We start from the raw sequence: 57671 nt of genomic DNA, 5'->3' as shown, positions 1-57671 counted from the left end.
GGATCACGTACTTGGAGAAGAGGTCCGTCGGCGGAACCTTCTGCACCTTCATGGTGATGCCCACCGCCGCGAGCTGCTCCTGGACCACGGGCACGACGGCCTCGTTGGTCTTCGAGCCGTCGTTGTAGACGTAGGTGATCTCGATCGGCTCGCCGTCCTTGGTGGCCAGATCGTCCTCGAAGGTGTAGCCGGCGTCCTCGAGGAGCTTCTTGGCGGCGTCCGGATCGTAGCTGCCGAAGTCACCCGAGTTGTCCTGGTACCCCTCCTGGTTGGTCATCAGGAGGTGGTTGTTCAGCGGCTCGGTGTCGTCCGGGTAGGGCATCGTGGAATTGACCGAGAGGAACACCTCTTCGCGGTCGATCGCGCGGAACACCGCCTGACGCAGGGCGGGATCCGCGAGCGGCCTGCCCTCGGTCCCGTTCAGCGTGATGTGGCTCCAGTTCGGGCCCGCTGCCTCGCGCAGGACCACACCGTCACCGATCATCGGTTCGACCACGGAGTAGGTGGCGGGAACCGTGGTCTCGATGACGTCGAGCTGACCGTTCTGGAAGCTTGTCGCGGTCGCGGAGGGGTCCTCGATCGTCGTGAAGAGCACCTGATCCAACAGGGCCTTGTCGCCCCACCAGTTCTCGTCCGGCTCGAGGAGCACGGTCTTGTTCCCGGCGTCGATCTTGCCGACCTTGTACGGGCCGGCAGTGACCAGTGGCTCCTCCAGCCACCCGGTGTTGAAGGCGTCCGCGGACTCGACGAGCGCGTCGGGCATCACCGAAGCGAGGCCGAGCCAGTCGGCATACTTCTCCTTGAAGGTGATCACAGCAGTAAGGTCGTCGTCACCCTGCTCGATCTTCTCGACCTGGTTGTACCCCTCGGACGAGGCGATCCCGTACTCCTCCTGGGAGCCGTCCATGACCTTGAAGACGTTCTCGATGGACTTGTAGTCGATCGGAGTGCCATCGGACCAGGTCATACCCTCGTTGAGTTCGATCTCCATGACCTGCGGGTCCTCGGAGGTGAGCTCGACACGCTTCGTGTATGACGGGTTCGGCCCGACGACGCCCGCAGCATCGGACAAGGTGAGGACGGGGAAGATCGCCTCGAGCATCTCCGTCGTGTTGCCCTCGTTGCCATCGGTATGGTTCGGGTTCCAGTTCGCCGGGAACGCGTTGTTCGCGAGACGCAGCACGCCGCCCTCGCCGAGCTCGTCACGCTCCTTGGCGTTGATGTCGTTCGCGTCGGAAGCGATCTGCTCGCCGCCACCACCGTCGGAGCCGCCGCTCCCGCCGTTGCCCGGATCCTTGCTGCACGCGGCCAGAGCCGTCATCGAGACGGTCATCGCCGTCGCCCCCAGCATCGAACGCCTCGTCAAACGCATGTGCTTCTCCTTCATTAGCGGACGGCGAGATCTTCGTGCCCGCTCTCGATGGTCCAGACCTTCAGGTGATCCCTGGCCGCGACCTCCGTGGTCGCGCCGTCTCCTGCAGTGCACTCAGTCTAGGCGCGGACGTGTTCTACGACACGGGAGAAGCACTCCCCTGTTACCGGTTCGCAACACAACGTTTCACGCTGACCGGTCCGGGCACGGGGACGACGGACGACGCCAGTCGGCATCGCCCGTCGTGGGACCCGTCATCGCAGGTCAGGCGGTCGGATCCGGGCTCGACGCGGTCTTATCGGCGCCGTCGAAGGCACTGCGGTCGATGGCTTCGCGCCGGCGGGTGCGCGCGACCTCGGGATCAGGGATCGGCACCGCCGAGAGCAGCTCGCGGCTGTAGGGGTGCTGGGGGTCGGTGAAGACGTCCTCGGTCTCCCCGAGCTCGACGATCCTGCCCCGCTGCATCACGGCGATGCGATCGGAGATGTGACGGACCACCGAGAGATCGTGAGAGACGAAGAGGAAGCTCACGCCGAGCCGGGCCCGCAGGTCCGCGAGCATCGCGAGCACCCCGGCCTGGACCGTCACGTCGAGGGCCGAGGTGGGCTCATCGAGGATGATGAGCTTCGGATCGCAGGCGAGGGCGCGTGCCACGCCGACGCGCTGGCGCTGACCGCCGGAGAACTCCGTGGGGAAGCGGGCGGCGTGCTCGGGGAGCAGGCCGACCATGCTCAGCAGCCAGTCCACCCGTTCGTTCATCCGCTCGGCGCTGTATCCCTGGACGCGCATCGGCTCCTTGATGATGTCGGCGATCGGCATGCGGGGATCCAGGGAGGCCATCGGATCCTGGAACACCATGGTGACGTCCGAACGCAGAGCTGCTCGCTCCTTGCGGCTCAAGGAGCCGGTCTCCGTGCCGTCGATGCGGATCACGCCCTGCTGCGGGGTGCGCAGCTGCATGATCTCCATCAGGGTGGTCGTCTTCCCGCAGCCGGACTCCCCCACCAGGGCGAGGCATTCGCCCTGACGGATGTCGAACGAGATCCCATCGACAGCTCGCTGCTCGCCAACCTTGCGACGCACGATCGCGCCCTTGGTGATCGGGTAGACCTTGTGGAGCTCCTCGACCTCGAGGACGATCGGACGCTCCTCACGGGGCGCGATCTCCTGGCCGTCGTCCCCGGGCTCGGCGAGCTTCTGCAGTGCCGCGCCGGCGACGCTGCGGGACCTCCCGGATTCGCCCGCGTCGACCCGTGGGACGGCCGCCAGCAGATTGCGGGTGTAGTCCTCCTGCGGGGTGTAGAAGATGTCATCGACCGCGCCGAGCTCGACCATCCGGGAGTCCTTCATGACCAGGACCCTGTCCGCGAAGCCGGCGACGACGCCCATGTCGTGGGTGATCAGCACCGTCGCGGCGCCGATCATCTCCTGCGCGGACTTCAGCAGGTCCATGACCTGGGCCTGGATGGTCACGTCCAGAGCGGTGGTGGGCTCGTCCGCGATGATCAGCTCGGGCTCGTTGGCGATCGCCATGGCGATCATCGCGCGCTGACGCATGCCGCCGGAGTACTCGTGGGGGTACTGGTTCGCACGACGCATCGGCTCGGGGATGCCGACGGCCTCGAGCAGCTCGACCGCACGCTTCTCGGCCTGTTTGGCCGAGGTCTCCGGGTGGTGGATGCGCACGACCTCGGCGATCTGCTGGCCCACCCGGAACACCGGGGTGAGGGCCGACAGCGGGTCCTGGAAGACCATGGAGATGGTGTTGCCGCGCAGCTTCGAGAGCTGCCGGTCGTCCATCGCGAAGAGATCCTGGCCCATCATCTCGATCCCGCCGGTGATGGTGGCCGTGCGCGGGAGCAGCCCCATCACCGCGAGCGAGCTCACGGACTTGCCGGAGCCGGACTCGCCGACGATCGCGAGCGCCTCTCCCTTGTGGACCTCGTAGCTGAGGTTCTGGACGGCGTGGACGGTTCCGTACTCGGAGGGGAAGGTGACGCTCAGGTCCCTCACGGACAGGATGGGTTCAGACATTCTTTCCCCCTCAGAGCCGGCTGGAGCCGCTGGTCGGATCGAGGGCGTCGCGCAGCGCTTCGCCCATCAGGTTGATGGAGATGACCAGAGCGGCGAGGACCGCGGCCGGCGGGATCCAGGTGTACGGCGCGGAGATGTTGTAGTCCTGCAGCACGGTGCCGAGCGAGACCTGCGGGTACTGGATCCCGAAGCCGATGAAGGACAGCCCGGTCTCGCCGAGGATCGCAGCGCTCACTCCGAGCGTGGTGTCGATGATGATCCAGCTGGCCACGTTCGGGATGATGTGCCGCGTCATCGTGATGATCGGGTGCACACCCATGAACCGGGCCGCCTCGACGTACTCGGTGCGCACCAGCTGCTGGGTCATCGCACGGAGCACACGAGCGGTGAGCATCCAGGCGAACAGCGCCAGCAGAGGGATCATCCACAGCCAGCTGGCGCGCTGCAGCGCCGGGCTGAACAGCATCAGCAGCAGGATCGAGGGGACCACGAGGAACAGGTTGATCAGATTCACGAGGGCGCCGTCGGCGAGGGCACCCCACTTCCCCTTGTGGCTGACGTAGCCGGCCACGATCCCCACCACGAGGGCGAGGAAGGCGGTCAGCAGTGCGGTACCGATGCCGATGACGAGCGAGATGCGCAGGCCCTGCATGGTGCGGGCGAAGATATCCAGGCCGTTCTCGTTCACGCCGAACCAGTGGTAGGCGCTGGGCCCGGTCAGGGCATTGCGCAGATCACGTTCGAACGGCTCGTACTGGTAGACGATCGGGCCCACGATCGCCATCACGATCAGCACGACGAACACGATCATGCCGACCCAGGCATTGCGGTTGCGGAGGAACCGTCGGCGCAGCAGTTCGCCACGGCCGAGCGATTCGATGGCCGGGGCGGCGTCGTCCGGCAGCGCGGTGTCGACGGCGGTCGTGAGATCTGCCGTGCTCCCGATCATCGGGTTCTCTTCGGGGTCCGTGCTCGCTCGCAGCTTGGCGGCGTCGTCGGTCCCGCGGATGTCGTGGGGATTCGTCATCGTCTCACCGGATCCTCGGGTCGAGCGCGCCCTGCAGGATGTCTGCGAAGGTCGCGGAGAGCAGGGTCAGCACAGCGGTGTAGAAGACCACGCCGGCCGTGCCGTTGACGTCGGCCATGCCGATCGCGGAGATCACGAAGCGCCCGATGCCCTGCCAGTTGAACATCAGCTCCACGAACAGGGAGCCGGAGAAGGCGCCGCCGACGGCGAAGGCGAAGTACTGCCCCATCGGGATGAGCGCCATCCGCAGCCCATGACGGTTCATCGCCTTCCCGCGGGTGAGGCCCTTGGCGCGCGCGGTGCGCAGGTAGTCGCTGCCCAGCACGTCCAGCGTGGTCACCTTCATGTACCGCGAGTACGAGGCGGCGGCGGTCACGGCGAGCACGATCGTGGGCATGATCAGCGCCTTGATCTGGTAGCTGATCGAGGCCCACGAGCCCGCTTCCAGGAGTGGATTGATCGGGTTGATGGCCGGCAGGCCCCAGCCCGTCGCATCCATGATCGTCTGGTTCGTCTGCTGCACGATGAGGATGATGACCGGGGTGGGCAGCGACAGGATGAAGAAGGCCAGGAGCGTCGAGAGACGATCCCCGAGGGAGTCGCGGCGCACCGCCGCGATCATGCCGAACAGGATGCCCAGGAAGGTGCCGATCGCGGTGCCGATCACCACGAGGCGGAGGCTGATCGGGATCCGTGTGGCGAGCTCGTCGATCACCGGGACCATCGACTTGTTGGTGCCCGTGGTCACGCCGAAGTCGCCGCGGATCAGACCGCCCAGCCAGTTCGCGTAGCGCTCGAAGATCGGGGTGTCCGGGTTGACGTTGCGCACGTCCAGGTACATCTGGGCGGTGGCGGGAGGGACGGGCTCCGTCGCGATGGGCGGGTAGAGCACTTCCTCCGGATGCATCATCCATGCGGACAGCAGGTACGCGAAGCTCGTGGCGACGAAGGCCAGGATCACGTAGGTGAGCACTCGTAGGGAGACGAACCTAAACACTCTGTCTCCTCAGCATGCGGTCGATCATCCGAGAGCTTTCCTTCCGTACGTCTTCGAGGCGTTCGCACGAGGTGTGCCTCGCCGCCGGACGCGGGCCGAATGGGCTGGGCGGCGTCCGCCATCGGTCACACCCGCGTGATCCGGTGCGTCCCGACGCTCCAGCTCCGGGTGTGCCCCAGGTCTCCCTGGCAGCTTGAGCACACTGTAACGCCCGAGCAGGTGCCACCCTGCCCCAGACTGACCGACTGGTACCTGGCGATCACGGAGTTATGCTCGAATCGTGACCTTCCTGCACCTGCTCGTGCTCGCGCTCGGCCTCCTCGCGGCGATCGCCGGCTCCGATCTGCTGAGCCACCGAGGGGTCGGGCCCTGGCCGATCGGCCTGGTCGCCCTGCTCCTGGTCCCGATCGCAGGATGGTTCTACAGCCCGTGGATCGCGGCCCTCGCGCTCGGTCTCGCCCTTGGCACCGGGATCCTTCTCGTCGCCTCGTGGACGAGGACGTTCATGACCCGTCGCCATGCGCGACGGGAGCAGGCGCGGCGCCTCACGGACGCGAAGGCCCGGCAGCTGGACGGCGAGGTCGAGCACCGGCGCTGAACGCCCTGCGACGCCAGGCCGTCACAGCGGCAGGATCAGCACCGTCTCCTCCGGGACGGTGCCCGCCGCCTCCGGCGATCCCGCCCCGTCGGCCCCTCCCAGCAGCACGATCGCGTCGGCCCGTCCGTACGGCGCGAGCCGCCGACCGGGCAGCAGGTCCACGCACTCCCGACCGTGGGAATCGTGCCGCAGACGACCCGGCAGCGCATGCAGGACGCCGGCCCGGCGCGGCCTGGGCAGCGGGTCCGCCGCGCCGCGGAGCACGCGACGCGGCGCGGCGCGCTCGCCCACCAGCAGGGGACGCACGAACAGGTGGTGCCCGACGAGGGCACCCACCGGGGTGCCCGGAAGATGGATCACCGCGGTGCCGTCCGCGAGGTGCCCGAAGCCCTGAGGCCCACCGGGACGCAGGCGGAGGTGCTCGAAGCGTGAGCCTCCGCTGCCGCGCTCCCCGAGCAGGGTCTTCACGACGTCATAAGCCCCATGACCGATGCCGCCGGTGGTCAGCACGAGATCGCTGTGCGCGGCGGCCTCCTCGAGCGCCGCGGTCAGGTCCGCATGGGTGTCCGTGCTGTGGACTGCGCGGGCCTCGATGCCGTCGGCCCTCAGCGCCGCCCCGAGCATCTCCCCGTTCGATTCCCGCACCGCGCCGACCTCGGCGCGGCCCGCAGTGCCGACGAGCTCGTCCCCCGTGACGACGATCCCCACCGCCAGCGCGCGCTCGACCGGGAGCGTCTCCACTCCGAGCGCACGGAGCAGTCCCACCAGGCCCGCTCCCACCCGATCGCCGGGGCGCGCGAGCACCTCGCCGGAGGAGACCTCCTCCCCCACCCCGCGGATGTGCCGGCGGGCTGCGGGCACCTCCTGGAGGGACAGGGTCACGGTGCGCGGGGAGGGGCCGAAGGGGTCAGCGTCGGTGGCCTCGACCTCGACGACCACGTCCGCCCCGCCGGGGACCGGGGCGCCGGTCATGATGCGCGCCGCGGTGCCGCGGGCCAGCTCTCCGATCGCGCCCGGCCGCGCCGGTATCTCCGAGCTCACCGGCAGGGTGACGGAGCCTGCAGCGAGGTCCGCGCGGCGCACGGCGAAGCCGTCCATCGCGGCGATCGGTGTCGACGGGAGATCTTCCGGGCTCGCGACCTCAGCGCCCACGACTCGGCCGACGGCGTCGTCCACGGGCAGCTCGAGAACTGTTCGGGGCAGGTCGATCTCCCGGCGCACGAGGTCGCGCCACTGCCAGGGATCCCTGGATGCTGCGTTCATGGTGCTCCTGCGTGCGAGAGGGGTCACCACCATGATCGCTCACCGCCGAAGTGCCCGCCTCCCGAAGTGACGGCTCCGGGGTGCATGATGGAGGCATGCGAGAGATCCGATTCGACCGCTTCGGCGGCCCCGAGGTCCTGTCCCTGATCCCCGATGCTCCGATGCCGGAGCCGGGGCCCGACGAGGTGCTCGTGGAAGTGGCCTTCGTGGGGCTGAACCCGCTGGACTACAAGATCCGCGACGGCTCCTCGGGAATGTCCCGCGACCTGCAGCTCCCCGCGGGCACCGGACGCGAGATGGCAGGCACCGTGATCGGCGCCGGCGCGGGCCTGGACGAGGCGGAGCTGGGCTCCCGCGGGCTGAGCGTCGGCACCCGCGTGTTCGGCATGCGGGCCCCGGGCGACCCGCGCGGCGTGGCGGCGGAGGTCATCGCGATCGGCGCGGACGATCTCGCCCCGATCCCCGGTGAGATCTCGGACGAGGACCTCCCCCGCTGGGCGGGCCTGGCGCTCGCCGGCCTCACGGCGATCGCGGTCATCGACGACTCCGCGGCCATCGCCCCTGGCCAGACCGTGCTCGTGCACGGTGGCAGCGGCGGCGTGGGCCAGCTGCTGATCCCCATGGCGATCGAGGCCGGAGCCTCCCAGGTGTGGGCGACCGGCCGCGCGGACAATGCGGAGCGCATCCGCGAGCTGGGCGCCGTGCCGATCCCGTACGACACCGGGAACTGGCAGGAGGAGATCCACCGTCTCACCGACGGTCGCGGGGTCGACGTCGTGCTCGACACCCACTACCACTCGACGTTCGTGCCCAGCCTCGACCACGTCACCGAAGGCGGACTCGTGGTCACCCTGCCCACCCTCGCGGATCTCACCCCGGCCCACGAGCGCGGTGTCGAGGCGACAGTGCCTCGCATCAAGCCCGGTCGCGACCGGCTCGACCGCCTGGTGCAGGGAATCCGTGCCGGCCGCTATCTCCTGGAGGTCTCCCAGGTGCTGCCGCTGGACGAGATCGCCCGAGCACATTCGCTGCTCGAGGACGGACACACCCGCGGCAAGCTGGTGCTCGCCGCACAGTCCTGAGACTCAGGACACATGTCCAACGGGTAGCCTGTCCCGCATGGCTTCCCCCTCCCCCGACGTCTCCGACGCGGCTGTGCGCGAGCTCGAGCCCGTCCTCCAGCCCGCAGGGTGGGCGCTGCTGAACTCGCTCCCGCCCTACCGCGAGCAGGAGGCACTGACCCTCGGGGCCCGGCTGCGCGCGGAGGGCCATCCTCCCGAGACGGTCTCCGCCGTGATGACCCAGGCCCGACTGCGGGCCAGGGCGGCCGACAAGTTCGGGGAGTTCGCCTGCTCGATGCTCTTCACCCCGCACGGCCTCGAGCAGGCCACCCGGCTGCCGATCGCCGCGATGCACGCCGAGCGCTTCCAGCGGGCGGGCGTCGCCTCGGTCGCCGACCTCGGCTGCGGCATCGGCGGGGACGCGATGGCCCTGGCCGGTCTGGGCATGGAGGTCCAAGCCGTGGACCGCGATCCGCTGGCGGTCGCCGTCGCCACCGTGAACCTGCGCCCCTTCCCCAGCACCACGGTGCATCTCGGCCGGGCCGAGGACCACGATCCCGCAGCGGCCGAGGGCATCTGGCTGGACCCGGCGCGCCGCGCCCCCTCCCGCGGCAGGACCCGCCGTCTGCACGACCCCGAGGAGTACGAGCCGCCGCTGTCCGCCGTGCTCGAGCTCTCACGTCGGCTCGGCCAGGACGGCGACCCCGGCCCCCTCGGTGCGAAGCTCGGTCCCGGCATCGACCGTGCCGCGCTCCCGGCAGGCATCGAGACCCAGTGGACGTCCTTCCACGGGCAGGTGCTCGAGGCCACTGCGTGGTTCGGTCCGCTGGCCAGGGAGGGCGTGCACTCCTCGGCAGTGCTCATCGATCGTTCCGGCGCCCACCGTCTGGATCGCGGGTTCGACGCCGTCGCCGATCCGTCGGCCGGCCCCGTCGGCGACCATCTGTACGAGCCCGACGGGGCGATCATCCGCGCAGGTCTGATCGGCCGCCTCGCCGAGGACCTGGAGGCGCACACGCTCGATGAGACCATCGCCTACCTCACCGGCGATCGACGCGTGGACACGCCTTTCGCCCGCGGCTACTCGGTGCGGGACGTGATGCCCTTCGGGCTCAAGCGTCTCTCCTCCTATCTCCGCGAGCACCGCCTCGGCGTGCTCGAGATCAAGAAGCGCGGCACGGCGGTGGAGCCCGAGGAGCTGCGGCGCAAGTTGCGCCCGCGCCGCTTCGGCGACGAGTCCGCCACGCTCGTGCTCACCCGCATCGCCGGCGAGCAGTCGATCATCATCGCCTCGCCCCACGGCGCGCCCGCGCCGTCGACCCGAGGGGGCTCCTGACCATCTCGGAGACCCCCGCGGCGACCTCGGCAGCACCACCCGGCGACGACGCTGTGCATGCGCAGCGTCGATGGGTGGCTGTCGTGCTGCTCCTGGTCGCCCTCGGCGCGATCGGGCTCGCCACTCTCGGAGCGGCCGCTGACCGGGGTCCCGGTGCCACCTTCGTGGGCAGCACCCTGGAGATGGGCGAGGAGGAGGCGGAGCCGCCCCCGTCCCAGCCGGACTTCGAGCTGCCCACCGATCTGCAGCAGCCTCCGGAGCCTCGCTCCGGAGGGTCCGGTCACCTGCCGCTGATCCTGCTGATCGTCACCGGGACGGCGCTGGCGGGCCTCGCGCTCTGGCTGGTGATCCGCATGCGCCGACTCGCGCGACCCGCCCCGCCGCTCGCTGCGGAGCCCGCCGAGGAGGAGCTCACGGCGCAGCAGGCACGCGCAGCCCTGGACGACGCCCGCTCGCATCTGTCCACGGTGGTCAACGCGCACGACGCGGTGATCGCCGCCTGGCTCGCCCTGGAGCGCGCCATCGCCGAGGCCGGGGTGACGCGCCACCCCTCGCGCACCACGCTCGAGTTCGTCGTCGAGGTGCTCGGCACCCTCGACCTGGATCGTGGCTCCCTGGACCGGCTCGCCCACCTGTACCGCAGGGCGCTCTTCGACCCCGAGCCGCTCGGCGAGCCGGACCGTGACGAGGCGCTGGACCTCCTGGATCACCTCACGACGGGCCTGGACCGCGAATCGGCCGGAGGACCCCGATGAGCGACGACCTGAGGAACGAGCTGCTCCCGCTGCTGTGGCGCCTCGGCGCAGGCGTCGCCATGGCGCTCACCGGAGTGGGCGTGTGCGCAGTGTTCGACCTGCTCATCCCCCTGCCGGGACCGATCGCTGCAGGCCTGGTGATCGGCGCCGCATGGTGGGCGCTGCATGACGCGCCGCCGCGAGCCGACGACGTCGACGCCCCCCGGGTCGATCTCGATGCCGATTACGCCCTCCCCCACGCGCGGGACATGCGCGTGCGCCGGCTCGAGGACCTGATCCACGGCGCGCAGCCCTCCCGCCGGATGACCTCCCGGGGGCTCGCCCGCACCCTGGGGGACATCGCCGACGAACGTGCGACGGACCCCGCGGCAGCGCCGCTCAGCGACGGACTGCGCCACCTCATCGCAGAGGCCCGCCACCCCGATGCGGAGAACCATCCCGTCGGCCCGATCGACCGCCGCACTCTGCACCGCTATCTACGAGAGCTCGCCACCGGCGAGGAGAGGGACCGATGAACCATCCCAGCCCCATTCCCCTGAGCGAGGCGACCGCCCTCACCGCGGCGGTCCTCGACGCCGTCGAGACTGCCGTGGTCGGAAAGCGCAGCTCCCTCGAGATGGTCCTCACCGGCATCCTCGCCGGCGGTCATGTGCTGCTCGAGGACCTGCCCGGGCTCGGGAAGACCCTCGCGGCGCGCTCCTTCGCACAGGCCCTCGGGCTCCCCTTCACCCGCGCGCAGTTCACCCCCGACCTGCTCCCCGCGGACCTCACCGGCGCCGAGGTCTTCGACCAGCGCACCGGCGAGTTCGTCTTCCGTCCCGGGCCCGTCTTCACCGGTCTGCTGCTCGCCGACGAGATCAACCGCACGCCGCCCAAGACGCAGTCCGCCCTGCTCGAGGCGATGCAGGAGCGGCAGGTCTCCGTCGAGGGCACCACGCGCAAGCTCCCCCAGCCCTTCCACGTGCTCGCCACCGCCAACCCCGTCGAGCACGAGGGCACCTACCCGTTGCCCGAGGCGCAGCTGGACCGCTTCCTGCTGCGGCTGTCCTTCGGCTACCCCACCGCCGAGCAGGAGTGGGATGTGGTCGCGCGACGCATCGACCGTCGTCGTGAGGAGCAGGTCGTGCCCGAGGTCCTCGACGCCGAAGGTCTGCTGGCCGTGCAGTCCGCGGTCGAGGACGTGCACGTCGAGGACTCCGTGGGCCATTACGCCGTGGAGCTGGTCGCCGCCACTCGAGAGCACCAGCATTCCCTCGTCGGCGCCTCGCCGCGCGGCACCCTCGCGCTGATCACCTGTGCCCGCGCGCTCGCGGTGATCCGGGGCCGCAGCTATGTGGTGCCCGAGGACGTCAAGGCGCTCGCCCATCCGGCGCTCGACCACCGGGTCACGGTGAAGCCCGAGCTGTGGCTGCAGAATGCGACCGGCGCCGGCGTCGTGGAGTCGGTGCTGGGGCAGGTGGCGGTGCCCGCCGCGGCGGAGCCCGCCGGGCAGGCGACGGCGGGTCATCCGGCGTGACAGCCACTCCCGCGACGGCGGAGCCTGCTGCCGAGCGACCGCTGGTCCGGACGCGACCGACCGCGGCGCTCCTCCGCGCTGCCGTGGTGGGCTGCGCAGCGATCACCCTCGCCGTGCTCGCCGGGAAGCCCGTGCTGATCCTGGCGGGACTCCCCCTGCTGGCCTGGGCACTGGTGGCTGTTGCTCGCCGTGTGAGGCGCGGCGAGGAGCTCGGCATCCCCCTGCCCTGGATCCACGCAGGCAGACGCACCATCGAGGAGGGCGCATCCACCTCGGTGACGGTCACCTCCGCGCCCGACACGCTCCTTGCGGCCACCGTCCCGCTCGCGCCGCATGCCGATTTCGCACCGCGCTACGGCGCGGCCGCCGGGGACGCCTCGGTGCGGCTGCGGCTGAGCGCGCAGCGGTGGGGGCGGGTGCACGTGGGACCGGTGCACGTGCTCGTCACGGACCCCCTCGGCGCCTTCCGCGCCCAGGAGCAGCTGCCCCCGTTGGACGTGCGAGTGGTGCCGTCCTCCACGGTGCTCGATGCCCCGATCGAGGTTCCCACGCCGATCGGCGTGAGCGGAGTGCATCTCTCGCGGCGCCGCGGCGACGGCACCGCGCTGTCCGAGGTGCGTGCGTTCCGTCCCGGCGATCGACTCCACCGGATCAACTGGCGAGTCTCCCAGCGCACCGGTGAGCTCCACACGAATGCGACGTTCACGGAGCAGGACACCGAGGTCCTGATCGTCACCGACACCATCTCGGACGTCGCCCCCGCGCCCTGGGCCGATGACGATGCCCCCACCAGCTTGGACATGACGATCCGCGCGACCTCTGCGGTGGCTCGCCACTACCTCACGGCCGGGGACCGGGTCTCGGTGTTCGACATCGGGCATCTCATCGGGCCCGTCCGCGCCGGCACCGGGCCGCGCCAGCTGCGTGTGCTCACCGACGCCCTGGCCCGCGCCAGCAGGGATGACCAGCAGACCCGCCCCATGCGGCGCCTGCGTGGGGTGCGCCCGGGCACCCTCACCGTGGTGTGCAGCCCGCTGCTGCACCCTGAGGTGATCACCCAGATCGGCGAGATGGTGGCGCACGGGGCCGACGTGATCGTGGTGGACACGCTGCCTCCCAGCATCGGCGACGTCTCCGTGCTGCAGGGGAAGCCCCTGCGCCGCGACGGACGAATCTCGGACCGCTTCTGGCCCGAGGCCTGGGCGACCCGCCGCCTCCTGCGCAGAACCACGGTGCGGGAGCTGCGCGAGGCCGGGGTGCCGGTGACCGCATGGGAGGGCCCCTCCTCGCTCGCGCCCGTGCTGCAGTCGCTGTCCGTTGCTCGTTCCGCCCCGCGGATGAGGAGGTCCTGATGCGTCTGTCAGCTCTCGTGGATCCGATCGCGAACCTTCTCCTGGACCTGCAGAAGGTGAGCCGCACTCAGTGGATCCTCCGACTGATCGGTGTCGCCGCGATGGTCCTCGCCCTGTTCGGCGCACTGCCGACGGGAATGTTCGCGAACTTCCTCGCCGGATTGGTCTCGACTCTCGCTCTGTGCGCACTGCTCATCCAGGTGTTCCGCCCGGATACCGATATCGGCGTGGCGAGCCCGCTGCTCATCATTCTCGCCCTGCTGAGTCAGTCCGAGGTCTCAGCACTGCAGGCTCTCGGGGTCGGGGCAGCCATGCTGGTCTCGCACGCGGCCTTCGCGCTCGCCGCCACCATTCCGGCGCACGGGGTGTTCGAGGGCTCCGCCTGGCGTCTCGCCCTGCGCGCGATGCTCCCGGTGCTCGCCCTCAGCCTGATCGCGGCTCTCGTGGTGATGGCGCTGTCCGGGATACGACTCGGGCCGTGGATGCTCGTCGTGGGCATCGCCGCCGTGATCTCACTGTTCCTGCTGGTGCTGCCCCGTACTCGATGACGCCCGCCCTGGCCGGTCGGGGGCGGAGCTGCATTCGAGCACCGGCGGCTGCGGTCAGTCCCCCTCCATGGCCCACTGTTTCCCCTGCGCAGCGGCCTCAGATCTCGCGATGCGTGGCGTCGGGGTCCTGCGGGCCCTCGGTCTCCGCGGTGCGCTCGGGCACCCACGGGTCGCCCTCCTCGTCCACCGGCACCGCGCCGTCCACGAGCCGGGATTCGAGCGATTTCGAGTAGATCGGGACCGGATCCGACGCCACCTCGATCGTGCCGTCGATGTCCTGCCACTCACCTCCCGCCACGGAGAACTGCCCGCTGAACGTCGTGGTCAGGGTGACGTCGTACCACCCTTCGAACGCGTACTCCGCCGTGATCTCCTCCGACGGATACGGGGCGCCCGCCGTTGACGTCGTGATCGTGCTGCCGTCCCCGAGGTCCCAGTGGAACGAGACAGGAACCGCTCGCACTTCCACCGGCACCCCGAGCACCTCGGTCGCCAGTGACTGCATCTCGTCGTCGGTATGGAGCACATTGACCATGTGCACCGGCAGCCAGCCGTCCTCCGGCCCAGCACTGGCCACCAGCGGTTCCACCGGCATCGCCTGAAAGTCGCTCAACGACACCGTGATCACCACTGGTTCAGCAGCTTCCCCTCCACCCGCTTCCGGGGCGCCTCCGCGCGCCCTGCAGTCGAACCCGAGCAGCTCCTCACTGGACTGATCGGCACTGACCCTGACGGTCTCCGTACTGACGTATCCCTCACCCTCGCCCGACAGGATATTGAGGAGGTTGGCAGCCGCACACGCGTTAGTCGTTCCCGAACAGCCGGTGGCATCCCCGCCAGCGTCAGCACCCGGGTACAGATCGAGACAGTCGTACTCGCTGTTCACGCCCAGCTCGCGTGAAATCACTTGGGGAGCAGCATTACTACTGCCGCCAGAATCGTCATTCTTTACCTTAGAAGTAGATTGCGACGACCCACCATTACCGCCCTCAATTTGCTCTTCAATTGAGCTAATATCCAGCCTCACGCCGTCATCCTTAACCGACGGCGCAACCCCGACACCTCCGTCGAAATATGTGACACCGTCAACACCATCGGAATTCGCTGACACTTGAAACGAGAGCGCCAACAAAAACACTAAGACGAGCACGGCCGCCACTCGTGAGGACAGTGGGCCGGCAACCCTTACGTCACCCATCGCTGTGTGAACGCCCAAAAGTCATACCCCCGATAATCCAATTATCGCCCTCCCAGTCGAGCCCAACGGCGGCGGTATAACCCGCCTCTTCGACGCTAACAAAAGTACCGCCATCGACGCTCGGCTCAGCATGCTTGCCAACTTTATACATGTAACCTACTTCGATATCAAAGTTGGCTGACCCTTCATGGATTACGCCGACTTCCTTCACTTCGACTTCCCCCCACGCACCGTCACCAGGAATAGCGCTCAGACGATCTTCAAACTCAACGCATGCCTCACATTTTTCCGAATACCTATTTGAGATCCCGGATGGGTCGCCCACCTGGTACCCCCAATAAACATTCGCAAAGAAGAATCGCACTGCCTGCTCAGCACCCTCAGGTGTGTTTTCGTCCATGCCCGGGAAGTCAGCAGGATCGGGAGCTGGGAGGTCGGCCGCGGCGCTCGTCGAGCCGTCAGCGGCGTCGGCTCCCTCGGTGTCCCCGCCGCCATCACTGACCGGCGACTCGCCGCCGCCGTCGCTCGGGGCGTCGGCGACGACATCGGCCGGCGGATCGGTCCGGGCGCTCTCCTGCCCTTCGGTGCAGGCGGAGATCCCGCACGTGAGAGCGGCGGCGGCCACGGCGGCGAGCAGTCGTCGGGACATGCGGGAACCTTCCAGCTGTGCAATGGATCACCGTGACACTAGCGGCATCCCGCCTCCCCCGCTGCGGGTCGCCTCCGGTTGTGGATAACCCGGCCGTGTCCACACCGCTCCGTCGGGCCCATGCGGCGACTCGCGCCTATTCCCCACCCGAGCGGCGCGTGAGAAGCCTCCCTGGCCACTGCCCCGGCAGCGCACGCAGGACTAGCGTGATCCCCATGTGGCAGATGATGGATCTCCTGTACGGGCACAAGAAGGACATGGTCACGCCGGAGGCCGCCCTCCCAGGCCGGGACCAGTACCCCTACCCCCTCGCGCGCGAGCACCTCGTGCTGGGCACCGACATGCTCGGCCCTGACTCCCCGGTCGAGCCGCGCCCGTGGCCGGTCGAAGCCGAGGAGATCATCCTGGCCGGCGGCTGCTTCTGGGGGATCGAGCGCATCGCCTGGCAGACCCCGGGGGTGCACACCACCTCCTCCGGGTACGCTGGCGGATATACGCCGCACCCCACCTACGAAGAGGTCTTCTCCGCGAAGACCGGGCACGCCGAGGCCGTGCGGGTCATCTACACCGGTGGCCACGAGACGCTGCGCGCCCTGCTCACCTCGTTCTGGGAGCAGCACGATCCCACCACCGCGAACCGCCAGGGCAATGACGTGGGCACCGAGTACCGCAGCGCCGTGTACTGGACGTCCGAGGCCCAGGGCGAGGTGGTGCGCGACTCCGCCCACCGCTACCAGCGCGCGCTCGACGAGGCCGGCCGCGGCAGCATCACCACCGAGCTGACGCCGCTGGCCAAGGCCGGGAACGGCATCTACTACACGGCCGAGGCCGAGCACCAGCAGTACCTCGCGAAGGTTCCGAACGGCTACTGCAACCACGGATTCAACGGCGTGGCCTGCTCGCTCACCTGAGCGGCGGCGACACCCGAGTGCTCAGCCCGGGCCGTCGAGATCCGACAGGTCCAGCACGAACCGGTAGCGGACATCGCCACGGGCGAGCCGCTCCAGTGCCACCTCGACCTGCGCGGACGGCAGCACCTCGACGTCGGCGACCACGTCGTGGTGCGCGCAGAATTCGAGGAGCTGCGCGGTCTGCTCCATTCCCCCGCTGCCGCCCGACGTGAACTTCTTGCGACCCATCAGCAGGTCCGTGGTCTCGATGGTGACGGGGCCGAGGTGCCCGAGCTGCGCCAGGGCGCCGTCGAGTGCGAGCAGGTCGAGGAACGGTGCGAGGTCGTGGGCGACGGCCACGGTGTCGAGGATGACGTCGAACCGTCCCTGCGACGAGGCCATGGCCCGCGGGTCACCGGAGACCAGGAGATCTGCGGCTCCGAGCCGCCGCGCGTCCTCGGACTTGCCCGCGGAGCGGCTGATGACGGTGGTCTCGGCGCCGAGCGCCACGGCCAGCTTCACGGCGAGGTGCCCCAGCCCGCCCAGACCCACCACGGCGACGCGCGTTCCGGGCCCGACAGCGAGCGCCCGCAGCGGTTCCCACACGGTGATCCCCGCGCACAGCAGCGGGGCGGCGGCCGCCGGGTCCAGCCCCTCCGGCAGACGATGGGCGAAGTCCTCGCGCACGACGTACTCGCGCGCGAAGGCACCGAGGGTCGGCGTCCCGTCGCGGCGATCCACTCCCCCGTAGGTGAGCGTGGGGAACTCCCGGCAGAAGTTCTCCTGGCCCGCGGTGCACATGTCGCAGACCAGGCACGCGTCGACGATGTTGCCGACCGCGACGGCATCCCCGACCCGGAACCTGCGCACCTCGGGACCGATCTCCGTCACGACGCCGGTGAACTCGTGCCCCGGCACCAGCGGCCCCTCGGAGCCGTCACCGCCGCCCGCCCCGTGCTCGTGGAGCGCATGGAGGTCGCTATGACAGACACCGCAGTAGTCGACGCGCACTGCGATGTCGTCGGCCCGCAGGTCACGACGTTCGACCAGGGTCCTGTGCAGCGTGGTGGAGGGCGCCACCGTCGATCCGTACGCCGCCCATGCATGAGTGCTTCGCATCATCGCTCCTTACAACAGACTGTTCGGTCTGGTTCAGTATGCGCCTCTTCACCCACCACGGCAAACAAACCGTTCTGTTGAATACAGTGGGGCCATGACGAAGAAGGAGCTGACCGCGCGGGGCGCGGCGACCCGGCAGCGCATCATCGACGCCGCGACGGAGGAGTTCGCCCAGCACGGCATCGCCGGGGCGCGGGTGGAGCGCATCGTGGCGGCCGCCCGCACCAACAAGGCACAGCTCTACGACTACTTCGGGAACAAGGAGGGCCTGTTCGATGCGATCTTCGGGGCCTCCCTGGAGCGGATCGTGGACGTCGTGCCGATCGACTCCTCGGACCTCCCGGACTGGGCGGTGCGCCTGTACGACGAGTACCTGGAACACCCGTCGCTCATCCGCCTGGCCACATGGGCTCGCCTCGAACGCCGCCCCGCAGGGCACCTCGTGGACGAGCCGGACAGGCTGGATGATCGGAAACTGCGCTTCATCGCCGACGCCCAGGGGGCGGGGCTGGTGCGCGCCGGCGAGCCGTTCGACATCATGGCACTGGTCATCGGCATGTCCATGGCCTGGTCGCCGGTCAGCAATGTCTATGCCGCGACCTCGGAGGAACCGGTCGAAGTCCATGACTCCCGCCGAGCGCTGCTCCGCGAGAGCGTGCGTCGAGCAGTGATGACCGACGCGCAGTGACGAGCAGCTGAGGACGCGCGACGCCCCGCCGGATCAGGCCCCGCAGGAGCAGTCGGACGTCGTCTCCGAGCCGGTCGCCCTCGGAAGACCGTCTCCGACGTCCCTACCCATGAGGTTCCGTCGCGACCCGATGTCCGGGCCCCCTTCAGGGCGCGCCGGAGCGGGGGCGGCGCCCATGAGCTGGGCCGCGAAGCCGCCCGCCTCTCGCGGCATCGGGGCTCCGCCCGGCCCGCAGGCCGCGGCGGCCGCCGAGCGGGGCGCACGAGCCTCGTTGCCCGCCTCGGCGAAGCGCTGCATCTGCTCCGTGGTCGGATAGACGGCCGTGACCACGATGTCCAGGCCCAGCAGGGTCACCGGGAGGGCGCCCTCCCCGGCGGAGTCGAGCAGAGCTCGCACCGGCTCGCACTGCTCGAAGGCCCAGGCATCCTCGTCCTGCAGGTAGACGGTGATGGGGTGGCCGGCCACGGCGAGCGCAGCGGCCTCGTCGAGGAAGGACTCCTGCTGCTGGACATCGGGTGGCGGCGAGGGCAGGAAGATGTCCAGTGCAGCAAGTCGGCCGGTCTCATCCGCATCGTTCATGCCACCACGGTATCCCTCCGAGCGCGCGGTCATCGGTGGCCGCATCGTCCTGGACCTCGCCCGCGCGGAGCGGGCCAGGAGGCTCCGGTCCGGGGATCAGGCCCTGACGGCACCGGTCTCGGCGCGACCGGCGGCGTCCAGCGTGCGTCCCAGCGGTCGATAGTGCTCGACCACCGCCTCGCGATATGCGTCCGCGTCGCCGGCCTCGAGGGCGGTGAGCATGGCCTGGTGCGCATCGACGGTGACCAGGATGTCGTCCGCCTGGGCGATGTTCAGCATCGGCACCGCCGTCGTATGGATCTCCCAGAAGGCCTGGGCGAGCTGGCGCAGCAGGCTGTTGGGCAGGCGCGAGAACAGGGCGTTGTGGAACGCCGCGTCGGCCTCCGGGAACGGCTGGCGGCGCCCGGCGAGCTCTCGCATCTCGGCCACGTGGCTCTCGAGCTCGGGGTTCACGGAGCCGCGGTAGATCTCCACGAGCTGATCGGCCACCGAGAGATCCAGCGCGATGCGCAGCTCGACCACTTCGCGCAGTGCCCGCAGGTCGTTGCCGTCATCGAGCCGGGCACGGAACAGCAGCCCGTCGACCAGCGGCGCGAGGGACAGCTGGCCCACGAAGGTCCCGTGCCCGTGGCGCACCTCCACGATGTCCAGCGACGCGAGGGTGCGCATGGCCTCGCGCACCGAGGAGCGCGAGATCTCGAGCCGTTCGCACAGCGCGGTCTCCGTGGGCATCGGGTCTCCCGGCACCAGCCCCTCGGCCAGGATCAGATCCTGGATGCGCTCGACGGTGCCGTTGCCGGCCCCCTTGGTGCGAACCATGTCGTCTCCTCCCCCGGCGCAGCGTCACCTCTGTGACGTCTGCTCCATCATGCCGTGCCGGACCCTGCGGCCGCAGGTCGGCCCGGATGGTCACTGCTGCGTATCGAATCCCGGAATCGTGGTGGCGATCAGTGATCTCTTCCTGTACTGTCCCGGTCATCAGACATCATACGTCTGATCTTCGCAGGGTGGCGATTGTCGTCGGACTGCGAGGACGGCGTTCCCCCGAACCCGACGCCGCACGCGCCGGGACCACTCCTTGAAGGGATGCATCAACGGTGATCATCAATCACGTCGATCGACTCGGCCGGCGCAGCTTCCTCCGCGGCTCCGCCGCCCTCGCCGGCGCCGCGGGTGTCGTGGCCGGCATCGGCGCCTGCGCCCCGAAAAACGCCGGCGGCAACGCCGGATCCGACGGCGGCGGCGCTCCTGCCGGCGACGCGGATCCGGACGGCCATCTCAGCGCTGCCATCAGCTATGAGCTCGGCACCAACGGGTACGACCCGATGACCACCTCGGCCGCGCTGACGGTCGCCGTCAACTGGCACACCCTCGAGGGCCTCACCGAGCTGCATCCCGTGACCCGCGAGGCCTATCCGGCACTGGCCACCGAGATCCCCGCCGCCGAGTCCACCTCGGTGGACGTGACGCTGCGGGACGGCGCCACCTTCCACGACGGCTCCCCCGTGACCGCGGACGACGTCGTCTTCTCCTTCGAGCGGGTCATGGACCCGGAGAACGCGTCGCTGTATGCGCAGTTCATCCCCTTCATCGAGGCGGTCGACGCGAAGGACGACACCACCATCACCTTCACCCTTTCCACTCCCACCGCCGTGTTCGGCGATCGGCTCTCGACGGTGAAGATCGTGCCGAAGGAGGCCGTCGAGGCGGACCCCAAGGCCTTCGACTCCGACCCGATCGGCTCGGGCCCCTGGAAGATGACCGACAACGGCGCCGCCTCCAAGGTCATCGAGTTCGAACGGTTCGACGACTACACCGGCCAGATGCCCGCCCAGGCCAAGACCATGAGCTGGGAGATCATCCCGGACGCCTCGACCCGCACGAACGCCATCCAGTCCGGCACCGTGCAGGCCATCGACTCCGTCCCCTACCTCTCGATCGACCAGCTGGACTCCAGCGGGAAGGTCGAGTCCGTCGGCGGTTTCGGCCTGCTGTTCGCGATGTTCAACAACTCCGAGGACAACCCCTTCCATGACCTGAGGAACCGTCAGGCGTTCCTCTACGCCATCGACATGGACAAGGTCATCGAGACCGGTGTCAGCGGCCAGGCGGAACCCGCCAGCTGCTTCGTGCAGAAGGACCACCCGAACTACAAGGAAGCCTCCACGGTCTACTCCCTGGACGCCGACAAGGCCAAGGCCCTGTTCGAGGAGACGGGCCTGACCTCCCTGCGCATGCTGGTCACCGATCACGACTGGGTCCAGCAGTGCACCCCGATCATCCAGGAGTCGCTCACCGCGGTCGGCATCGACGTGTCCTTCGAGCAGAAGCAGTCGGCCGACGCCTACAACACGGTGGACGGGGATCCCGACGCATACGACGTGATGGTCGCCCCCGGCGACCCCTCGGTGTTCGGCAACGACCCCGACCTGCTGCTGCGCTGGTGGTACGGCGCCGACGTCTGGACCGACGGTCGTATGCACTGGAAGGGCCAGGACTCCTACGACGAGGTGCAGGAGCTGCTCACCCAGGGCCTGGAGACCGTCGACGAAGACGAGCAGGAGCAGGTCTGGGGACAGCTCTTCGACCTGCTCTCCGAGGAGGTCCCGCTGTACCCGCTCTTCCACCGCGACGCCCCGACGGCCTGGGACCCCACCACGCTGGTGGACTTCCAGCCGATCTCGCTCACGGGCCTGAGCTTCATCGACGTCGCCTCCACGACGGCGGAGTGACCCGCTCGGGGCGGGACGGAACGGATCCGTCCCGCCCCGTCGGCTCCCGCGGGCCCCGTCGGCCCTTTTCCTGACCCACTGATCGACCCCCGGAGGGCCTCGTGTCCCAATTCGTCCGACTCATCGGGCGGCGCCTCGTCGCGCTTCCGCTCATGATCCTCGGCGTCACCCTGCTGGTGTTCGTCATCATGTCGCTCTCGCCCCAGGATCCCGCGCGCCGTGCGCTCGGTGAATCCGCCTCGCCGGAGGCTCTTGAGCTGTACCGCGAGGCCAACGGCCTGAACGACCCGCTCATGGAGCGCTACTTCTCCTTCCTCGGCGGTCTGTTCCGCGGTGATCTCGGCACCACGACCGGCAACACCCCGGTCACCGAGATCGTCGCCAAGGCCCTGCCGATCACGCTGCAGCTGACCTTCCTGGGTCTGGTGATCGCGATCGTGCTCGCGGCCGTGCTCGGTGTGCTCGCCGCTCTCTTCCGTGACCGCTGGGTGGATCAGGCGATCCGCGTGTTCTCCGTGGCCTCCCTCGCCACGCCCTCCTTCTGGCTCGCGCTGCTGCTGATCCAGTGGCTCGGGGACATCCCCGGCGGCTGGTACCTCTTCCCCTCGCTGGTCTCCGGCTGGGTCGGGTTCTTCGAGGATCCCGGCGTCTACCTGAACAACATCGCCCTGCCCGCGCTGGCGCTGGGCATCCCCGTCGCCGGATCGCTCACCCGAGTGGTCCGCACCGCGATGGTCGAGGAGCTCGACCGGGACTACGTGCGCACCGCCATCGGCGCCGGCATCCCGTACCCGATCGTGGTGAGCCGCAACGTGCTGCGCAATGCGCTGATCACCCCGATCACCGTGCTCGGCCTGCGCGTCGGCTACCTCATGGGCGGCGCCGTGGTCATCGAGATCATCTTCAACATCCAGGCCATGGGCCAGCTCATCCTCGACGGCGTCACCCGCAACGACGTGTTCCTCGTGCAGGGCGTGACCCTCGTGGTCGCGATCGCCTTCATCCTCGTGAACATCGCCGTGGACCTCCTGTACGTCGTCGTCAACCCCCGCATCAGGAGCATCTGACATGCGACCGAAGCTCGGAGCCCGCCTCCAGTCCCTCAGCGGCCGACCCCTGGCCCCCTTCACCGCCCTCCCCCTGCCCAGCCGCATCGCCGTGCTGTTCCTGGTGCTGCTCACACTGCTGGCGGTCTTCGCCCCACTGATCGCCCCGCACGGTCCGCTCGCGACCGGCACCCCCGTGCAGCCTCCCAGCGCCGACCACTGGATGGGCACCGACTCCATCGGGCGCGACATCTTCTCGCGCGTCGCCCACGGCGCCCGCTCCTCGCTGCTGATCGGTCTGGCCGCGACCGCCGCCGCCCTGGCCGCCGCCGCTGTGCTGGGCTCCTTCGCCGCCACCGCTGCGAAGCTCCCCTCCGAGATCCTCATGCGGGCCCTCGACGTGGTCATGTCGTTCCCGGGCATCGCCCTGGCCGCCGTGTTCGTCGCCGTGTTCGGCACCTCGCTGCCGGTGCTGATCTTCGCGATCGGCTTCCTGTACGTGCCGCAGCTGGCCCGGGTGGTGCGCGCCAACGTGCTCTCCCAGTTCGGGGAGGACTATGTGGCGGCCTCGCAGGTCATGGGTGCCTCCACCCCGTGGATCCTGGTCAAGCACGTGGCCCGCAACTGCATCGCCCCGATCATGGTGTTCGCGACCGTCCTGGTCGCCGACGCCATCGTGCTGGAGGCCTCGCTGTCCTTCATCAACGCGGGCGTGCAGCCTCCTGCCCCGTCCTGGGGCAACATCCTCTCCCAGGGCAAGCAGCTGCTGCTGGCGGGCTACTGGTGGCCGACGTTCTTCCCCGGCCTCGCCATCCTGCTCACCGTGCTCTCCTTGAACATCCTCTCCGAGGGCCTCACGGATGCGATGGCCAGCCCGCGGATCCGCACGAAGGTCGACGTGGGCGCCGAGGAGGCCGCCCAGGCCGGTCAGGCGACGCCCGCCGCCGCGACGCCGGCCCTGGCGTCGGACGACGCAGACGACGCAGACGACGCGGACGGCAACGGGAGTTCCGAGTCCAGGACCGGGACCGAGTCCTGGACCGGAACCGGGACCGACGAGCGTCCCGCAGCGCTCGGTGCGACCGATCGCGAGACCTCGACGCGTCTGCTGCACGACTCCCTCGCCGCGCTCCGCGCCGCCGAGCTCGCCCGCCCGGAGCGCGAGATGGTCGATGCCTCCGCGCCGCCCCTGCTGGATGTCCAGGACCTGCACGTCGCCTTCCCGGAGGCCCACGGCGAGACCGACATCCTCGACGGCATCTCCTTCCAGGTGCGTCCCGGCGAGACCATGGGCCTGGTGGGCGAGTCCGGTTCGGGCAAGTCCGTCGCGAGCCTCGCAATCATGGGACTGCTGCCCCGCACCGCCCGGATCAGCGGGAAGATCATGCTGGGCGACGTCGACCTGCTCTCGCTGCCCACCAAGAAGATGAACGCCCTGCGCGGCCACGAGATCGCGATGATCTACCAGGACGCGCTGAGCTCCCTGAACCCCTCGATGCTGATCCGCTCGCAGCTGGCGCAGCTGACCCGCCGTGGCGGCACCCGCAGCGCGGCCGACCTGCTCGAGCTGGTGGGCCTGGATCCCCAGCGCACGCTCGCCGCCTACCCGCATGAGCTCTCCGGCGGCCAGCGCCAGCGCGTGCTCATCGCGATGGCCCTGACCCGTGATCCGAAGCTGGTGATCGCCGATGAGCCCACCACCGCTCTCGACGTCACCGTGCAGAAGCAGGTCGTGGATCTGTTGAACTCGCTGCGCGAGGAGCTGGGATTCGCGATGGTGTTCGTCAGCCACGATCTCGCCCTGGTCTCGCAGCTCGCCCACCGCGTGACCGTCATGTACGCCGGGCAGGTGATCGAGCAGGGCGATCAGCACGACCTGCTCACCGACCCCCGCCACGAGTACACCCGCGGTCTGCTCGGCTCGGTGCTGTCGATCGAATCGGGCGCCCAGCGCCTGCACCAGGTCCCCGGTACCGTCCCCTCACCGCGCGACTTCGCCCTGGGCGACCGCTTCGCCCCGCGCTCGCTGGATCCGTCGGCCGATCCCACCGTGCGGCCGCGCCTGCTGGAGGTCGGCGGACCCAGCCACCTCGTGGCCAGCACCGGCGACGTCCCCGCACCCCTCGAAGGAGAACTGCGATGACCGAGACCACGGCTCCGAGGACACCGGCCGCTCCGACCGCCGGTGACGTGCCCACGATCGAGCTGCGCGACGTGCACGTCGTGCACAAGCTCCGCACCGGCAGCCTGCTGCACCCCGACACGATCCGCGCCGTCGACGGCGTGAGCGTGTCCGTGCGTCGCGGGGAGGTGCTCGGCATCGTCGGCGAGTCCGGATCGGGGAAGTCGACCCTGGCTCGCGTGATGACCGGCCTGCAGCCGGTGACCAGCGGGACGGTCCGCTTCGATGGACGTCCCTTCAGCCGCTCCCGCGAGCGCCGTCGCGAGCTCGGCCGCACGGTCTCCGTGGTCTTCCAGGACCCGGCCACGGCGCTGAACCCCCGCCTCCCGGTGCGCGAGACGCTCATGGATCCCCTGCGGGTGCACGGCGTCGGCACGGAGAAGGAGCGCCTCGCCCGGGTGAAGGACCTCCTGCACCTGGTGGGGCTTCCGCAATCCGCCCTCGAGGTGCTGCCCCGACAGATCTCCGGCGGGCAGCGGCAACGCGTGGCGATCGCCCGCGCCCTGGCGCTCGAGCCGCAGATCATCGTCGCCGACGAGCCCACCAGCGCCCTGGACGTGTCAGTGCGCGCCCAGGTGCTGAACCTGCTCATGGACCTGAAGCGGGAGCTCGGCCTGGGCCTGGTGTTCATCTCGCACGACATCAGCACCGTCCGCTTCGTCTCCGACTCGATCATCGTGATGAACCACGGCAAGGTCGTCGAGCACGACACCGCCGAACGGATCTTCACCGACGCCCAGGACGACTACACCCGCACGCTGCTCGCCGCCGCTCCGTCCCTCCTGTGAGGCCGGCGCGGCGGACCGCACCCGCGCGGCCCGCCCGCTCGTCCTCTCGTCCCACCGATTCCCCCGCACCCCTGATTTCCCGCTCACCGCACGCTTCTCGAAGGAGCACCTCGGACATGACCACCTCGCAGTCCTCCCCCGCCACCACCGCCTCCTCGGCCGCTCGCCTCGCCGGCGTCGTCCCGCCGCTGCTCACGCCGCTGACCGCCGAGGGAGAGATCGACATGGTCTCCCTCGAGCGCCTGGTGGCCCATCTCCTGGAGGGCGGGGTCGACGGGATCTTCGCGCTCGGCTCGAGCGGCGAGGTCGCCTACGCCGACGACGCCCGCCGTGCGCAGGTGCTCGAGGCCGTGACCGGCTTCGTCGCGGGCCAGGTGCCCGTCATCGCCGGTGTGATCGACATGCAGACCGACCGTGTCCTCCACCACCTGCGCGAAGCCGAGCGCTTCGGCCTGGACGGCTACGTGGTCACCGCCCCCTTCTACGCGATCACCGGCCCCGAGGAGATCGACACCCACTTCCGCACGATCGCGGCCGCCGCCGACGGCCCGATCTGGGCGTACGACATCCCCGTGTGCGTGCACACCAAGCTCTCCGCCGCGCACCTCCTGCAGCTGGGCCGCGACGGCGTGATCACCGGGGTGAAGGACTCCAGCGGAGATGACGTGGGCTTCCGCCGCCTGGCCGCCGCGAACCGCGCCGCCGGATCCCCGCTGACGCTGCTGACCGGCCACGAGGTCGTCGTCGACGGCGCCTACCTCTCCGGCGCCGACGGCTCCGTGCCGGGCCTGGGCAACGTGGACCCCGCCGGCTACGCCCGCATGCACCGTGCCGCGCAGGCCGAGGACTGGGCGCTGGTGCGCCAGGAGCAGGACCGCCTGGCCGCGCTGTTCGAGATCGTCTTCCAGCCCACCGACAAGGTGGGCCCGGCCGCCGGCATCGGCGCCTTCAAGACCGCGCTGCGGGAGCTCGGCATCATCGCGACCAACAACGTCTCCACCCCGATGTCGCCGCTCGAGGGCGAGGCCGTGGGGAAGATCCGCACCATCCTCGAGCAGACGGGTCTGCTGGGCGGCGCGCATGCCTGACCCGGTCCTCGCCCTCGACCTCGGGGGCACCAAGATCCGTGCCGCCCTGGTCAGCGGCGCGGGTCCGGTCGACGCCGTCGCGCGCCCGATGGGGAAGCCGCCTGCAGGACGGCCACCGCGTGTGGAGCGGGTCGCCACCGTGGCCACTCCCGCGACGGAAGGACGTGCGGCGATCCTCGAGGCCGCTCTCGCCCTCGCCGAGTCGGTGCGGGACGGCGCGGACATCGCCGCCGTCGGCATCTCCTCCGCCGGGGTGATCGATGCGACCCGTGGTCGCGTCACCCATGCCACCGAGTCCCTGTCCGGCTGGGCGGGCACCGACCTCAACGGGCCGTTCGCCGCCCGCTTCGCAGTGCCCGTCAGTGTGCTGAACGACGTGCACGCGCACGGGATCGGCGAGGCCCGCTTCGGCGTGGGCCGCGACCGCCCCTCCCTGCTGCTGATCGCCGTGGGCACCGGGATCGGCGGCTGTCACGTCCTCGGCGGCTCCGCCGTCCTGGGGTCACGGGGCGCCGCCGGGCACGTCGGCCACCTCGCGGTGCCGGAGGCCGAGGGGGTGCCGTGCCCGTGCGGGCGGATCGGCCATCTCGAGGGCTTCGCCTCCGGTCCGGGCATCGTCCAGCTCGCCCGGCGCCTGCGCGCCGAGGCCGTCACCCCTGAGGAGGCGATCGGCACGGGTCCGACCGGCAGCGACGGATCGCATCGCCTCGACCGGCGCCGTGGCGACGTCGGCCCGACGAGTCCGGCGTATGCAGACGGCCACGACCTCGCACGTGCCGCCCATGACGGAGACCCCGTCGCCCTCGAGGCCTACCGTCTCGCGGGCTTCGCCACAGGCCGGGTGATCGGCGGCCTGCTCAACGTGCTCGATGCGGCGGCGGTCGCCCTGGCCGGCGGCGTCTCCGACGCGGACGGCCCCTGGAGCGACGCGGTGCGCCAGGGCATCGCGCACGACGCGATGGACGTGGTCGCCGCGACCCCGGTGCTCCCCGCCGAGGCCGGCGCCCATGCCGCCCTGCTCGGCGCCGCCGCCCGTGCCCACGACGACCTGCTCGCGCCCCCGAAAGGCTCCCCATGCATCCCCTGATCGCCCCGCTCGAGGGCACGCTGATCGTCTCCTGCCAGGCCTATCCCGGTGAGCCGATGCGCGATCCCGGCACCATGGCGCAGGTCGCCGCCTCGGTCCAGCGCGGCGGCGCCACCGCGGTGCGCGCCCAGGGCCTCGAGGACATCCGCGCCGTGAAGAGCACCGTCGACGTCCCCGTCATCGGCATCTGGAAGGACGGCGCCGAGGGCGTGTTCATCACCCCCACTCTCGAGCACTGCCTCGCCGTGATCGACGCCGGGGCCGACGTCCTGGCTCTGGACGGCACCCGCCGTCCCCGACCCGACGGCCGCACCCTCGCCGAGACCGTCGCGACCGTGCGGGAACGATTCGACGGACCGATCATGGCGGACTGCGACGACGTCGACAGCGCCCTGGCCGCCGCCGAGCTCGGCATCGACCTCATCGGCACCACCCTCGCCGGCTACACCGACAGCCGCCCGCCGGTCGACGGCCCCGATCTCGACCTCCTCACCGAGCTCGCGGCTCGTCTTCCCGCCACGAGCGTGCTGATCGCCGAAGGGCGCGTGCACTCCCCTGCCCAGGCCGCGGCCGCTCGCGCCGCCGGCGCGTTCGCCGTCGTCGTCGGCACCGCGATCACCCACCCCACGAGCATCACCACGTGGTTCCGCGACGCCGTGACCACCGCCTGACCCGACAGAACGATCCCTCCCCGACGAAGGAGTCACCAGATGGACATGACACGACGAAGCATGATCGGCGCCGCCGCCGGGCTCACCGCACTCGGAGCCGGGAGCGCGAGCGCCCTCGCCCTGCCCCCGGCGAAGGAGAACGGCCGCCGGCACGGCCTCTACGAGGAGCAGGTGCTCGCCGCACCAGGCGACCACGGCGTCCAGAACTTCCGCATCCCGGCGCTGGCCGTCGCCCCGAGCGGCGACCTGCTCGCCGCCTACGACAAGCGGCCGGTGGGCGGGGACTCCCCCTCCCCGAACTCCCTCTGGCAGCGCCGCTCCCGCGACAACGGACGCACCTGGGAGGAGCCGACGGTGATCCGCGCGGGCGTGGAGTCCACCGAGCCCGGCGAGAAGCTCGGCTACAGCGACCCGTCCTACGTGGTCGATCGCGAGACCGGCACCATCTTCTGCTTCAGCGTCTTCTCCAAGGACGTCGGCATGTGGGACAGCGAGTACGGCAACGACGACGAGGACCGCAACATCGCCAGCGCCACCGTCGCGACCAGCCACGACGACGGGGAGAGCTGGGAGTACCGCTCCCTCACCACGATCGTGAAGCCCGAGGACTGCCGCGCCACGTTCGCCTCCTCGGGCGCGGGCATCCAGGTGCGCACCGGCCCCTACGCCGGGCGTCTGGTGCAGCAGTACGCGGGCTGGTTCCGCCAGGCCGACGGCAGCGAGGACGTCAAGGCGTACTCGCTGTACTCCGACGACCACGGCGAGACCTGGACGATGGGCACGCCGGTCGGCACCGAGATGGACGAGAACAAGGTCGTCGAGCTCTCCGACGGCACGCTGATGATGAACTCCCGGGAGAACGTGCGCACCGGTCGCCGCTGGGTGGCCCTCAGCCACGACGGCGGCGAGACCTGGGAGGGCCTGCACCGCGACGAGTCCCTCGTCGATCCGGGCAACAACGCGCAGATCACGCGCGCGTACCCGGACGCGGCCCCGGGATCACGCAAGTCCAGGATCCTGCTGTTCTCCCATGCCGACCACGAGCCCGACGACCGCGTCAACGGCACGGTCGAGATCTCGACCGACGACGGCGCCACCTGGGAGCGCAAGCGGATCTTCCAGTCCGGCGCCTGCCAGTACTCGGTGATCATCCCGATCCGGCGCGGCCTGTTCGGTCTGCTCTACGAGGCCGAGGACGAGGCGATCACCTTCGCGCGCCTCGACATGAACTGGATCCTCTCCCGCTGAGGGGCGCCGCGCGATGGGCGCGGGCACGAGGAGGGCGGCGGCACCGTGATGGTGCCGCCGCCCTCTCGCTGTGGCCCAGCGCTGCCCGTCAGGGAACTCAGCGCTGACCGGGCTGGCGCGGGTTCGCGTAGTCGATCGAGAACTGCGGCGTCCTGACGGTCTCCCAGTGCTCCGGGTTCTCCGGGTCACCGAGCGGTCGCAGGGCGGCCACCTCGAGCACGTACGTCCCGTTCTTCGCGCTGCGCGGCTTCTCGTTCTTCAGCACGAAGCTGCCGTCCCAGGCGAAGACCTCGGGCTCCTCGCTGCGACCCACGTGATCTGTCGCCTCGATCGTGCCCACGGAGGGGTTCACGATCTTCAGCGCGCCGTCCGCACGCACCTCGTACGCACGGATCTCGAGCCGCTCGGCCGGGTACGCCAGGAAGTACGCGAGGTACGGGACGTCACCGTCCTCCATCGTGTAGGTGTGTCCCCCCTCCGGGTCCAGCAGCACGCCGTCGTCACCGTCGGTGACCCCGAGGGCGGGCAGCCCCAAGCCGGCCTCGTCGAGCACGGGCAGCGCCTGATAGTCGCCCGAGAGCCCTGCGAAGGGGACGACCATGTCGTCCTCCGCGCCGCTCAGGGTGATCCAGCCGCCGTAGATGATGCCGTCCTCGCCGAAGTCCTCACCGAGGGTGACGTCGAGCTGCGAGGTGCCGTGGGCGGGGACCGTCAGGACGGACGCCGCCGGCTCGGCGATCCCTTCGGCGTCGTAGAACTCCGGGTCGGTGGTGGTGGGCCCGGTGGCCACACCGTGCCGAACACCGACCTGGTAGGTCTGCTCGGTCTCGGAGTCGTTGCTGACCTCGAGCGTGACGGTCGTGGGGCCGTCCTCTCCTTCGCCCAGCGAGATCGTGGGCTGCTCCACCGTGGTCATGGAATGCACGGCGCCGACCATGTCGAGCAGTCCGGCGCCCTGACGGTGAACCGGCTCGAGGAGTCCGGCGTCCGGGGAGAGCGACCAGGTCAGCGGGTCCGCAGAGTTCATCATCGCGGTCTTCACGTCCAGCGGAGCGAGGTCCGGGGAATCCTGCAGCATCAGCGCTGCAGCGCCGGCGACATGCGGCGCCGCCATCGAGGTGCCGGACTTGGTGCCGTGCCCGCCCTGCTCGAGCGGGAGCGTCGACCAGATCGACCCGCCCGGCGCGGCGATGTCCGGGGTGAGCTCCAGCTCGGCGGTGAGGCCGTAGGAGGAGAAGTCGGAGACCATGCCGGCAGTGGGATTGTCGAGCACGATGGTCCCCTCCTGCCAGGCCCAGGTCACGTCGCCGTCCGCGAGCGCCTTCTGCAGGGCGAGGCCGTCCTCCTGACCGGCCATGACCACCGGGATCGTGATCGCGGGATCACCCTCGACCGTGGGGTTCAGCGTGCCCGGGGCGTTGTCGTAGAGGATCACGGCGTCGTAGCCGGCCTCCTGCCCGGCCAGCGCCTTCTCGTAGAAGGAGCACACCCCGCGCTCGACCAGGAGGGCCTGGCCGGAGCCGTCGGCAGGCGTCACGGCGGCCGGGTCACAGGCCTGAGCGGCCTCCGAGCCCGGCTCGCCCGCGGAGATCAGCGCGAGCTCGCCGGAGGTCGGCGTCGTGGGAGCGCCGGTGGCCTCTGAGTATCCGATCTCCGACCCTGCCGCGGTCGCGAAGGGTGAGCGCACCTGCGTGCTGTCCACGGAGGCGACGGTGATCGCACTGGAGGCGACGCCCGGAGCCCCGCTGGAGAAGGTGCCGGCGGCGCCCTCGTTGCCGGCGGAGATCACGACGGTGATGCCGCGGGCGGTGAGCGAGTCGGTGAGCTGCGCGGTCGGGTAGTCCTGCCAGGTCATGAAGCTCGCACCGAGGGACATGTTCACCACGTCCACCCCGTCGGTCGCGGCCTGCTCCATCGCCCCGAGGATCACGTCGGTGCTGCTGGAGCCCTCGCAGCCGAACACCCGATAGGACATCAGGTCGACGTCCGGGGCGGCGCCCAGCACCTCGCCGTCCGCGCCGATGATCCCGGCGACGTGGGAGCCGTGGCCGCCGCAGTCATCGGGGAACTCGTCCGGGACGGGATCCTCTCCGGTGCGGGAGTCGTAGTCATCGCCCACGAAGTCGTAGCCGCCCACCACCCGGTCGTTCGGGAAGTCGGCCTGCTCGTCGTCCACGCCGGAGCCGCCCAGATCAGGGTTGTTGTAGTCGATCCCGGAGTCGATCACCGCGACGGTGACTCCCTCGCCGGTGAGCCCGTCGACCTGCTGGATCTGGTCGACGCCGGTCATGGCGTTGCCGGCCCGGTCGTCCGGCTCGGCATCGATCGGATCGGGCATCGGGACCTCGAGCACGGGGTACACGGCGGTGACGCCCTGGACGGCACGGAGCCGGTCCACGTCGCCGTCCTCCATCGCGACGCTCATACCGTTCCAGCCCGACACGAAGGTCTCCTCGACCTCGAGCTCGATCTGGGCCGACTGCGCACGCTCCTGGACCTGCTCCTGGGAGCGCGTGTTGTGCGACGAGTTGCCGCCGCGCAGCACGGGCTGTCCCTCGACCTCCACGAGCCAGCGTCCCGGCACGGCGGTCTCAGCCGCGTCGAGCGTGTCGGTCGGGGTCGGCGCCTCGACGCCGAGCTCGGTCGCGGTGCCGAGCGGCTCGGGGGAGTCGCCCTCGGCGAGTGCGGGCGGGGCCACCAGGAGACCGGCGACGAGCGCCGCACCGGCCGTGGCCGCGAGCACTCCTCTGGGTCTGGGCAGGGCAGGACGGTTCACGTGCATCGTGGCATTCCTCCGGGGGACGGGATGAAGCGGGTGCCGCGCCTCATCACGCCCGGGGTCCCGGTGCACACCGCCACTGTGCACTCCATCACAGATGGGCGTGATCCGGGCCCGCTCCGCGGAATCCGTGACGGAGACGAGACCAGCGCACCCGCGCGAGCGGCCCCGTCGGGGAGGCGGCGTATACCCTCGCAGCGTGGACCTCCCCGCCGACACGACCGCGCCAGCGGCCCCTCCGCATGCCCGTCCCGGGAGCGCGTCGGAACCGGCCGACGCCGCAGCGCGGACGACGGCGCTCGTGCGCCGTCTGGTCCCGACCCTGCTCGCGGTCATCGCGTCCCTCGCCTACGGGATGCAGGGCACCCAGCAGTTCCGCCACCTCGTGGCCAAGTCCTGGGATCTGGGGATCTTCACCCAGCTCGCCCGGGACTACGGCGAGCTGCGGGCACCGATCGTCCCCATCAAGGGCGACGACGTGAACCTGCTGGGGGATCACTTCCACCCGATCCTGGCCCTGCTCGCCCCGGTCTGGTGGGTGTGGCCGTCGGGCGAGGCACTGCTGTGGACCCAGGCCCTGCTGCTCGGGGTCTCCGCGATCCCGCTGACCCGGCTCGCGATCGACCGGCTCGGCCCCGCTCTCGGCTCCCTCGCCGGCGGCGCCTATGTGTTCTCCTTCGGACTGCAGGCCGCGGCCTCCGTGCAGTTCCACGAGATCGCGTTCGCCGTGCCGCTGCTGGCCCTGTCGCTGACGGCGCTGCTGCGCGGGAGGGTGCTCCCCGCGATCCTGTGGGCGGCGCCCCTGGTCCTGGTCAAGGAGGACCTCGGGCTCACGGTCGCGGTGCTGGGAGTGCTCATCGCTCTGCGCCATCGCGCCCACCGGGCCGAGGGCATCGGTCTGGCCGGCTGGGGTGCGGGCTGGTTCCTGCTGTCCACCTTCGTGATCCTGCCGCTGCTGAACACCGCCGGGCAGTACGACTACACCGACAACCTCGGGTCACCGCTGGAGGTGCTCTGGCCACCGGCGAAGTGGATCCTGGTGCTCATGCTGCTGCTCGCGGCCGGGGTGATCGGCGCCCGCTCGCCGCTGATCCTCCTGCTGCTGCCCACGCTGGCCTGGCGCTTCGCCGGCACCGTGGACTTCTACTGGAGCTGGGGCTGGCACTACGACGCGCTGCTCATGCCGATCGTGCTCGCAGCGATGCTCGATGCGCTCGGCGACCGTCGCACCGGGCGGGCGACCGCCTGGGCACGGCGGGACGCCCCGATCCCGGTGGCACGGATACGGGTCACGGCCGTGGCCGCTTCCGCGGCGGTCACGCTGATGCTGGGCGGGGCGATGCCGGTGCTGGACGTCGTGCGCCCCGACCAGTGGGAGCCCACCTGGCGCGCCGAGCCTGCGGCGAGCGCCCTCGAGGCGGTGCCCGACGGGGACGTGCTCGCGGTGGACATCACACTCATGGCGCATGCGGTCCCCGACCACGACGTGCAGTGGATCCACGGCCCCAATCAGCGGGTCCCGGACTGCGTGCTGAGCGACGACTACGCGTTCTCCTGGGCCGACGGCCCGCCCGAGGACATCGCCGACTGGGCGCAGCAGACCTGGGGCACCGACTTCGAGACGGTCCATGAGGAGGGCGGCTTCCGGGTGGCCTGCCGTCCCTGAACGGGGCACCGCCGGGGGTGCCCGCCGGTGCGGCCCACCGGTGCCGCCCGCCTGTGTGGCCCACCGGTGTGTCCCGCCGGTGTGTCCCGCCGGTGTGGCCCACCGATCGGGTCAGTCCACCTTGAGGTGCCGGGTGCGGCGGGCCCGGGGATCGACCTGGGCCTGCTCCCGCTTCGCCTTCACCGACTCCACCCGCAGCCTCCATGGCGAGTACCGTTCCGCGGCGAGGGCGATCTGCAGGCCGCGGGAGAGCGCCTGGTCCGTGGGGGTCGCGGGCAGCGCCGCCAGCGCGGCGGCATGCTCGGGCAGCAGATGCGCCACCCCGCAGGCGCCCCAGCGGGCGGCGACCTGGGTGATATGGCTGCGGGAATCGAGCATCGAATGCCCAGCGCCGTTCACCTCCAGGAGCCGTGCCCCCGGGATCCGCTCAGCGACGGCACGGGCGATGCTCGGCGGGGCGACGAGGTCCTGGGAGCCGGAGATCACGAGGGTCGGGGCCGTGATCGCCGGCGCGAGCTCGTGCAGGTCCAGCACCTCGGAGGTGAACGGAGGCGCCGACCGGGCCCGCTCCCCCGCCACGCTCAGAGGGTCCAGCGGCCCGCCGTCGGCGTGACGGCCCTTGCCCAGCTCGGTGTACCCGATGCGTGCCGTGAGGTCGTGCTCCATGACGTACGGGGTGGACTGCAGCCATCCCTGGTCGAGCACCTGGCGCACACTGTTCCAGGTCAGCTGCCCTCGCCCCAGGGCGAGCAGATCCACCAGGTCGCGCACGGCCGCGCGGCCGCCGTGCTCGTGCACCGCGAGCACCACCGGCCCGGCCCGATGTCCGTCGACCACACCCTCGGCGACCAGGCGCCGCAGCACCGCGGCCGTCGTGGAGGTCGAGGGGACCGTGCCATCCCAGTACATCGCCCGCATCGTCTGCTGCGCGATGAGCTCATCGTCGGCGCTGGTGAGCGGGGAGTCGAGCACGAGGGAGTGCACGCGCTCGGGATGGAACACGGCGAGCGCCTGCGCAAGATACGCGCCGTATCCCGCGCCGTAGACGACGACTCTCGGGGCCCGCGCGTGATCGAGCACGGCGAGCAGGTCCCCGATCACCTCGCGCAGCGTCATCCCCTGGACCGGCAGGTCCTGCCCCAGCGCATCCAGTCGGGACAGACCGACGCCGCGATGCTCCATCATCAGCACGTCCAGGCCCCGCCCCGCGAGGGAGCGGCGCAGCACGTCATAGGGCAGCACCGATGCCCGCTCGGGACCGTCGGGGATCAGCAGCACCGGCACCTGCGGCTGCGCGACAGACGGTTCGCCCGCCGTCGCCGCGTCGGCCGCAGCCCTCACCGACGCCCTGCCCGGGCCGCTCCTGGCTCGTCGTGGCCGACGCGGCACGGCCCGCGCGTAGCGCAGGGGGAACAGGCGTCGGTCCTCCGCCGAGATCTCCCGGTAGACCGTCATCAGGTCGTTGCGGATCTGCAGGAGATCATCCTGCGCGGCACGATCGAACAGGTCGACGGAGCGCATGGCGGGGAGCTTCACGCTCCGATCGTGTTCCACAGGAAGGTGTACAGCAGTGCGTTCATCCGCGCCGCCTGCTCGTTGGTCGCCGCTCCCCCGTGCCCGCCCTCGGTGTTCTCCCACGAGCGGACGTCCGCACCCAGGGACTCCATCGCGGCGGTGAACTTGCGGGCGTGCCCGGGATGGACCCGGTCGTCACGGGTGGAGGTGAGCAGGAACGTCGGCGGATAGGAGGGGCCGGCGTCCGCACGCAGCAGATGGTACGGGCTGAAGGTGCGGAGGAACTCCCAGTCCTCGGTGTCCGGATCGCCGTACTCGGCCATCCACGAGGCCCCGGCCAGCAGGTGCGAGTACCGCTTCATGTCCAGCAGCGGCACCTGGATGATGACCGCTCCGAACAGCTCGGGGTACTGGGTGACCATGTTGCCGGTGAGCAGGCCGCCGTTGGAGCCGCCGCGCACCGCGAGGTGGTCGCGATCGGTGACGCCCCGCTCGACGAGGTCCTTCGCCACGGAGGAGAAGTCCTCGTAGGCGCGGTGGCGGTTCTCGGTGAGCGCGGCCTGGTGCCAGCGGGGCCCGTACTCGCCGCCTCCGCGGATGTTCGCCAGCACATAGGTGCCGCCCCGCTCCAGCCAGGCCTTCCCGATCGCTCCGAGGTAGCCCGGGGTCAGGGAGATCTCGAAGCCGCCGTAGCCGTACAGCAGGGTCGGCGAGGGGGTCGTCGACTCCACGCGGTCGGTGCGCGAGATCTCGAAGTACGGGATGCGGGTGCCGTCGTCGCTCGTCGCGAAGTGCTGGCTGACGTCCAGGCCCTCCGCGTCGAAGCGGGCGGGAGTCGACTTGATGGTCTCGAGCGCTCCGGGCTCGCCCCCACCGGCGACCTCGGAGAGATCCCCGAGCAGCAGCGTGGTGGGCTCGATGAATCCGGTGACGGTGACCCAGATGCGGTCATCGATGTCGGCATCGACCGCGGCGACCCCGATCGATCCCTGGAGCTCGGGATACAGGTCCCGACGCACCCAGGTGCCGTCGTCGTCGCGGGTGTGCACCTCGAGGCGGTGCACCACGTCCTCCAGGACGGAGAGCACCACGGTGGTCCGTGTGATCGTCATGTCCTCGAGGGAGGTGGATCCGGTGGGCTCGAACAGCACCTGCAGCTCGGCCGTGCCGTCCAGGAAGCCCGCGAAGTCGCCGACCACGAGGGACCCGGCGGAGTAGGTCTCCCCGTCCAGCTCCCAGTCGCTGCGGGGGCTGAAGATGCCCAGGTCGCGGTGAGCGGTCGCCTCGAGATCCCGCGGCACCTCGAGCGTCGTCAGCACCGGCGGGTCCTGCTCGCGGTCGACCACGTGGATCGTGCTGTCGTAGAAGGCATGCGCCTCGATGACCCAGTCGCGCTCCCAGCCCGGGGTGGAGTCATGGGCGGCGAAGACGGCCATGTCGGTCTCGGCGACCTCGTGCACCAGCTGCGCCTCGGCGAGCGGAGTGCCGCGCGTCCACAGGCGTGCCTGGCGGGCGTAGCCGGAGCTGGTCAGCGTGCCCTCGCCGAAGTCGGTGCACACCCAGACGGTGTCCACGTCGATCCAGCCGAGGCTGCCCTTGGCCTCGGGGCGGAAGAATCCGCCCTCGGACTCGGGCACGAACTGGAGCGTCTCCAGGTCGAACTCGCGGGTGACATCCGCGTCCGAGCCGCCGTGGGAGAGGTCGACGAGGGCGTGGCGGTACGGCTCGCCGTCGGCCAGGCCCGTCGGCCGCAGCAGGCGCGCACCGTGCCACACCCAGTCCTCGCCCTCGGCCTCGTTGAGCGCGTCGACGTCCAGCAGGACCTCCCACTCCGGGGCATCGGTGCGATAGGACTCGAGCGTGGTGCGTCGCCACAGCCCGCGCTCGTGGTCCGCGTCGGTCCAGAAGTTGTAGAGGTGCTCGCCGCGCAGCACCACCCCGGGGATCTTGTCCTTGGCATCGAGGATCTCGCGGATCTCGTGCTGCAGGGTCTGCGCGAGCGGTGCGCCGTCGGGGTCACGCGGGTCGGCGACCGCGTCGAGCTCGTCCTCGGCCCGTGCGTTGTGCTCGCGGACCCAGGTCAGCGCCTCCTGCCCGGTGACATCCTCGAGCCACTGGTGCGGGTCGGTGGAGCCGTCGGCGGCAGGGAGCTGCGGACGACTGGTGGTGGTCGCCGCAGCGACATCGCTCTGGGGGCTGGCATCGTTCATCGGGTCTCCTTCAGGACGGCGGCGGAACGGTCTGCATCGGTCGTGCGCTCGGCATCGAGGGCATCGATCGCCGGCTCACGGGCGGCGGCGCTCGTGGACAGCAGGACCGAGGTCGGGACGTCCCCGACCTCGCGGCCGCCGGACACGTCGGTCCGGCGCGCCCGCACGGCCGGCAGCACGCCGGTGGCGGGGTCGATCGCGACGGCCCGAGGGTGCTCCCGGGGCGACGTCTCGGTGCTCATGGGGCCAGCCTACGGGCACGGCGACGCCCGGCAGCACGACTTCCTGAGGCTCGTCGCGGCGTGGAACACTGGCGCCATGCGCCGACGTCATCTTCTGGCCCTGACCCCCGCTGCAGCGCTCGCCGCCTGCACCGACTCCGGACAGGATCCCGCTGCCGACGGAACCAGCGACTCCGGCGGCTCCTCCGACCACGGGGGATCCGACGGCGGCAGCTCGGACGGCGGTGCGGAGCCCACGGCGGATCCCACCACCGAGCCCGAGCCGACGGCCGCGGAGCTGCTGCTGGACGAGCTGAGCCCGCGCGAGATCGCCGGCCAGCTGGAGCTGGTCGGGATCCCCGCAGGCACCGAGATCCCCGCAGAGGTATGGACCGACCATCACGCCGCCGGCATCTTCCTGCTGCAGGTGTGGAAGGACCCCGCCGCAGTGGAGTCCGTGGTGAGCAGCGCCCACGACGGCGTCAGCGACGGCGTGGCGCCCCTGATCGCGGTGGACCAGGAGGGCGGGCAGGTGCGGATGCTGCGCGGGGATGCCGCCCGACGCACCCCGTCGGCCGAGACCCTGGGAGCTGACAGCGCTGACAGCGGCCGGGCCGTGACGGACGCGTACACGAGCATCGGCGAAGACCTCGCCGCGCTCGGCATCCACGTGGACCTCGCTCCGGTCGCCGACGTCGTGGACCCCGAGCTGGGCGATGCCAATGAGCCCGTCGGCGGGCTGGGCCGCGGCTTCGGCACCGAGCCCGAGCACGTGGGCGAGTGCGTGCGGGCCGCGGTCGAGGCGCTGACGGCGCAGGGTGTGGCGGCCACCCTCAAGCACTTCCCGGGCCTGGGCCGGGTGGAGCAGAACACCGACTTCTCCGCCGAGGGCATCGAGGACACCGTGACCGGCCCTGATGACCCGTTCCTGGACTCTTTCACCGCGGGGATCGACGCCGGTGCCCAGCTGGTGATGATGTCCTCCGCGATCTACCCGGAGCTCGAGCCGGGAGTGCCGGCGATGTTCTCCTCCGTGGTCATCACCGATCTGCTGCGCGATCAGCTCGGCTACGACGGGCTCGTGGTCACCGACGACATCGGCGCCGCGGAGGCCGTCGCCTCGGTGCCCGTCGCCGACCGTGCCACGCGCCTGCTCGAGGCCGGCGGCGACCTGGTGCTCACCGCCGATGCCTCGTTGACCGGACAGCTGGTCGACGCCGTCGAGGACTGGGCGGGGCAGTCCTCCGCGCAGGAGGAGCGGGTGCGGGAATCGGCGCTGCGCGTGCTCTCCCTCAAGCAGGACCTGGGTCTGCTCGACGGCTGAGCCGAGCCGGCCGGACCCGCTGAGCCCGTCGGACCCGCCGGACCCGCCTGATCCCCGCACTCGCCGGATCGCCGGGTTCGCCGCGCTCGCCGGGACCGTCCGGGTCCGAGGCGCTCCGTGCGTCCCGCCCGATCAGTCCTTGTCGAGCGTGATCAGGTGGTTCAGCGTGCTGTAGCCGGAGTCGCTGCGGGAGATCGACCAGTCGCCGGCGTTCTCGATCGCACTGGCCAGGAACTCACGGGCCGAGGCCACGATCGTCACCAGGTCGTCGTCGGTGCCGGCATCGCCGATCTCCTCGAGCTCCCCGGCCCGGTCGTACTCCTCGATGCGGGCGAGCTGCGCGGCGATCGCGGCGGAGAGCGTGGACCCCGCACCACGCACGCGCCGACCGGGGACGCGATCGGCGCGCAGCAGGTCGGTGCCACCGGGATGCACCAGCACATCGACGGCGTCATCGTGCTCGAGGCGCCCGCCGGTGACCAGCACGGCCTGCGGCCCGAGGGCCTGGAGGGCCAGCGCCTGCTCGCGCATCTCGTCCAGCGAGGTCGCGATCGGCCTGCCCAGCAGCTGCGCGGCCTCGGCCATGTTCGGGGTGAGCAGGTCCACCAGAGGCACGAGGGAGTCGCGCAGCGCGCGGGCGCCCTCGGCGGAGATCAGCGCGGACCCGTCGCTGCCCACCATCACCGGGTCGAGGAGGAGCCTCCCCAGCCGGTCCCGGTGCTCGCGCACCGCTGCGGCGACCGCCTCCACGACAGCGGCGCTGCCCAGGGCACCGATCTTCGTGGCATCCAGCAGCAGATCCGTGGCGACCGCATCGATCTGGCCGCGCACCACGTCCCCGGGGAGGTAGTGGATCCCGCGCAGACCCTGCGTGTTCACGGCGCAGATCATGGTCGCAGCGCTCGCGCCGTACGCTCCGAGAGCCGTGAACGTCTTCAGATCCGACTGGAGACCGGAGGCACCGTCGGAGTCCGAGGCGGCGATCGTGAGGACCAGGGGTGGGCGCATGCAGACTCCATCCATCGGGGCCGGGGCGGGCAGGGGGCTCCGTCGGCCGTGTGCCCGGAGAGTACCAATCGCATCTGGCCTCGGCCGCGCGGGGATCGCCGAGAGACCGACCACTGTCCGGTCAGGGCACCGAACGGGTGGTCCGTGCGAGAATCGCCCGGGGCAAGGGGCCCGGATCGGGGCATGGGACCGGCTGCGCCGGGGAGGTGACGATGACTGAGAATCCGCACGGCGACGATCTGCGGTCCGCGGGCTCGGGCCTGCCCGACTTCACCGGCGCCGAGCCGGACGCGCTCCCGGACCACGAGGGGCAGCAGCACGTCCCCGACCTGAGCGACCCCAGCCCGCGCTCGCGCCGACGCACCCTGGCCACCGTGCTCTCGATCGTCGGCTCCGGCGTGGTGCTCCTCGCCGTGCTGGCCCTGGTGCTCTCGCAGACGGTGTTCCGCTCGGTCCTGGACCAGGATCCCGAGGCGTACGACACGGCTGATCGCACCGGAGAGGGCCATTCGGAGTACGTGCCGAACCCCGAGGATCCCGACATCGCCCCGCCGCCGCCGATCTTCACGGAGAAGCCCACCACGGACTGCACCGTCCCCGAGCCCTCCCCCGCCCAGCGAGCCGATCCCGGCACCATCCGCGGCGGGGATCTGCAGTACACGATTCCTCCCACCTGGAAGTTCGCCTGGGGGTCCGGTGCGCTGCCGTACATGACAGAGGTCGACGCACAGGGCCGGAACGTCGAGGGCAGCTGGTACAGCGTCGTGAACCTCGGTCGCGTGGTCTGGCCCGAGGAGGAGGGCGGCTATCCGGGCATGGAGTCCGCTGCCGTCTCGATCTTCCAGTGCTACGCGACCACCTCCGGGGTCGTCGCCTACTTCGGTGACCATCCCGAGGTGACGGACTACCGGTCCGAAGCCTTCACCGTGGACGGCAGTCCTGCATGGATAGTGCAGGCCACCTATCATTTCGAGGACCCGGCGGTGCTCTCGACGACGGACTCGTCGGTGGTGACCGCCGTCGTGGTCGAGGGACCGGACGGGCCGAGCGCCCTGGCCAGCGACGTCGCGGCCGACCAGCCCGAACACGTCCAGGAGCTCGAGGACATCATCGACAGCCTCGAGGTCGTCGAGTGACGTTGCCCCGGACAGGGCATCGACGAAGGAGCATCCCGTGCACACCGGACCGCAGCACACCGGCACCCCGCCGCCGACCCCCGGCGGCGGTCGAGGTGGCCCGCTGCTGGTCGGCGTGCTCTCCTTCGCGCTGGTCTTCCTCCTGATCGTCGGCGCCACCGTCGCCTATCTCGTGCTGCGTCCGTCCGGACTGGGGGGTGCCGGTGAGCAGACCACCACCGCGCACAGCTCGGCCGCCTCGGCGACCGGGAGCGCCTCCCCCGAGCCCACGGAGGTGGTCGAGCAGCGCTGCTACTCCCCCGAGTACGAGCGGACCTCCACGAACCCGTCCGGGAAGCTGCGCGGCGGCGGGCTGCAGTTCATCCCGCCCGCGGAGTACAGCGGCCGTGGATCCACCGGCCCTGCCTCCTTCCTCAACGACACCCAGATCGCCCGCGGCGAGGTCGAGAAGAACTGGTACTCCTCGGCCACCGTCGGCCTGGTCCAGTGGCAGCCCGGCATCGACTATCCCGGCAACGAGGCCGCCTCCCAGCGGATCGCCAAGTGCCTCTTCACCGACGGCAGCTGGGGCGGCAAGGCGACCGAGCGCACCTGGGACGACGAGGTCACCAAGCCGGTGACGATCGCGGGGATGCCCGGCTACGAGACCACAGCGGTCGTGAACTTCGGCCACGACACCCTCGAGCGGACCGATGCCACCGCGATCCTGGTGGTCGTGCTCGAGGCGGACGAGGGCCCCAGCGCCCTGGTCCTGGAGCACGCCGTGGGCGTCACCGAGCATGAGGAGGCGGCCGAGGAGGCCTATGAATCCCTCACGGGGCTGGGAAGCTGACCGGACTCAGACGACCGCCGACGCGAGCCGACAGAGATTGTCCAGCAGTCGCATCGGCACCGGCCGCTGCTCCCACTCCTCGAGCGTCAGCTCCCGGCTGCGGGAGCGGTAGACGTCCTCGACGTGGTGCATCTTCTCCATGAAGTCGGTGCCGCCGATCATCATCGAACTCTCCATGTCCAGCAGGAACGAGCGGATGTCCATGTTCGAGGAGCCGATCACCGTCACGGCGTCGTCGATCGTGACGTGCTTGGCATGAAGGATCGTCGGCGCGCGGTAGAGCCAGATCCTGACGCCCGCCTCGAGCAGCGCCGCGTAGTAGGAGCGCTGGGCGTGGAAGACCAGGAACTGGTCGCCGATCTCCGAGACGAACAGCTCGACCTCGACCCCGCGCCGCGCGGCGGTGACGAGTGCGGCGAGCATCGACTCCTCGGGCACGAAGTACGGGCTGACGGCGATGATCCGTCGGCTCGCGGAGTAGAAGAGCTGGTTGAACAGCGCGAGGTTGTTCTCGAACACGAAGCCGGGCCCGCTGGGCACCAGCTGGCACTCGTAGCTGCCCGAGGTGTCCGTCGGCGCCTGGACCAGGTCGTCCTCGGTGAGCATCTCCGCGGACTCGTAGTACCAGTCCGTGGCGAACAGCAGGTTCATCTCCGAGACGATCGGCCCGCGGAACCGGGCCATGGTCTCCTGCCAGTGCAGGCCGCGCCGGATGTTGGACTTCTTGTCGTAGTGGGCGGCGATGAGGTTCTGGCTGCCCATCCACCCGATCTGACCGTCGAGGATCAGCAGCTTGCGGTGATTGCGCAGATCGGGTCGCTGGAAGGCGCCGTCGCGGAAGGGCTTGATCGGCATCATCGGATAGTGCTCGATGCCGTGGGCGTCGAGATGACGGCGCATCGCCCGGTAGACGGACCCGTGGCTGAGGGAGCCCCAGTGGTCGTACAGCACACGCACGGTCACGCCGCGGTCGGCCGCCTCGGCGAGGGCATCGAAGAAGTCCTGCGTGACCTCGTCCAGCGCCATGGCGAAGAACAGCACGTGCACCTCGCGGGTCGCGGCGCGGATGTCCGCCGTCATGCGGGCGATCGAGGTGTCGTAGTCGATCTCGAGATCGGCCGAGTTGTTGCCGGTCAGCGGAAACGCGCCGAGCTCCCGGTTCAGGCTCACGGCGGACTGCAGCCAGCTGGGCGAGTCCTCGTCGAGCTCGCTGTCGGGGAGGTCCTGCGCCCGCACGTGCATCAGACGGTTGATGACCTTCTGCTTCTCACGACGCTTGCGGGGCAGCTCGGCCTTGCCCAGGAGCAGGTAGAGCGGGAAGCCGACCAGCGGGAGGACCATGATCGCCATCAACCAGGCGAGGGCCGACCCGGGGCGACGGTTCCGGGGAACCACCACCAGGCCGACGAGTCGCAGGAGCACGTCCAGACCGAGATAGACGTAGGTCACCACGACCACGCCGTGGTCCTGGATCCATTGCCAGAGCTCGGCCACGGGGAGCTCCTCTCTGCGGGATGGTCCGCCCGGCCGATTCGCCGTGCGTTCGACCAGATACGTCACGGCGGGCCCCGAGGACGGGACCCGCCGTGCAAGCATACCGATCGGACACCGCGCGGCCGTGCCGGTCGCGTTCGCTGCCGATCAGCTGCGGTCGATATCAGTCACCGCGGAGGATCGAGAGGATCCGCAGGATCTCGATGTACAGCCACACCATGGTGGCGGCGATGCCGAAGGCGCAGCGCCAGGCGTAGACGCGGGGCACACCCGCGTTCGAGGCCCGCTGCACGTCCTCGAAGTCCAGGACCAGCGAGTAGGAGGCCATCACCACGGCGAGGCCGCCGATGACCAGACCGAACACGCCTTCACGCAGGCTGCCGCCGGACGCGAAGATGTAGACGATGTTCACCACGCCGAACAGCAGGTAGGCGACCATCGCGACCATGAAGATCTTGGTGAGCTTCGGGGAGCTGCGCAGGACGCCCATGCGGAACAGCACCAGCACGGTGCCGGCCACGGCGAGGGTTCCGAAGACCGCCTGCAGGGCGATGCCCGGGAACGCCGCGCCCAGGACGGCGCTGAACCCGCCCAGGAGCAGACCCTCGAACGCCGCATAGGCGAGCACGAGGATCGGCGAGGGCTGCTTCTTGAAGATGTTCACGAGGGCCGTGACGAGGCCGCCGATGAGGCCGACCACGAGGGAGACCTGCGCCAGCATCATCCCGGCGCTTGCGCCCTGTTCACCGGCCACCAGGCCCAGGACCGTCGGCAGCACGCCCACGGCGAAGCCGACGACGACGATCAGGCCGAGCGTCGCCGTGATCGCGTTCAACGCGTCACGCAGGGTCATCCGGCCGGTGTCGTGACCGCCCGCGGACGGGCGGGCGTAGATGGCCTCGAGGTTGTCGGGGCTCTGCTGGTCGAAGCCCGAGGACCATTGGGTCCCCTGGGCCTGTCCGCCCTGCGACTGGCCGAACTGGGGGGCGGTGTAGTTCTGCCCCTGCACTGCCTGGTCGCGGCCGAACACGATGTTGTGGCGTGCCATGGCGCTCCTCACGAGAGTTGGTGGGCCGACGTCGGGGACCACGTAAAGAGCTCCCCGGCGCGCCGACCCCTCTACTGTATCGACGATTCCCGTGCCGGACCTGGAAGCGGACTCCGCTCTGAGCGAGAAGCCCGCGTTCAGTGCGCGGCGCGGAGCGCCTGGTCGAGGTCCTCGAGCAGATCGCCGATGTCCTCGATGCCCACCGCCAGTCGCAGCAGCTCGTCCGAGATGCCGGCGTTCTCGCGCGCTGTCGGGGTCATGGCCTCGTGGGTCATCGTGGCGGGGCGGCAGATCAGCGACTCGACGCCTCCGAGGCTGACCGCATAGCCCGGATAGCGCAGGGCCCGCACGAAGGCGACCCGATCCAGGCCGGGAGCGAGCTCGAAGGAGAGCACCGCACCGGTACCGGTGGCCTGGGAGGCGTGGATCCTCGCCTCCTCCTCGCTGTGCGAGCCCGGGTACCGGACCGTGGCGATGTCGTCATGGGCGCGCAGGTGCTCCACGATCGCTCGCGCGTTCGCCTGCTGACGCTCCAGGCGCAGCGGGAGGGTCTTGATCCCCTGGATCAGACGGAAGGAGTCTCCCGGGGAGAGCACGCCGCCCTGCGCCTTCTGCGCGAGGGCGAAGGCCTCCGCCAGCCTCTCGTCATCGGTGGTGATGGCCCCGGCCAGGAGATCGGAGTGGCCCGCGAGGTACTTGGTGGCGGACTGCACGACGACGTCCGCCCCCAGCTCGAGCGGGCGCTGCAGCACCGGGGTCATGAAGGTGTTGTCGACGATCACGATCGCCCCGTGGCGATGAGCGAGCTCGGTGAGGCGGCGCAGGTCGGTGATCCGCAGCGTCGGGTTCGCGGGGGTCTCCATGAAGACCGCCCTGGTGGCGGGGGTGAAGTCCTCATCGGTCAGTGCGCCGAGATCGTCGACGAAGCGCCCGGTGACGCCGCGCCCGGGAAGCACCTGGTCCACGAAGCGGTAGGTGCCGCCGTAGACGCTCGCCGGCAGCAGCACCTCGTCGCCCACCTCGAGGGTGGACAGCGAGGCGGCGGTGGCGGCCATGCCCGAGGCGAACGCGAAGCCGTGGGCGGCACCGTCGAGCGTGGCCAGGACCGTTTCGAGCTGCGCCCGGGTGGGGTTGGAGCCGCGCTGGTAGGCGTAGGCGCCATCCTCGCTGCCGGGGTCGAGCTCGTACGTCGAGGCGAGGTGGACCGGTGGGACGACGGCACCGAACTCATGGTGCCGGAGCGTCTGCACGGCGGCGGTCTGGATGTGCACGGGGCCCTCCACAGGTCTCACGTCGGGACGGGCCCCGGGTGCCGGTCGGCCCGGGCGCCACGCGTCGGGCGCCACGTCCACAGTAGGCACGTCGGGCGGTGACCAGGAGCACCGGATGACCGAGTGTGACAGCACCGACCCAGCAGGACGCGCAGGTCCCAGCAGGGTCGGTGCTGACTCGGAGAAGTCGGAGCGCCCCGGAGCGGCGCCCGGGGCGCTCGTCGGGTCAGGTGGACGCTCAGACGCCGACGGAGACCTCTTCGCGGGCCTCGACCGCGGGGAGGGAGCCCGTCATGGTGTCCTCGTGACGGCTGAGCACCTCGAGGGTGCGGCGGGCACGCACGCGCAGCGCCACCAGGGTGGTGACGACCATGACGAAGCCGACGCTCGCCAGCACGATCGAGACCGCCATCGGCGCCTCGAAGCCGAAGCCGGCGGCGATCACCGCACCGCCGAGGGCGGCGCCGAGCGCGTTGGCGACGTTGAAGGCGGCGTGGTTCAGGGAGGCGCCGAGCACCTCGGAGCGGTGCGCCACCCGGATCAGCCAGGTCTGCATCGCGGGGTTCAGCGACGAGTTGGCCGCGTTGACCAGGAAGAAGCCGATCAGCAGCGCGACCAGGGAGACGTGCGCGACCAGGAACAGGCCCACCAGCGCCGCGATGTACAGCGGGAAGCCGATCATCAGGGTGCGCTCCAGGGAGCGGTCGGTGGCGGCGCCCCCGATGAGGTTCCCGACGGTCATGCCGAGGCCCGCGGCCGCGAGCACCCACGGGACCGCGGCGGCCGGGGCGCCGGTGACATTGGTGGTGATGTCGGCGACGTAGCTGAACACGGCGAACCCGCCGGCGAAGCCCACCGCGGCGATGCCCATGATGATCCACAGCTGGAGGCGCTTGAGCGCGACGACCTCCTCGACCATGCGCCGGCCGACGGGCTTCGCCTGGTGGGGCACGGTGCGGTAGAGGGCGACCACCGTGACCAGGAAGATCAGCGTGATCAGCAGGTAGACGGCTCGCCACCCGGCGAACTGGCCGACCGCCGTCAGCACGGGCACGCCGATCAGGTTCGCGACGGTGAGGCCCGACAGCGCGAGGGCGACGCCCTTGCCCTGGTTGCCGGGGCCCATGAGGGAGGCGGCGAGCAGCGAGGCGACGCCGAAGTAGGCGCCGTGCGGGATGCCGGCGAGGAAGCGGGCCGCGACGGTGAGCTCGAAGGTGGGCATGACCGCCGAGAGGATCGTCCCGACGGCGAGCGCTGCGGCAAGGGCCACGATCATCGAGGACCGGCTCCAGCGCACGGAGAGCACGGCCAGGATCGGGGCGCCGACCACGACTCCGAGAGCGTAGGCGGAGATCGCGATGCCGGCCCGGGCGATGCCGCCCTCGGGGTCGGTGGCCATCTGGTCGCCCAGCAGGCCGTGCGCGAGGCCGGGCAGCAGACCCATGGTCACGAACTCGGAGGCTCCGATGCCGAAGCCGCCCAGGGCGATCGCGAGCAGGGCGAGACGGCGGCGCGCGGGGGTCAGCTCCGGCTCCGAGCCCGGGGCGTCGGGCGGGACGGTGCGGATGTCGTCGATGGCGGTCATAGAGGTTCCTCGGGCTTCCGAAAGCGGGTGTTCACGGACGGGCTCCATCGACCCGGGGTCCAGAGTAAGCCAACGCTGTTGCGTTACGTCAAGAGGGTCGGGAGGCTGATCCGGATCACATCTGCTCCGGGTGCTCGCCGAGCGGTTCTGCTGCGCCCATCGGGCCTGGTCCCGGGCAGGTCGGGCACACCGGAGCGGTCCTCGCCCGCCGGCCCGACTCGGGGCAGGGGCTCGTGCGAGGATGGGCGCTGTGAGACCGACAACTCCTCTGGACCGCGTCGCCGGGGCGCATGACGCCGCGGTGCTCGCCGTCGCTCGGCGGGGCGACTCGGTCTCACGGGCCGATCTGGCCCGGGCCCTCCAGGTCACCCCGCAGGCGATCTCCAAGATCCTCGGCCGCCTGATCGGCCGCGGTGTGATGACCGAGGCCGGCACGATCGTCTCGGGCCCCGGCAAGCCGACCACGCTCTACCGGATCGTGCCCTCCTCGCGCCGGGCGATCGGCCTGCACCTCACCCGCTCCCGCGTGCGGGGCGTGGTGGTGGACCTGACCGGTGAGATCCTCGAACGCCGCGAGCTCGAGATCGGGCGCCTGCAGCCGGTCCCCGAGCTGATCGAGACCCTCGCTCTCGAGGCTCGCGCACTCGCCGAGGTGGGCAGCGGGGAGCTGCTCGGCGCCGGGGTGGGGATGCCCGGGCCGGTGGACTGGGGCGAGGGCGTCTACCGCGGCACCGCGCAGCCGGATCCGTGGCGGGGCGCCTCGATCCGGCAGCTGCTGCTCGAGGAGCTGGGCCTGCCCGTGCTGCTGGACCACGACTCCCGTGCCGCCCTCGTGGGAGAGACCTGGTCCCAGCCCGGACTGCTCGACGACGCGGCCCTGGTGCTGGTCGAGGACGGGATCGGCGCGAGCCTCTGCCTGGACGGGAACATCGTGCGCGGGGCGCATTCCCACGCCGGCGAGGCCGGGCACACCGTGGTGCGGATGGACGGGGTGCCCTGCAGCTGCGGCCGACGCGGCTGCGCACAGGCCGAGTACCAGGCTGCGCTGGAGGCCGGGGACGAGGAGTTCGCCGCGAGGATCCTCGCCACCATCGTGGTGAACCTGGTGCGGCTGGTGGACGTGGATCGCGTGGTCCTCGGCGGACGCACCGTCTACACGCACCACTCCGCGTCCATGGATGCGATCCGGGACGCACTCGCCGTGGGCCTGCGGGCCGAGCCCTGGGTGCACGTCGAGGTCATGCTCTCCACCCGCGGCACCGACCTCATCGCCGTGGGCGCCGCCTGCGAGGTGCTCGAGCACGAGTACGGGATCCCGCAGGCGCTCGTCGGCCCCGGCTGAGACGCCGCGACGGCGTCAGGCGCGCGCGCCGAAGATCGCCGACCCCACCCGCACGATGGTCGCGCCCTCCTCGACCGCGATCTCGAGATCGCCGCTCATCCCCATCGACAGCTGCGTGAGCTCCGGCGCACCGAAATGCTCGCGCGCCTGGTCGCGCAGCGCCCGCAGACCGCGCAGCGAGGCGCGCACCTCGTCGGCATCGCTGGTGTTCGCGCCGATCGTCATGAGTCCCACCGGACGCAGGTTCTCGCTCGCCCGGAGCCGCTCGAGGATCGGGCCGACGGCCTCCGGGGTGGGCGCGTACCCGCCCTTGGACTCCTCACCGGAGGTGTTGACCTGGATGAGCACGTCCCGGACCAGGCCGGCGTTCGCGGCACGGCGCTCGAGGGCGTCGGCGATGTCCCCGCGATCCACGCTGTGGATCAGCTCCGCGAAAGCGACCACGTCGCGGGCCTTGTTGGTCTGCAGACGGCCGATGAAGTGGCGCGGCACCTCGTTGCCCGCCAGCAGCGGGTCCGCGTGCTTGGCGATCTCCTGGGCCCGGTTCTCCCCCACCGCGATCGTGCGGTTCCGCTGCCGGAGCAGGTCCACGACGACGGCGATCTCCTGCGGGGTGCGGGTCTTGGTGGCCAGCAGCAGGGTGATCTCGCTGCTGTCGCGGCCCGCGCGCTCCGCGGCGGCGTCGATCCGCGAGAGCACGTCGTCGAGGCGGGCGATGAGCTGGTCGGAGGCGGAGGAGGTGGTCATGCCCCCATTGTGGCTGAGATGCCGCCGTCCTCGCATCCGTGCCCCCAGCGGGACTCGAACCCGCACTGCGCCGCTTTTAAGGCGGCCGCCTCTGCCGATTGGGCTATAGGGGCATGCCGGGAAGGTGCCGCCCGGGCATGACCCGTGATCCCTCGTCCGGCGCGCCCACTCTATGCTGGATCCCATCATGACCGCTGTGATCCGGTCCCTCGCGGACTCCCTGCGACGGTTCGGCGACGACCGGCTGGAGGCCCTGCTCGTCGCCCGACCGGATCTCGTCTCGCCCCTTCCCAAGGGACTCGGACCCCTCGCGGCCCGCGCCGCCGGCGCCACGTCCGCCCGTCGGGCTCTGCACGCGCTCACGCTGCCCGAGCTGCATCTGGTGGAGTCGCTCGCCGTGCTCGAGGACGGCGCCTCGCCCGCGGCGCTCGCCGCCTCCGTCTCCTCGGACCCCGCGACCATCGGTCCCTCCCTCGAGCGTCTCACCACGCTCGCGATCGTGTGGGGAGAGGACGAGCTGCACCTGGTCCGCCCGCTGCGCGAGAGCCTCCGCGCCCCCGCCGGCCTCGCCCCCTCCTCGCCCGACGATCCCGCTCCCGAGCAGGCGGAGCGGCGGGTCAGCGCCGCCCGGGAGACCATGGCCGAGGCACTCGACGCTCTCACCTGGGGGCCTGCTGCCGTCGAGGGCCGCGGACGCCTGGCCGCCGCGCTCCGGGAGGCGGGCATCGTGGTGGCCGACGGCGACGGCGGGCTGCGGATCCCCCGGACCGTGCACCTCGCCCTGCGCGGTGGTCGGGTGCGGCGCGGGTTCGCCGCGCAGCGCCCCTCCCCCGAAGGCACCGAGCTCTCCGAACGGATCCCCGGCTCCCGCACCGCCCAGGCCGTCGAGCAGGCCTTCGAGTCGCTGCGTCTGCTGGGCACCGTGCGCAGCTTCGACGACGATCCCCCCGGCGTGCTGCGCAGGGGCGGTCTCCCCCGGCGCGACCTGCGGCGCCTCGCTGATCGTGCGGGGGTCTCCGTCCCGGCCTACGCGACCGTGCTGCAGTCCGCCTGGCAGGCCGGCCTGATCGGCCACGACGGGCAGGAATGGCACCCGACCCGCGACTGGGACGCGCACCGGGTCCAGGGCGCCGAGGAGCGCTGGGCCGAGCTGGTGCTGGCCTGGGCGCTGGGCCATCACCTCGCCGCCGTCGTCGGCACGCCCGACGCCACCGGCACCGGGCGATCGCTGCTGTCGGACCTCACCCGACGCGATGGGGTGCGCACGCGGCGCGGCAGCCTGCTGCGCACCCTGCGCACCAGCCCGGGCATCGACGCCACCGCCCGGTCGCTCTCCCTCTGCCTGGCATGGGCCTTCCCGCTCGTCCCCGCCGACGTCATCGAGGAGGAGACGTCCGCCCTGCTCACCGAGGGCGCGGCTCTCGGAGTGCTCCACGGCGGCGCCCTGACGAACCTCGGCCAGGAGCTCGTGCTCGCTCTGGACGAGGACGTCACCCAGGCCGATGCCCGCCTGGCCGGGGCCCTGCGCGAGGCCGCGCCCCCACCGGTCGAGGAGGTGCTGCTGGACGCCGATCTCACCGTCGTGATCCCCGGCCGGCCCGCCGAGCGGCTCCTGCCCCTGTTGGACTGGGGCGAGGTCATCTCTCGTGGAGGCGCCTTGACCCTGCGTCTGACCACGGCGTCCGTGCGCCGGGCGCTGGGCAGCGGGCGCGATGCGGAGGCGCTCCTGCTCCTGCTCGAGGAGACGTCACGCTCCCCGATCCCGCAGGGCCTCACCTATCTGCTGCGCGACGAGCAGCGCCGCCACGGCCGCGTCCAGGTCTCCCGGGCGACCACCGTGCTGACCGCCGAGGCCGAGGTCCTGGACCTGCTCCAGGTCGCGCCCGAGGCCTCCGCGCTCTCCCTGCACCGTCTGGCTCCCACGGTCGCGGTGACGCTCTCGGATCCGGGCTTCGCCCTGCAGATCTCCCGCCAGGCGGGTCTCGCGCCCCAGGCCGTCGGACCGGACGGGCGCACCGTCGGGCCCGAGGTCTCCCATTCGCTGCCCGGTGGCCCGGTCGATCCCGATCTCGTCACCGTCGGCGGCCCTGAGCTGGCGCTTCCGCCCGCCGAGGCAGTGACCAGGATCCGCGCGGCCGAGGACGGCGCCGTCGATCTCTCCGTCACCGACCGGCTGCTCGAGGCGATCGCGCAGGAGACGGAGATCCCGCTCGGCATCGTGGACGGCCGCGGCGGCGTGGTCGTGAAGCGCGCGCGTCCCCTCTCCCTCGAGGGCGGGCGGCTGCGGGCACGGGAGGCCGGGAGCGACGAGGAGTTCACGGTGCTCGTGCACCGGGTGACCCTGGGCTGATCCAGGCCGCTCCCGCCGGCACGTCCCCCGATGAAGGATGGGGAGTGCTCCCCATCGCTTCTCAGGGGGCTCCCAAGGTTATGATGTCTCCGCCGTAGCGCAGGTCACCCCCTGCGCCGAGGCCGACAGCCAGATCAGTCACCGACCCGCAGGAACCTCGAAGGGACCACCACCATGACCGACCCGAACTTCGCCGCTGCCGCACCCGCCGGCGGCGCTCCCGTCAGCAAGACCAAGTGGATCGTCCAGCTGGTCGTCTCCGTGCTGTGCCTGGGCAACATCGTCACGCTGATCCTCGCGATCCTCGGCCTGGTGAAGGCCGATACCGATCTCGAGACCGCGAACAAGTACTACAAGTGGGGCTGGATCGCGTACGTGATCTTCCTGGTGCTGTGGATCATCGGCATCATCCTCTACTTCGTCTTCGTCGCCTCCGTGGTCGCCAACTCAGGCTCCTACGAGACGTACTGAGCACGAGTCGGCGCCTCTCCGCGTCGACGCTCCACGACGAAAGGCCCGGACCTCGCGGTCCGGGCCTTTCGTCATCCAGGAGGCCGGGAGGACGCGCCGCAGTGCGACGCATCCTCCCGCAAGGATCAGTCCTGCTTGGTCTCGCGACGATCCTCGGACCACTCCACGTGGAAGGTGCCCTCGGCGTCGACGCGCTGGTAGGTGTGCGCACCGAAGTAGTCGCGCTGGGCCTGGACCAGGGCGGCGGGCAGGCGCTCGGCGCGCACCGCGTCGTAGTACGACAGGGTCGAGGAGAACACCGGCACCGGGTACCCGCTCGCGGCGGCGAAGGCCACCACGCGACGCCATGCCGGGATGCACTTGGCGATCTCGGTGGTGAAGTACTCGTCGCTCAGCAGCAGCGGCAGCTTCGCGTCGCGCTCGTAGGCCTCGGTGATCCGGTTCAGGAAGCGGGCGCGGATGATGCAGCCTCCGCGCCAGATCCGGGCCATCGCCCCGAGATCGATGTCCCAGTCGTACTCCTCGGCACCCGCGGCGATCTCGTCGAAGCCCTGCGAGTACGAGACCAGCTTCGCGGCGTAGAGCGCCTTCTGCAGGTCGTCGATGAACTGGGCCTCGTCGGCGATCTCGAGGGACTGCGCCTCGGCGGGCAGCACCTTGCGGCCGGCCTCGCGCTGCGGCGTGGAGCCGGAGACCGAGCGGGCGAACGTGGCCTCGGCGATGCCCGTGACCGGGACGCCGAGGTCCAGGGCCGTCTGCACGGTCCAGGCTCCGGTGCCCTTCTGGGCCGCGCGGTCGAGGATGACGTCGACGAACGGCTTGCCGGTCTCGACGTCGGTGTGGTGGAGCACCTCAGCGGTGATCTCGATGAGGAAGGACTCCAGGTCGCCCTTGTTCCACTCGGCGAACACGTCGCCGATCTCGCCGGCGTTCTTGCCGAGCGCCTTGGACATGAGGTCGTAGGCCTCGGAGATGACCTGCATGTCGGCGTACTCGATGCCGTTGTGGACCATCTTCACGAAGTGGCCGGCGCCGTCGGCACCGACGTGGGTGCAGCAGGGATCGCCGTCGACGTGGGCGGAGATCTTCTCGAACATGGGGCCGAGCCGGTCGTAGGACTCCTTGGTGCCGCCGGGCATGATCGAGGGGCCGTTCAGGGCGCCCTCCTCACCGCCGGAGACGCCGGAGCCCACGAAGTGCAGGCCCTTCTCGCGCAGCGCGGCCTCGCGACGACGGGTGTCGCCGAACAGGGCGTTGCCCGCGTCGACGATGATGTCGCCCTCGTCCATCAGACCGGCCAGCTCGTCGATCACGGCGTCGGTGGGCTTGCCCGCCTTGACCATGATGATCGCGACGCGCGGCTTCTGCAGCGAGGCGACGAAATCTGCCATGGACTCCGACGGGTAGAACTCGCCGTCGGCTCCGTGATCGGCGATGACCTTCTCGGTCTTGCCGACGCTGCGGTTGTGGATCGCGACCTTGAAGCCGTTGCGGGCGAAGTTGCGGGCCAGGTTGGAGCCCATCACCGCCATTCCGGTGACACCGATGTCGGCGACATCAGCGGGGGACGGAGCAAAGCTAGCCATGGGTTCTCCTCAGATCAGGTGATTGTCGAGCCGGGCCGGGGCACAGCGCCGAGACGCTCGGCGGACGGCGGGCCCGGTCCATCAGGCCCCATTCTAGTGACCTGCGGGCGCGGGCGGCCGAGCGTGCCAGCGCTTGCCTCAGGAGTCACGTTCTGTGGGTCGTGTTCCCCACGGCCGGAGCCGCCGTGAGCACGCTCGATCACTCTCGACGCGCGGAGGTGCACTCTCCGACCTACGTCGACTGCGACGGGCAGCGCCGGCGCGGTACCGTGAACGCGTCCAGCAGGGGCGACCTTCCCCTTCCACCGGCGTCCCGACCGCGAGAGAGAGCCACATGATGAGTCTTCCCCCGCACGATCCCTTCGCCCAACCGTCACCCGGTACCGGACCGGCCGGGCAGCCGTCGGCCCAGGACCCCTCGCAGGACGGGTGGGGCCAGCCCGCCCCGCAGGCACCCTCACAGGGCGGATGGGGTCAGCCGTCGGCCCAGGAGCCGGCGCCGCACGGACCCGGTCAGCCTGCGGCCCCTGGGTCCGCTCCGAACGCGAACGCCCCCTGGGGCCAGGCCCCGGCCCCGGCGGCCGGTGGCCCCGTCTCCGGCCCCGCTCCGGGATCTGACCTGGGCGCCGATCTGGGCGGAGCGCTCCAGTTCGCCGGCAACGCTCTGCTGCGCAACCCGGTCGCCTTCCTCATCGCCGGGCTGATCTACAGCGTCGTGGCGTTCGTGCTGATCGCCGCCGCGATGGGTGTGGGCTTCGTCGTCATGATCCCGCAGCTCGAGCAGACCGCGCCCTCCGACACCGCGGACCTGGGCGCGATCCTCACCTTCTACGGCATCGTCCTGGTCGGCGCCCTCCTGACCGTTCCGGTCACGCTGCTCTGGCAGACGGGCTCCGCGCGCGCCGGAGGACTGATCCTCGACGGCGGACGCCCGAGCATCGGCCAGGCGATGGCGGGCCCGATGCGCATCTTCCTCACGGCGCTGCTCGTGGGAGTGATCATCGTGGTCGGCACGATCCTGCTCTACATCCCCGGGCTCATCGCCACCGTCATGCTCATGTTCGCGATCCCGGCCGCAGTGCGCGGCGCATCCCCGGGCGCCGCGATCAAGGAGAGCTTCACGCTCGCGAAGAACAACCTCGGCACCACGATCGTCACGTATCTCGTGCTCACCGTGATCACCTCGGTCGCCAGCATGCTCGTGATCACGGTCATCGCCCTGGTCCCCTTCGCCGTCCTGCTCCAGCTCGGCATGTACGAGCGGCTGAGCGGACGCGCGCTGCCCGAGCCCGCGCGCGCCTGAGCCGCGCCGACCCTCGCGCGACGGGCCGATGGGGAGAGTCCCGACTCACCCCGTCGGCCCCTCTGCTGTTCCCGCTGCGCGCGTAGCCTGAGGGGATGACCGACGGCCCCCTCATCGTCCAGAGCGACAAGTCCCTCCTGCTCGAGGTGGGGCATCCGCAGGCGCAGGCCGCACGCGCCTCGATCGCCGCCTTCGCCGAGCTCGAACGCGCCCCCGAGCACGTCCACACCTATCGCATCACCGATCTGGGACTGTGGAACGCACGCGCCGCCGGCTACGACGCCGAATCCGTGGTCGCCGCCCTCGTGGACAACTCGCGCTACCCGGTCCCCCACTCGCTGCTCATCGACGTCGCGGACACGATGGACCGCTACGGGCGTCTGCAGCTGCAGTCCCATCCCACCCACGGTCTCGTGCTGCACGCTCTGGACACGGCCGTGCTCGAAGAGGTCTCCCGCGCCAAGCGCATCCAGGGCATGCTCGGCGCCCGGATCGACGAGGCGACGGTCATCGTGCACCCCTCGGAGCGCGGCGCGCTGAAGCAGGCGCTGCTCAAGCTCGGCTGGCCGGCCGAGGACCAGGCCGGCTATGTCGACGGCGAGGCCCACGCCATCTCGCTGCGCGAGGACGACTGGTCCCTGCGCCCCTATCAGCAGGAGGCGGTGGACGGCTTCCGCCACGGCGGCAGCGGCGTGGTCGTGCTGCCCTGCGGGGCCGGCAAGACCCTCGTGGGCGCCGGCGCGATGGCCGCGATGCAGCGCACCACCTTGATCCTGGTGACCTCCACGGTCTCGGCCCGGCAGTGGAAGAGCGAGCTGCTGCGCCGCACCTCCCTCACCGAGGACGAGATCGGCGAGTACTCCGGCGCCACCAAGGAGATCCGACCGGTCACGATCGCGACCTACCAGGTCCTCACCATGAAGAGGAAGGGCGTCCATCCGCACCTGGAGCTGATGAGCGCCCGCGACTGGGGCCTGATCGTGTACGACGAGGTGCATCTGCTGCCCGCGCCCGTCTTCCGCATGACAGCGGATCTGCAGGCGCGGCGACGCCTGGGCCTGACCGCGACGCTCGTGCGCGAGGACGGCCGCGAGGGCGAGGTCTTCTCCCTGATCGGCCCGAAGCGCTACGACGCCCCATGGAAGGACATCGAGACGCAGGGCTACATCGCGCCAGCGGTCTGCACCGAGATCCGGGTGGCGATGCCCTCCGCAGATCGCATGACCTACGCCATGGCCGAGGCCACCGATCGTCACCGGCTCGGCGCCGCACATCCTGCGAAGCTCGACGTGGTCGAGAGGATCGCGGAGCGCCACCCGGGCGAGCCGATGCTCGTGATCGGCCAGTACATCGACCAGCTCGAGGAGCTCGCAGCGCATCTGGACGCGGATCTCATCACCGGCCAGACCCCGGTGCGCCGCCGGCAGGAGCTGTTCGACGCCTTCCGCAGCGGGACGATCACGCGCCTGGTGGTCTCCAAGGTCGCGAACTTCTCGATCGACCTCCCCGAGGCGTCGGTCGCCGTACAGGTCAGCGGTGCATTCGGCTCCCGTCAGGAGGAGGCGCAGAGGCTGGGACGGCTGCTGCGTCCGAAGGCCGACGGGCGCTCCGCACACTTCTACACGGTCGTCATGCGCGACACCCAGGACCAGGACTTCGCCGCCCACCGCCAGCGCTTCCTGGCCGAGCAGGGCTACGCCTACACGATCCTGGACGCCGACCAGCTCGGCGCCGCGGCCGACGCAGGCTGAGCAGCGCGCCCCGAGTCATCCCGGGCCTCCACGCCCTACAGTGGTGCGCACATCACTTCCTCCTGAGGAGAGCACCTCTGATGACACAGCCTTCTGACGACTCCACCCGCCCCGAGGCCGCCCGCACCCCGCAGGACGCACCCCTCCCGCCGGAGTCCCCCGCTCCCGGGCGCGCTCCCGAGCCGGCGCCCCGTGGCGCCGGCACCAC

Annotated in this window: 48 protein-coding genes and 1 tRNA gene (1 of these 49 running past the window's edge); 27 read left to right on the top strand and 22 right to left on the bottom strand. The window is 70.6% G+C overall.

Translation table 11 applies throughout. The features are described 5' to 3' along the window. The 4 genes from CIK81_RS11920 to CIK81_RS11905 form a co-directional block, all read right to left on the bottom strand. On the bottom strand, window positions 1-1372 hold the 5' portion of the coding sequence (locus CIK81_RS11920) for an ABC transporter family substrate-binding protein (protein ID WP_114305066.1). It extends 350 nt beyond the left edge of the window; the window shows 1372 of its 1722 coding nt (coding positions 1-1372); it begins with the start codon at window positions 1370-1372; its stop codon lies off the left edge, out of view. 264 nt (window positions 1373-1636) lie between these two features. Beyond that, a complete protein-coding gene (locus tag CIK81_RS11915) occupies window positions 1637-3406 on the bottom strand; it encodes an ABC transporter ATP-binding protein (RefSeq protein WP_096163912.1) in 1770 nt (589 codons plus the stop codon). Window positions 3407-3416: 10 nt separating this feature from the next. After that, window positions 3417-4433, bottom strand: coding sequence for an ABC transporter permease (locus CIK81_RS11910; protein ID WP_096163911.1), 1017 nt, complete (start codon window positions 4431-4433; stop codon window positions 3417-3419). A gap of 4 nt (window positions 4434-4437) precedes the next feature. Beyond that, window positions 4438-5430, bottom strand: a complete 993-nt coding sequence (locus CIK81_RS11905; protein WP_241964140.1) for an ABC transporter permease — start codon at window positions 5428-5430, stop codon at window positions 4438-4440. A gap of 280 nt (window positions 5431-5710) precedes the next feature. Between CIK81_RS11905 and CIK81_RS11900 the strand changes: the two genes are divergently transcribed. Next, the gene (locus tag CIK81_RS11900; protein WP_096163910.1) at window positions 5711-6028 is read left to right on the top strand and encodes a hypothetical protein; all 318 of its coding nucleotides are present in this window, start codon (window positions 5711-5713) and stop codon (window positions 6026-6028) included. 21 nt (window positions 6029-6049) lie between these two features. On the opposite strand, the gene CIK81_RS11895 is transcribed toward CIK81_RS11900, so the two are convergent. After that, window positions 6050-7291: a molybdopterin molybdotransferase MoeA gene (locus CIK81_RS11895; protein WP_096163909.1), complete on the bottom strand. Its 1242-nt coding sequence runs from the start codon at window positions 7289-7291 to the stop codon at window positions 6050-6052. Between the two features lie 95 nt (window positions 7292-7386). Between CIK81_RS11895 and CIK81_RS11890 the strand changes: the two genes are divergently transcribed. From CIK81_RS11890 to CIK81_RS11860, 7 genes are all read left to right on the top strand, one after another. Then, the gene (locus CIK81_RS11890; protein ID WP_096163908.1) at window positions 7387-8373 is read left to right on the top strand and encodes an NADP-dependent oxidoreductase; all 987 of its coding nucleotides are present in this window, start codon (window positions 7387-7389) and stop codon (window positions 8371-8373) included. Window positions 8374-8410: 37 nt separating this feature from the next. Continuing rightward, complete coding sequence (locus CIK81_RS11885) at window positions 8411-9688, top strand: class I SAM-dependent methyltransferase (RefSeq protein ID WP_096196738.1); 1278 nt, start codon at window positions 8411-8413, stop codon at window positions 9686-9688. Between the two features lie 74 nt (window positions 9689-9762). Further along, window positions 9763-10443: a DUF4129 domain-containing protein gene (locus CIK81_RS11880; protein ID WP_141393690.1), complete on the top strand. Its 681-nt coding sequence runs from the start codon at window positions 9763-9765 to the stop codon at window positions 10441-10443. Next, window positions 10440-10958, top strand: coding sequence for a hypothetical protein (locus CIK81_RS11875; protein WP_096163905.1), 519 nt, complete (start codon window positions 10440-10442; stop codon window positions 10956-10958). Before CIK81_RS11880 ends, CIK81_RS11875 begins: the two co-directional genes overlap by 4 nt. Continuing rightward, window positions 10955-11959, top strand: a complete 1005-nt coding sequence (locus CIK81_RS11870; protein ID WP_096163904.1) for a MoxR family ATPase — start codon at window positions 10955-10957, stop codon at window positions 11957-11959. Before CIK81_RS11875 ends, CIK81_RS11870 begins: the two co-directional genes overlap by 4 nt. Further along, window positions 11956-13311: a DUF58 domain-containing protein gene (locus CIK81_RS11865; RefSeq protein WP_096163903.1), complete on the top strand. Its 1356-nt coding sequence runs from the start codon at window positions 11956-11958 to the stop codon at window positions 13309-13311. The genes CIK81_RS11870 and CIK81_RS11865 overlap by 4 nt, the downstream gene beginning before the upstream one ends. Beyond that, a complete protein-coding gene (locus tag CIK81_RS11860; RefSeq protein ID WP_114306962.1) occupies window positions 13311-13859 on the top strand; it encodes a hypothetical protein in 549 nt (182 codons plus the stop codon). The genes CIK81_RS11865 and CIK81_RS11860 overlap by 1 nt, the downstream gene beginning before the upstream one ends. A gap of 97 nt (window positions 13860-13956) precedes the next feature. Here the strand turns inward: CIK81_RS11860 and CIK81_RS18575 are convergent, their stop codons facing one another. Both CIK81_RS18575 and CIK81_RS18030 read right to left on the bottom strand, forming a co-directional pair. Continuing rightward, the gene (locus tag CIK81_RS18575) at window positions 13957-15018 is read right to left on the bottom strand and encodes a hypothetical protein (RefSeq protein WP_241964139.1); all 1062 of its coding nucleotides are present in this window, start codon (window positions 15016-15018) and stop codon (window positions 13957-13959) included. Window positions 15019-15049: 31 nt separating this feature from the next. Then, complete coding sequence (locus CIK81_RS18030; RefSeq protein WP_147272357.1) at window positions 15050-15706, bottom strand: DUF6318 family protein; 657 nt, start codon at window positions 15704-15706, stop codon at window positions 15050-15052. A 215-nt stretch (window positions 15707-15921) separates the two neighbouring features. Between CIK81_RS18030 and msrA the strand changes: the two genes are divergently transcribed. Then, entirely contained in the window at window positions 15922-16617 is a 696-nt protein-coding gene (msrA, locus tag CIK81_RS11850) for a peptide-methionine (S)-S-oxide reductase MsrA (RefSeq protein ID WP_114355751.1), read from the top strand. A gap of 21 nt (window positions 16618-16638) precedes the next feature. On the opposite strand, the gene CIK81_RS11845 is transcribed toward msrA, so the two are convergent. Then, window positions 16639-17715 (bottom strand): NAD(P)-dependent alcohol dehydrogenase, encoded by a 1077-nt coding sequence (locus CIK81_RS11845; protein WP_114355765.1) that lies wholly within the window; start codon window positions 17713-17715, stop codon window positions 16639-16641. A gap of 94 nt (window positions 17716-17809) precedes the next feature. On the opposite strand from CIK81_RS11845, the gene CIK81_RS11840 reads away from it, so the two are divergent. Beyond that, window positions 17810-18403: a TetR/AcrR family transcriptional regulator gene (locus tag CIK81_RS11840; RefSeq protein WP_114355750.1), complete on the top strand. Its 594-nt coding sequence runs from the start codon at window positions 17810-17812 to the stop codon at window positions 18401-18403. 33 nt (window positions 18404-18436) lie between these two features. Here CIK81_RS11840 and CIK81_RS11835 read toward each other — a convergent pair whose 3' ends face one another. Beyond that, the gene (locus tag CIK81_RS11835) at window positions 18437-18982 is read right to left on the bottom strand and encodes an arsenic metallochaperone ArsD family protein (RefSeq protein ID WP_114355764.1); all 546 of its coding nucleotides are present in this window, start codon (window positions 18980-18982) and stop codon (window positions 18437-18439) included. A 96-nt stretch (window positions 18983-19078) separates the two neighbouring features. Then, window positions 19079-19801, bottom strand: a complete 723-nt coding sequence (locus CIK81_RS11830) for a FadR/GntR family transcriptional regulator (RefSeq protein ID WP_096163898.1) — start codon at window positions 19799-19801, stop codon at window positions 19079-19081. Window positions 19802-20079: 278 nt separating this feature from the next. Here CIK81_RS11830 and CIK81_RS11825 point away from each other — a divergent pair, with 278 nt between their 5' ends. The 8 genes from CIK81_RS11825 (at window position 20080) to CIK81_RS11790 (ending at window position 29824) form a co-directional block, all read left to right on the top strand. After that, a complete protein-coding gene (locus tag CIK81_RS11825) occupies window positions 20080-21714 on the top strand; it encodes an ABC transporter substrate-binding protein (RefSeq protein ID WP_114355749.1) in 1635 nt (544 codons plus the stop codon). Between the two features lie 101 nt (window positions 21715-21815). Next, window positions 21816-22781 (top strand): ABC transporter permease, encoded by a 966-nt coding sequence (locus tag CIK81_RS11820; protein WP_096163896.1) that lies wholly within the window; start codon window positions 21816-21818, stop codon window positions 22779-22781. A gap of 1 nt (window position 22782) precedes the next feature. Then, a complete protein-coding gene (locus CIK81_RS11815; RefSeq protein WP_114305059.1) occupies window positions 22783-24903 on the top strand; it encodes a dipeptide/oligopeptide/nickel ABC transporter permease/ATP-binding protein in 2121 nt (706 codons plus the stop codon). Then, window positions 24900-25730, top strand: a complete 831-nt coding sequence (locus CIK81_RS11810) for an ABC transporter ATP-binding protein (protein ID WP_096163894.1) — start codon at window positions 24900-24902, stop codon at window positions 25728-25730. Before CIK81_RS11815 ends, CIK81_RS11810 begins: the two co-directional genes overlap by 4 nt. A gap of 116 nt (window positions 25731-25846) precedes the next feature. Further along, window positions 25847-26818, top strand: a complete 972-nt coding sequence (locus tag CIK81_RS11805) for a dihydrodipicolinate synthase family protein (protein ID WP_114305058.1) — start codon at window positions 25847-25849, stop codon at window positions 26816-26818. Continuing rightward, window positions 26811-27905 carry an ROK family protein gene (locus CIK81_RS11800; protein ID WP_114355748.1) on the top strand — a complete coding sequence of 365 codons (1095 nt, stop codon included), beginning with the start codon at window positions 26811-26813 and terminating at the stop codon, window positions 27903-27905. Before CIK81_RS11805 ends, CIK81_RS11800 begins: the two co-directional genes overlap by 8 nt. Then, complete coding sequence (locus tag CIK81_RS11795) at window positions 27893-28576, top strand: N-acetylmannosamine-6-phosphate 2-epimerase (protein WP_096163891.1); 684 nt, start codon at window positions 27893-27895, stop codon at window positions 28574-28576. Before CIK81_RS11800 ends, CIK81_RS11795 begins: the two co-directional genes overlap by 13 nt. Window positions 28577-28621: 45 nt before the next feature. Next, window positions 28622-29824, top strand: a complete 1203-nt coding sequence (locus CIK81_RS11790; RefSeq protein WP_158542018.1) for an exo-alpha-sialidase — start codon at window positions 28622-28624, stop codon at window positions 29822-29824. A 97-nt stretch (window positions 29825-29921) separates the two neighbouring features. Here the strand turns inward: CIK81_RS11790 and CIK81_RS18760 are convergent, their stop codons facing one another. Continuing rightward, window positions 29922-32606 carry a S8 family serine peptidase gene (locus tag CIK81_RS18760; protein ID WP_158542017.1) on the bottom strand — a complete coding sequence of 895 codons (2685 nt, stop codon included), beginning with the start codon at window positions 32604-32606 and terminating at the stop codon, window positions 29922-29924. 196 nt (window positions 32607-32802) lie between these two features. Here CIK81_RS18760 and CIK81_RS11780 point away from each other — a divergent pair, with 196 nt between their 5' ends. Then, entirely contained in the window at window positions 32803-34269 is a 1467-nt protein-coding gene (locus CIK81_RS11780; protein WP_241964138.1) for a DUF2079 domain-containing protein, read from the top strand. A 111-nt stretch (window positions 34270-34380) separates the two neighbouring features. Here the strand turns inward: CIK81_RS11780 and CIK81_RS11775 are convergent, their stop codons facing one another. From CIK81_RS11775 to CIK81_RS11765, 3 genes are read right to left on the bottom strand one after another with little or no spacing between them, the layout of a single operon-like run. After that, window positions 34381-35805, bottom strand: a complete 1425-nt coding sequence (locus tag CIK81_RS11775) for an alpha/beta fold hydrolase (protein WP_114355745.1) — start codon at window positions 35803-35805, stop codon at window positions 34381-34383. Then, window positions 35802-37994 carry a prolyl oligopeptidase family protein gene (locus CIK81_RS11770; RefSeq protein WP_114355744.1) on the bottom strand — a complete coding sequence of 731 codons (2193 nt, stop codon included), beginning with the start codon at window positions 37992-37994 and terminating at the stop codon, window positions 35802-35804. Before CIK81_RS11770 ends, CIK81_RS11775 begins: the two co-directional genes overlap by 4 nt. Then, on the bottom strand, window positions 37991-38236 hold the full coding sequence (locus CIK81_RS11765; RefSeq protein ID WP_096163886.1) for a hypothetical protein: 246 nt from the start codon (window positions 38234-38236) through the stop codon (window positions 37991-37993). The genes CIK81_RS11770 and CIK81_RS11765 overlap by 4 nt, the downstream gene beginning before the upstream one ends. Before the next feature lie 76 nt (window positions 38237-38312). Here CIK81_RS11765 and CIK81_RS11760 point away from each other — a divergent pair, with 76 nt between their 5' ends. Beyond that, window positions 38313-39539 (top strand): glycoside hydrolase family 3 N-terminal domain-containing protein, encoded by a 1227-nt coding sequence (locus CIK81_RS11760; protein ID WP_158542015.1) that lies wholly within the window; start codon window positions 38313-38315, stop codon window positions 39537-39539. Between the two features lie 132 nt (window positions 39540-39671). Here CIK81_RS11760 and thiD read toward each other — a convergent pair whose 3' ends face one another. Continuing rightward, entirely contained in the window at window positions 39672-40547 is an 876-nt protein-coding gene (thiD, locus tag CIK81_RS11755; protein WP_114305051.1) for a bifunctional hydroxymethylpyrimidine kinase/phosphomethylpyrimidine kinase, read from the bottom strand. Window positions 40548-40759: 212 nt separating this feature from the next. On the opposite strand from thiD, the gene CIK81_RS11750 reads away from it, so the two are divergent. Further along, window positions 40760-41683 carry a hypothetical protein gene (locus CIK81_RS11750; RefSeq protein ID WP_096163883.1) on the top strand — a complete coding sequence of 308 codons (924 nt, stop codon included), beginning with the start codon at window positions 40760-40762 and terminating at the stop codon, window positions 41681-41683. 37 nt (window positions 41684-41720) lie between these two features. Then, entirely contained in the window at window positions 41721-42515 is a 795-nt protein-coding gene (locus tag CIK81_RS11745) for a hypothetical protein (RefSeq protein WP_114355742.1), read from the top strand. A 6-nt stretch (window positions 42516-42521) separates the two neighbouring features. Here CIK81_RS11745 and cls read toward each other — a convergent pair whose 3' ends face one another. The 4 genes from cls to CIK81_RS11725 all read right to left on the bottom strand — a co-directional run bounded on the left by cls (window position 42522) and on the right by CIK81_RS11725 (window position 47913). Then, complete coding sequence (gene cls / locus CIK81_RS11740; RefSeq protein ID WP_096163881.1) at window positions 42522-44009, bottom strand: cardiolipin synthase; 1488 nt, start codon at window positions 44007-44009, stop codon at window positions 42522-42524. 163 nt (window positions 44010-44172) lie between these two features. After that, a complete protein-coding gene (locus tag CIK81_RS11735) occupies window positions 44173-45057 on the bottom strand; it encodes a Bax inhibitor-1/YccA family protein (RefSeq protein ID WP_114311263.1) in 885 nt (294 codons plus the stop codon). 137 nt (window positions 45058-45194) lie between these two features. Beyond that, a complete protein-coding gene (locus tag CIK81_RS11730) occupies window positions 45195-46328 on the bottom strand; it encodes a PLP-dependent aspartate aminotransferase family protein (protein ID WP_114355741.1) in 1134 nt (377 codons plus the stop codon). A gap of 238 nt (window positions 46329-46566) precedes the next feature. Continuing rightward, window positions 46567-47913 carry an MFS transporter gene (locus tag CIK81_RS11725; protein WP_114355740.1) on the bottom strand — a complete coding sequence of 449 codons (1347 nt, stop codon included), beginning with the start codon at window positions 47911-47913 and terminating at the stop codon, window positions 46567-46569. Window positions 47914-48154: 241 nt separating this feature from the next. On the opposite strand from CIK81_RS11725, the gene CIK81_RS11720 reads away from it, so the two are divergent. Continuing rightward, window positions 48155-49255 carry an ROK family transcriptional regulator gene (locus CIK81_RS11720; RefSeq protein WP_114311260.1) on the top strand — a complete coding sequence of 367 codons (1101 nt, stop codon included), beginning with the start codon at window positions 48155-48157 and terminating at the stop codon, window positions 49253-49255. A 15-nt stretch (window positions 49256-49270) separates the two neighbouring features. Here the strand turns inward: CIK81_RS11720 and CIK81_RS11715 are convergent, their stop codons facing one another. Both CIK81_RS11715 and CIK81_RS11710 read right to left on the bottom strand, forming a co-directional pair. Continuing rightward, window positions 49271-50002 (bottom strand): YggS family pyridoxal phosphate-dependent enzyme, encoded by a 732-nt coding sequence (locus CIK81_RS11715; protein ID WP_114355739.1) that lies wholly within the window; start codon window positions 50000-50002, stop codon window positions 49271-49273. 39 nt (window positions 50003-50041) lie between these two features. Continuing rightward, window positions 50042-50115 (bottom strand) — tRNA-Leu (locus CIK81_RS11710). A gap of 74 nt (window positions 50116-50189) precedes the next feature. Here CIK81_RS11710 and CIK81_RS11705 point away from each other — a divergent pair. After that, on the top strand, window positions 50190-52352 hold the full coding sequence (locus tag CIK81_RS11705) for a helicase-associated domain-containing protein (protein WP_114355762.1): 2163 nt from the start codon (window positions 50190-50192) through the stop codon (window positions 52350-52352). A 174-nt stretch (window positions 52353-52526) separates the two neighbouring features. After that, window positions 52527-52823 carry a hypothetical protein gene (locus tag CIK81_RS11700; protein ID WP_096163875.1) on the top strand — a complete coding sequence of 99 codons (297 nt, stop codon included), beginning with the start codon at window positions 52527-52529 and terminating at the stop codon, window positions 52821-52823. A gap of 125 nt (window positions 52824-52948) precedes the next feature. On the opposite strand, the gene gndA is transcribed toward CIK81_RS11700, so the two are convergent. After that, on the bottom strand, window positions 52949-54409 hold the full coding sequence (gndA, locus tag CIK81_RS11695; RefSeq protein ID WP_096196723.1) for an NADP-dependent phosphogluconate dehydrogenase: 1461 nt from the start codon (window positions 54407-54409) through the stop codon (window positions 52949-52951). A 334-nt stretch (window positions 54410-54743) separates the two neighbouring features. On the opposite strand from gndA, the gene CIK81_RS11690 reads away from it, so the two are divergent. Together CIK81_RS11690 and CIK81_RS11685 are read left to right on the top strand one after the other, a co-directional pair. Further along, window positions 54744-55712, top strand: coding sequence for a hypothetical protein (locus CIK81_RS11690; RefSeq protein ID WP_241964137.1), 969 nt, complete (start codon window positions 54744-54746; stop codon window positions 55710-55712). Between the two features lie 95 nt (window positions 55713-55807). After that, a complete protein-coding gene (locus CIK81_RS11685) occupies window positions 55808-57463 on the top strand; it encodes a DNA repair helicase XPB (RefSeq protein WP_096196722.1) in 1656 nt (551 codons plus the stop codon). The last annotated feature ends 208 nt before the right edge of the window (window positions 57464-57671 follow it).

Source organism: Brachybacterium sp. JB7 (genome assembly GCF_003335205.1).
GTDB classification, from domain to species: domain Bacteria; phylum Actinomycetota; class Actinomycetes; order Actinomycetales; family Dermabacteraceae; genus Brachybacterium; species Brachybacterium alimentarium.
Note: the sequence above shows the minus strand (reverse complement) of the source record. Positions and strands in the feature narration are given on the sequence as shown.

Bases quoted from the DNA above. Each gene is read 5' to 3' on its own strand.
- CIK81_RS11915 (WP_096163912.1), bottom strand. From the start codon at position 3,406: ATGTCTGAACCCATCCTGTCCGTGAGGGACCTGAGCGTCACCTTCCCC.
- CIK81_RS11910 (WP_096163911.1), bottom strand. From the start codon at position 4,433: ATGACGAATCCCCACGACATCCGCGGGACCGACGACGCCGCCAAGCTG.
- CIK81_RS11895 (WP_096163909.1), bottom strand. From the start codon at position 7,291: ATGAACGCAGCATCCAGGGATCCCTGGCAGTGGCGCGACCTCGTGCGC.
- CIK81_RS11890 (WP_096163908.1), top strand. From the start codon at position 7,387: ATGCGAGAGATCCGATTCGACCGCTTCGGCGGCCCCGAGGTCCTGTCC.
- CIK81_RS11885 (WP_096196738.1), top strand. From the start codon at position 8,411: ATGGCTTCCCCCTCCCCCGACGTCTCCGACGCGGCTGTGCGCGAGCTC.
- CIK81_RS11875 (WP_096163905.1), top strand. From the start codon at position 10,440: ATGAGCGACGACCTGAGGAACGAGCTGCTCCCGCTGCTGTGGCGCCTC.
- CIK81_RS11870 (WP_096163904.1), top strand. From the start codon at position 10,955: ATGAACCATCCCAGCCCCATTCCCCTGAGCGAGGCGACCGCCCTCACC.
- CIK81_RS11860 (WP_114306962.1), top strand. From the start codon at position 13,311: ATGCGTCTGTCAGCTCTCGTGGATCCGATCGCGAACCTTCTCCTGGAC.
- CIK81_RS18030 (WP_147272357.1), bottom strand. From the start codon at position 15,706: ATGTCCCGACGACTGCTCGCCGCCGTGGCCGCCGCCGCTCTCACGTGC.
- msrA (WP_114355751.1), top strand. From the start codon at position 15,922: ATGTGGCAGATGATGGATCTCCTGTACGGGCACAAGAAGGACATGGTC.
- CIK81_RS11845 (WP_114355765.1), bottom strand. From the start codon at position 17,715: ATGCGAAGCACTCATGCATGGGCGGCGTACGGATCGACGGTGGCGCCC.
- CIK81_RS11840 (WP_114355750.1), top strand. From the start codon at position 17,810: ATGACGAAGAAGGAGCTGACCGCGCGGGGCGCGGCGACCCGGCAGCGC.
- CIK81_RS11835 (WP_114355764.1), bottom strand. From the start codon at position 18,982: ATGAACGATGCGGATGAGACCGGCCGACTTGCTGCACTGGACATCTTC.
- CIK81_RS11830 (WP_096163898.1), bottom strand. From the start codon at position 19,801: ATGGTTCGCACCAAGGGGGCCGGCAACGGCACCGTCGAGCGCATCCAG.
- CIK81_RS11815 (WP_114305059.1), top strand. From the start codon at position 22,783: ATGCGACCGAAGCTCGGAGCCCGCCTCCAGTCCCTCAGCGGCCGACCC.
- CIK81_RS11810 (WP_096163894.1), top strand. From the start codon at position 24,900: ATGACCGAGACCACGGCTCCGAGGACACCGGCCGCTCCGACCGCCGGT.
- CIK81_RS11805 (WP_114305058.1), top strand. From the start codon at position 25,847: ATGACCACCTCGCAGTCCTCCCCCGCCACCACCGCCTCCTCGGCCGCT.
- CIK81_RS11800 (WP_114355748.1), top strand. From the start codon at position 26,811: ATGCCTGACCCGGTCCTCGCCCTCGACCTCGGGGGCACCAAGATCCGT.
- CIK81_RS11795 (WP_096163891.1), top strand. From the start codon at position 27,893: ATGCATCCCCTGATCGCCCCGCTCGAGGGCACGCTGATCGTCTCCTGC.
- CIK81_RS11790 (WP_158542018.1), top strand. From the start codon at position 28,622: ATGACACGACGAAGCATGATCGGCGCCGCCGCCGGGCTCACCGCACTC.
- CIK81_RS18760 (WP_158542017.1), bottom strand. From the start codon at position 32,606: ATGCACGTGAACCGTCCTGCCCTGCCCAGACCCAGAGGAGTGCTCGCG.
- CIK81_RS11770 (WP_114355744.1), bottom strand. From the start codon at position 37,994: ATGAACGATGCCAGCCCCCAGAGCGATGTCGCTGCGGCGACCACCACC.
- CIK81_RS11765 (WP_096163886.1), bottom strand. From the start codon at position 38,236: ATGAGCACCGAGACGTCGCCCCGGGAGCACCCTCGGGCCGTCGCGATC.
- CIK81_RS11760 (WP_158542015.1), top strand. From the start codon at position 38,313: ATGCGCCGACGTCATCTTCTGGCCCTGACCCCCGCTGCAGCGCTCGCC.
- thiD (WP_114305051.1), bottom strand. From the start codon at position 40,547: ATGCGCCCACCCCTGGTCCTCACGATCGCCGCCTCGGACTCCGACGGT.
- CIK81_RS11750 (WP_096163883.1), top strand. From the start codon at position 40,760: ATGACTGAGAATCCGCACGGCGACGATCTGCGGTCCGCGGGCTCGGGC.
- CIK81_RS11735 (WP_114311263.1), bottom strand. From the start codon at position 45,057: ATGGCACGCCACAACATCGTGTTCGGCCGCGACCAGGCAGTGCAGGGG.
- CIK81_RS11725 (WP_114355740.1), bottom strand. From the start codon at position 47,913: ATGACCGCCATCGACGACATCCGCACCGTCCCGCCCGACGCCCCGGGC.
- CIK81_RS11720 (WP_114311260.1), top strand. From the start codon at position 48,155: ATGGGCGCTGTGAGACCGACAACTCCTCTGGACCGCGTCGCCGGGGCG.
- CIK81_RS11715 (WP_114355739.1), bottom strand. From the start codon at position 50,002: ATGACCACCTCCTCCGCCTCCGACCAGCTCATCGCCCGCCTCGACGAC.
- CIK81_RS11705 (WP_114355762.1), top strand. From the start codon at position 50,190: ATGACCGCTGTGATCCGGTCCCTCGCGGACTCCCTGCGACGGTTCGGC.
- CIK81_RS11700 (WP_096163875.1), top strand. From the start codon at position 52,527: ATGACCGACCCGAACTTCGCCGCTGCCGCACCCGCCGGCGGCGCTCCC.
- gndA (WP_096196723.1), bottom strand. From the start codon at position 54,409: ATGGCTAGCTTTGCTCCGTCCCCCGCTGATGTCGCCGACATCGGTGTC.
- CIK81_RS11690 (WP_241964137.1), top strand. From the start codon at position 54,744: ATGATGAGTCTTCCCCCGCACGATCCCTTCGCCCAACCGTCACCCGGT.
- CIK81_RS11685 (WP_096196722.1), top strand. From the start codon at position 55,808: ATGACCGACGGCCCCCTCATCGTCCAGAGCGACAAGTCCCTCCTGCTC.